This window comes from Rhizobium gallicum bv. gallicum R602sp (genome assembly GCF_000816845.1).
In the GTDB taxonomy this organism is placed as follows: Bacteria; Pseudomonadota; Alphaproteobacteria; order Rhizobiales; family Rhizobiaceae; genus Rhizobium; species Rhizobium gallicum.
Genome location: NZ_CP006880.1, coordinates 1,261,968 through 1,318,569, shown reverse-complemented (window position 1 = coordinate 1,318,569; position 56,602 = coordinate 1,261,968). Strand labels below are relative to the sequence as shown.

Below are 56,602 nucleotides of genomic sequence, written 5' to 3'. Positions count from 1 at the left end.
CGGCCGGCAGGCTGTGCTTTTCGAGAAGCGCGCGGGTGTGTGGCGCATCGACGGCGGGTGCGTTGAGGAGCGCAATTTCGATGAAGTCCATCTTGTAGGACACCGCAGCTGCGATCGCCTTTTCGGCGCCTGCCTTGTCCCAGTTCATTGTCCACATGCTGGTATGTACGCCGAAGCCTTGCATCGTCTCATTCCTTTCTGCGCAGAACGGTTCTGAAGTGACCGGCAAGCCAGCGCAGCATCATGACGCCGACGAGCAGGATACCCCACACGGCCGTCGCCAGATGCTGGTTGGCGCCGAGAAGATTGAGCCCGGACGAAAAGAGCTGGAGTACCACCAGCGCTGCGAAGACCGGGATCACGCGGCCGAAGCCGCCGAAGGGATTTACCCCGCCAAGGAAACAGGCGAGAACGGTGATGAGCAGGTAGGACTCACCGTGGCCGACGCGCACCGAGTTGAAGCGTGCCAGCATGATGATACCGGCGACGGCACACATCGCGCCCGACAGCGTATAGACAAGGACGATGACCCTGCGTGTGTTCACGCCGGAATAGCGCGCCGCCTCGATGTTGGAGCCGATCATGTAGGTGTTGAAGCCAAGCCTGGTGCGCGAAAGCAGCACATGCCAGAGCGCGACGCACAGGATGAAGATGAGGAGCGGCAGCGGAATCCCCACCACAGAGCCATGGCCGAACGGTCGCAGGAAGGCCGGAAAGCCCGACACGTCCCCGCCGCGGGTCAAGAACTCGCCGAGCCCGCGCAGGAAGATCATCATCGACAGCGAGACAAGGATCGGGTGAGCCTTCGTATAGGCAATGACAAGACCCATGACGACGCCGCTTGCCGCACCTGCGGCAAGCGCAAGCGCCACGCCGAGCAGAAAGGATCCCGGTCCAGCGTCTACGCCGCCGTTGGCCTGCAGCGTCCAAGCCACGGTGAGGCCTGCGATGTTGGCGGTGAAGGTGATGGCGAGGTTGAGCCCTCCCGTCAGGATCGGCAGCAGCATGGCAAGAGTAAGAAGGCCGAGCTCCGGAAGCTGGAAGGCAACGGATCCGAAGGTGGCCCGCGACAGGAACTGCGGCGAAGCGAGGCCGAAGATCACGACCACCAGCACGAAGGCGACGACCGATCCCGCGATTTCCGATCCCAGGAGGTTGCGAGTCCGCCGGACAAGCGTCGTCATCTGCGCCTCCGCTCGGTCTTCAGGATAGGAAGCAGCTTGTCGATCCGGGAATTCGAGAGTGTGATCGCCACGAGAATGATGGCGCCGATAATCATCTTGAACGCGAAGGGTGAAACGCCCATCAGGTTGAGGCCGTTCTGGGTGATCGAGATCAGCAGCACGCCGAGCACGCAGCCGAGCACTGAGCCCTTGCCGCCACCGAGGCGGGCGCCGCCGAGGACGGCCGCGGCAAGCACATCCAGCTCGCGGCCGTAGAGCGCATTTGGCACGACTTCCTGGGCATAGTGTGCTTGGATCAATCCGCCAATCCCGGCCATGAGCCCCAACCAGCCGAAGGCGATGAACTGCATGGCGCCGATCGAGATTCCGAAGCGGCGCGCCCCCTCGGGATTGTCGCCAAAGGCATAAAGCTGGCGCCCGGTCGTCGTGTGGCGGATCAGGAACCAGGTCGCCGCAACGCAGATTGCCATGACAAGGACCGGAAGGCGGATTTCGGCCCAGCTGCCGTCAGCCATCTCCCGTTCGTAGAGGATGATCCGCTCCGTCCACCAGTCGGGCAGCGTGTAGATTGATACGCCGCGGGTGAAGAACATCAAAAGACCGAAGTAAATATTGAAGGTGGCGATCGTAACGACGATCGAGATGATCTTGAACCGGTGGATGATGAAAGCGTTGAAGGCGCCGAGCAGCGTGCCGATGCCGCCGGCGATCAGCAGCCCGCTTGCCCAGCCTCCGCCACCGACCTGGCCGAGGATGAGAGCGGTCACGTACTGCACGACCGAGGCGGCCACCGCAAACGAGATGTCTATGCCACCCGCGATCAATACGACGAGCAGACCGACTGCGAAGATGATGTTGACTGAACTGATGTTCAAAAGGTCGAAGGCATTGCCGAGCGTAAAGAAACGCGGCGTGGCGAAGGCAAGAAACGCGGCGATCAGAACAATGACGGCGAGCAGGCAGATCTCCGTCGCATGGGTGCGGAAGAGCCTACGCATAGACGGCAGCCTCCATGTCCCTAAGCGATGTCGCGCGCGGATCGTATTCGCCGGCGATCTCCCCCTGCGCCATGTGCAGCACCCGGTCGGCGTTGAAGTAGACCTCGGGCACCTCGTCGGAGATGAGGATGATGGAAAGCCCGCTTTGCGCAAGCCGTGCCACGATGTCGAAGATACCGGCGCGCGCACCGACGTCGACGCCGACCGTAGGTGCGTCGAGGATCAGCAGCTTAGGGTCGGTCGCCAACCATTTTGCGATGGCAATACGCTGCTGGTTGCCGCCCGACAGAGTCGAAATGGCATCCTGCTGCAGCCCAATCTTTATACCAAGATCGGAAATCCAGCGGGCTGCAAGACCGTGCTTCTTACGCTCCGAAATGAATCCGTGGGACAGAATTTTGCGCAGGGAGGAAATCACCAGGTTGTCGGCAATCGATTGCGGCTGGATGAGCCCAAGCGACAGGCGGTCTTCGGAGAGATAGGCAATGCCGGCAGCGATCGCATCCCGATTGGAGGAAAAGCGCACGGGCTTGCCATCAAGCCTGATGGTGCCGCGATCGGGACGGCGCATACCGAAGAGCGTCAGTGCCAGTTCCGTGCGGCCGGCACCCAGCAGACCGGTGATGCCGAGCGTCTCGCCGCGGCGGACGGAAAAGGAGATATTCCTAAACTCACCGCGTCGTGTCAGCCCCTCAACCGCAATGACAGGCGCAGCCCCATCATGCGATTGGGCGCGCACGGCGTGGTCGAAAATCTTGCCGGTCATGAGTTCGGAGATGCGCGACTGCGTCATGCCTTCGGCCGGATAGACGCCGACAAGCCCGCCGTCGCGCAGCACGGTGATACGGTGCGATATTTCCAGCACCTCGGCCAGTCGGTGGCTGACGAAGACGACGGCGACGCCCGAGGCGGAAAGATTACGGACGATCTCAAGCAGATGGTCGGTTTCTGACTGCGTCAGCGAAGCAGTAGGCTCGTCCATGAAGACGACCTTTGCCTCGCCGACCAAGGCTCGTGCGATCGCCACGATCTGCCGCTGGGCGACCGCATATTCGCGCAGCGGCAGATCGACGTCGAGGGTAACGCCGAGGCGCGCCAACACACGTTCGGCGGTGTCGCGCATGGCCTTGTGGTCGACCCGGCGCGGGCGATGGCCGAGGACAGTGTGGAAAGCGATGTTTTCTGCCACCGACATTTCCGGGAAGAGCGCGAGATCCTGCCAGATCACTTGAATGCCGGAGGCTTGCGCTGTGACTGGCGACATATGCGTATAGCGCTGTCCGTCATATTCGATTGCAGCACCGGCCTGCGGGCGATAGACCCCGGTGATGACCTTGATGAGGGTACTCTTGCCGGAGCCGTTTTCACCGGCGAGGCAATGCACCTCGCCCGGCCGCACCTCGAAGGAGACGTCGCGGAGCGCGCGCACACCGCCGAAGGTCATGTTGATGTTCTTCATCGACAACAGAGGTCGTTGGACGTCTGCGCCAGTTGGAGATTCCATATCGCGCCTGCCGTAATGGTCCGCCGGCCATGCTCGCAGTCCACCGAGCCAGCCGCAGCCAGCCCGGCGGTCTGGGAGGTGCCTTCGAAAGGTTTTAGAGGCCCATGGCCGCGAGTTCGTCGACCGTATCCTTGTTGATGGTCACGAGCTGGTCGACGATAATATCATTTCCGGTCGGATTGATCTTCCCAAGGCCTTCGATCTCGTCACCCGCCTTGATCTCCTCGCCCTTCATGAGCTTGTCGGCGAGCGTCACGAAGACTTCGCCGGCCTGTTTCGGATTCCACATGAATCCGCCGGAAATCGCGTCGGCTTTAATAAGTTTCTGGCCCTGGCCCGGTGAGAAGGGGCCGAGTACGAAGATCTCGCCAACCTTGCGGCGCTCTTCCACGGCACGGCCGGCGCCGATCGGCCCCTGGCTGCCGAAGGCGAGGAAGCCTTTGAGGTCGGGATTGGCCGAAATCAGATCGAGCGCAGTCGACCGGCTCTTGTCGGCATCTTCAGCAACGCCGTAGCGCTCGCCGACCACTTCCATCTCCGGATATTTCTCTTTGAGATAGGCAATCGCCGCATCGGCCCAGGCATTGTGCAGCGGCACGGTGAGCGAGCCGACGAAGACTGCATATTTGCCCTTGCCGCCCATCTTCTTTGCAAGAAGCTCGGCATGCGCTTCGCCGAAGCCGTTGGCCGAGGCGAGTTCGAAATTCCAATCCGCGCCCTTTTGACCGGGTGATTCATGCGTGATGACGATAATGCCGTTTTCCTTGGCCTTGGTGAGAACCGGCTCCAGCACTTTCGCATCGTTGGGCACGACGCCGATCACCTTGACGCCCTGGGCGATGAGATCCTCGATGGCGCGCACCTGCAGCGCCGGGTCGGCACTGGTCGGGCCAATCATGAAGGCATCGATACCGAGCGCGGCTCCCTTCTCCTTAATGCCGGCCTCCATCGCATTGAACCACGGGATGCCGCCGATCTTGACGACGACACCGACCTTACCGGGCTCCTGCGCCAAGGCGCCCAAAGCGGCTGCCAGCGACAGCGAAGCCGCGAATGCGGCGACAAGCAATTTCCTCATTTTGTTCCTCCTCCATCGTTTCGAGATGGGCACAGGGCCTGCTGAAGACCGCCGGCCTCCCGTTGCAAGTAACTGGCGAAGAATGTGAATTCCCGCCTCCCTTCGAAGCCGCCTCCTCAAGCGGCACTAGGTTGCACAATCGATATTTCTCTTTGCACAATCGATAGTGCAAAGACTATCGGTCAGAGTTATACTTTCGTCAAGCGGAAACGCCTTTCGCCGCTTCGAAATCGGCACTAAGGAAAATCCGAGGGTTTTTGAATGAAGAACGCCATGAGGAAGAAGGCGACGATCTACGATCTGTCGGTGCTGTCGGGCAGCTCGCCCTCGACAGTCAGCGCCGTGCTGAACGGCACTTGGCGCAAGCGCCGCATCAAGGAAGCGACCGCCGCACTGATCCGCGAACTTGCAGAGAAGTACCAGTATACAGCAAATCGCCAGGCCCAGGGACTACGCAGTTCCCGGTCCGGCCTTGTGGGTCTGCTGCTGCCGGTCCACGACAATCGCTACTTTTCTTCCATGGCCCAGACTTTTGAGGCGCACGTGCGCAGCAAGGGCCAGTGCCCCATCGTCGTCAGCGCCAGCCGCGATCCCCAGGAAGAGCGCGAAACGGCAGCGACGCTCATTTCCTATTCGATCGATGAGCTCTTCATCTGCGGCGCGACCGATCCAGACGGCGTACACGAGGTCTGCGAGAAAGCGGGGCTGAAGCACATCAACATCGATCTTCCAGGCAGCAAGGTTCCCTCCGTCATCAGCGATAACTACGAGGGCGCGCGGATGCTGACAGAAGCGATCATCCGCCAATTCCCGGCAGATAAGCCCCTTGCACCCGAAGAGCTCTACCTCTTCGGCGGCCGCAATGACCATGCGAGCCACGAGCGCATCCGCGGCTTTCGCGCCGTCAAACGCGACCTGCTCGCAGGCGATCCCGATATTTGCATTCAAACAACGGGCTATTCGCCAAACAACACGCGCCTGGCCTTCGAAGCGTTCTACGAGCGGGAAGGCCGGCTGCCGCGCGCTCTCTTCGTTAATTCATCCATCAACTTCGAAGGTTTCCTCCGTTTCATGGCTGGTCATCCGCACGAGACCTTCTCCGACATGGTAGTCGGCTGCTACGACTACGATCCCTTCGCCTCTTTCCTGCCCTTTCCCGTGATCATGATAAGGCAGGATATCGAGAGCATGCTGGCAAAGGCGTTCGAGGTCATGGAAGAGCCGCGTCCTGCACCAACCGTTCACATGATCCGGCCGGAACTTATCAAACCCCGCACGGCGCTGGCCGGCCCGCTCGACGCATTGAAGGACATCGACTGAACGGGCCTTGGCCTTTGGCGTGTGGCCGGCGTCACGGCCACCTTTGCCGGTTTATGGTGCCGTCGGCCTGCTCTTCTTATCGATTTTTCCGGCCGTTACCGCCATTCTGCCAGGCTGGTGGGGCAGCTGCGGATGGTTCTTCCGTATCGGTGGAGCCATTCAGCATGCTCAGGATCGACGCGCCGGAAACCGGCTTTTGCCACCTGACGTGCCACTACTGCGCCCACTCACTTCACCGCGCGCGCTTTCCTTGCCATGATTGCCTTGCAACGTGTGGCCGTTCACCATGCCGATCGACAAACGCACTAGGTGAATGCGACCAGCAATAGGAACGCTGCTCCGGCCGCGATCAAACCCATACCCAGCCAGTTCCTCGTCAATCCCAGAAATCGAACCCCTTGGCTTCTAGGTTCCAGTGTCCGCCCGCTAAGGGATGATTGGTGAGGGTCGCTGAGAGGCCGTCGGCCGAGAGCCTCCCGACACAGGAGGAGTATGCCGCATATGATGAAAATAGCGCCAATCGAGATTGTCCACACAGTCTCCTCCTCTTGATCTCGCCTCATGAAGTACCAAACTTCCGTGGGGCATAACTGTTCCTCTTTGCGCTTCCGAGCATCAATCCGCTGCCGCCGCTCGGAGCTGACGAAGTCAGGGCTGGCGGCAGTCGGCGATTGGCCAAGGTCGTGTTGCTCGCTCGATCAGGAGGATATCAGAACCGTCGCAAGCTGACGGCAGAGCTTGCCCATCGCAATATGGAAAGGCACCTCGTGAGCTTCAGACCACCACGATCGTTCTCGGATCGGCCGAATTCCGCATTCAGCCCTTTGGAATACGAACTTGCCTCGGAGCGAGCCGATGCACTTGGTCGCCAAGGCCGCAAAGTCGAGGCAGCACTTGCAAAACTTGCCGCCTCGACAAAGAGCGATAATCGCACCGCTGATCGAGAAGGCCTCTTGAATGACGCCTCGGAGGCTGTTTGGGCATTGTTCATTCAGCGGGAGATCTGCGGACTCCGCAACGACCGGGACCTCGTCACACGCTATGGGATTCCTGGCGAGGTGCTTGCGAGGGTCGGGGCCATACGGCGATGAACTCATCAGGCTGCCCTCTATTCGACTGCAAAAGACATGTGCGTTCGCAGCACGCGACCGTCATTGCTGGAAAATATAGAGTGTCAGGGAAGCGCAAAGACCAACCATGGGCGCTGCGCAGAACTCGGCTGCAGGAAGTCGTCAATGAAACCACGCAAGGGCGGACCTCCCATGCCCATACAGGAAGCTTCAGCTGACGTCGCTCAGCGGCTGCCGCGGCGATGTATCGCCACGGCCTCCATTAAATATTGCGGGCCGCGAGAATCCAGTCTGCCGCTGCAGAGATATCGTCGACCGTTACAGTTGGCGAAGGCTGAAATCGTGTGTCGTCCCCGCGACGATACTTGCCTGTACGGACGAGCACTGCTTTGGAAAGTCCGGCCTGCAAGGCACCCGCGACGTCCGTTTCCGCGTCGTCGCCCACCATGACGGCCTTTGCTTTCGGACAGTTCATGCTGGCGAGCGCGGACAGGAAGAATTCGGGCGACGGCTTTCCCAGGATAGTGGCACGCCTCTGACTTGCGAACTCCAGCGCCGCGATAAATGCGCCCGCGTCGAGACTGAGTTTACCGTCAACATCCTGGAACGTCCGGTTTGGCGCGAGCCCCAGGAATTCCGCGCCCGTGACCAGCTCGCGAAATGCGGCATTCAGGGTCTGGTAATCGAAAGCCTCGCCGGCGTCGCCGACAACAAGAGCCTTCTGTGGCCCTCCTGCCAGGTCGTGGAAATCCAGCGCAAGATCGGGATGAACCAACAGGTATGGCGATCGATCGTGCTTATCGAGCCACTCGCGCGCGGCTTGCGCCGGGGTGAAGAGCTCATCGCTTGTGGCGTAAAGTCCAAGTCCTGCAAGTCGCTGCAAGAGCGCCTGCTTGTTCGAGCGTGTCGTATTGCTCACGAACCGGATGAGTAGGCCGGCTTCGCGCAAGCGCGCAACAGCATCGGTAGCGCCCGGTATGACTTCCTCGCCGTCATAGATAACGCCAGCGAGATCCAGAAGTACTCCGCTGATCATGGACGGAGAATGAACGTCGAAGCATCATGCGTCAAATTTAGGAATTCGCCGGAGATCTTATCGCGAATCCGTGGGCCGCAAGGAAGTCGCCGACCGGCCACTCAAACCACTGACTTTCGCGACCGACTTGCGCGTGCCGCCTCGTGGCCGACGGTGATATTTGCGTTCTATTTGCGGTAAGGGAAAACGCACGGAATGACGCGAGGATCGTCGTCTTTAAGGCACAGCGCGCTATCCTGACGCGTTCTTCACGCACGCCTGTATTTTGCTATATCGAGCTCATCAAGCGCACGGTCCTTCGAAGAGTTCGAGCTCTCCCGCAACGTATTACCTGGTGTAATCGCTCCGTCATGCTGCAGGAGGGGATGGCGCTACTATGGCTTCAAAATGCCGTCATGCTGGCATGAGATAAATGGCGATGCGTGGCATGATGGGGGCACATCGGAGAGAGATATGGGTACGTCAAAGGATGATCTCGATAAACCAGACTGGCTGGAAGCCGAATTGGCCGATACGCTCGACGAGGACTACGAACTCGAGCTCTCCGAACCGGCGCTGTCGGAAGAAATCCGCAAGATCTATCGCACGTCGCATCCGCCCCCGATGCCGCGTGTCGATTACTTCCGCGCTCTTCTGGCGCTGCAGGCCGAGCTGATCAAATTGCAGGACTGGGTCTCCTATCACAGGGAGAAGGTCGTCGTGATCTTCGAGGGACGCGACTCGGCCGGCAAGGGCGGCGTGATCAAGCGCATCACGCAGCGGCTCAACCCTCGCGTGGTGAGAGTGGTCGCGCTGCCGGCTCCTTCGGACCGCGAGAAAACCCAATGGTATTTCCAGCGTTACGTGCCACATCTGCCGGCCGGTGGCGAGATCGTGCTGTTCGATCGGTCCTGGTATAATCGGTCCGGCGTTGAGCGCGTCATGGGTTTTGCGACCGAAGACGAGGTGGAACAATTCTTCAACGATGTGCCCGAATTCGAGCGCATGCTGGTGCGCTCCGGCATCCGGCTGGTCAAATACTGGTTCTCGATCACTGACGAGGAACAGCAGATGCGTTTTTTGATGCGCATTCACGATCCCCTGAAGCAATGGAAGCTGTCGCCGATGGACTTGCAATCGCGCGTACGCTGGGAAGCCTATACCAAGGCAAAGGAAGAGACCTTCGCCCGCACGAATATCGCTGAGGCGCCCTGGTACATCGTCGAGGGCAACGACAAGAAGCGGGCCCGCCTCAACTGCATCGACCACCTGCTTAAGCAGATTCCCTACGAAGACGTGCCGCATGAGGACATCACGCTCCCAGAGCGCGTTTTTAACCCCGACTACGAACGCAAGGTCCTCCCGCCGGAGCTCTACGTGCCGCCAAAATACTGAGGCTTCCAGCACAATCCACACGACCACGGCAGCGTTATCGTCGCCAAGGGTTGTCACGTGAATCCGGGCACAATTCTGCCCACTGCTTCGGATCCGGCGGGATTACGGGCGTATTGCCAATAGGCGGTGCAGGCTTGACAAGATCTCCGTCGCCGATGGACGGCGGCTTTAGCACGCCGTTGCAATCGGACAATTTCGAGGTATCCAACCCATTCGTAGGTCCTGAATTGCCGTTCTCAAGGGCGCCCGCCCGGTTTTGATGCTGATCTGGCGCCTGGCAGCGATCCGACTGACTGGCGAGCGGTTGGGCAAACGCCAATCCGCACAAAAGTCCGACGGCACATGCGCCGGTACGCTTCGTGCCTTTGACGACATTTTCTTGAATGGAGAGCATGAACCCTCCTTCGTTCGCTGTCGGGGAAACACTTTGAAATATCGAATGTTCCAAATGAGTTCCCGCGGGCGGTCAATCGACGCGAATCGCCCGATTTTGTGCTCGATGGTTTTGTCGCTGCCAACAACGAAGCGCATATGCTGGCGTGACTTAATTGACGGCCACGTCCTGGATACAGTCTCCCATCGACGTCGAGCGAGAGACGGATTCACTATTCGATTGACACCATAAAAGCCGCCGTTCAGGTTCGGCTCCGATGAAACCGAGCTCTACCCCCACGTATTGAAAACCCTGAGAAGGCCAAGACATGACCATCACTCTTTCCGGCAAGACTGTTCTGATCACAGCGGCAGCGCAAGGCATCGGCCGTGCCAGCGCAATCGCTTTTCAGCAGGCCGGCGCCAAGGTTCACGCGACGGATATCAATGCGAATGCGCTGGCAACGCTTGCCGCCGACACCGGGGTGTCGACGCACGAGCTAAACGTGCTCGACGAGGGGGCGGTTAAGGCATTGGTCGCTGAAATTGGCGCGGTCGATGTGCTCTTTAACTGCGCCGGCTTCGTGCACGCCGGATCCATTTTGGAAATGCAGGATGCCGACCTAGAGTTCGCTTTCGACCTCAATGTAAAGGCGATGATCCGCACGATCCGCGCCGTTCTTCCCGGCATGCTGGAGCGGAAGGACGGGTCGATCATCAACATGGCTTCGGTTGCCTCCAGCATCAAAGGTGTGCCGAACCGCTTTGCCTATGGCGTCACAAAAGCGGCGGTGATTGGCCTTACGAAATCCGTTGCCGCCGATTACGTCGCCGAGGGCGTCCGCTGCAATGCCATTTGTCCCGGCACGGTCGAGAGCCCGTCGCTGCAGGATCGCATGCGCGCGCAGGGCGACTATGATGCGGCCCGCGCTGCCTTTATTTTTCGCCAGCCGATGGGTCGTCTCGGCACGCCGGAAGAGATTGCAGACCTTGCCGTCTATCTTGCCGGTGCTACCTATACCAGCGGACAGGCCTACGCGATCGACGGCGGCTGGACGATCTGACCGCCCGGCTTGTTCGGGAGGAACCCATGACGGGCATTACCGGCCTTCGTGTCTTTGATCTTCGCTTTCCCACTTCGCAGAGCCTCGACGGCTCCGATGCGATGAATCCGGACCCGGATTATTCGGCGGCCTACGTTATTCTGGATACGGACGAGCCGGGACTTTCGGGCCACGGGCTCACTTTCACGATCGGCCGCGGCAACGAGATCTGTTGCCTGGCAATAAAGGCGATGGAGCATTTGGTTGTCGGCGCAGATCTTAACCAGGTTCTTGCCAATCCAGGTGGATTCTGGCGGCATCTGACCGGCGACAGCCAGCTTCGCTGGATCGGTCCGGAGAAGGGCGCCATCCACTTGGCGACGGGGGCCATTGTCAACGCTGTCTGGGATCTTCTCGCGAAGCAGGCGGAAAAGCCTGTGTGGCGGCTGGTCGCGGAGATGGCCGCGGAGGAAATCGCGGACATCGTCGACTACCGCTACCTCACCGACGTGCTGACGCGCGAGGAGGCGGTCACAATCCTGAAACGTGCCGAGGCGGGGAAGGCTGAGCGGATCGCAACGCTCGAGAAAGAAGGTTACGCCTGTTACACGACCTCTGCCGGCTGGCTCGGATATGATGATGCAAAGCTGCGCCGTCTGTGTCAGGAAGCGATCGACGCAGGTTTCAACCATGTAAAGATGAAGGTCGGCCGCGATCTCCAGGATGATATTCGCCGTCTGCGTATCGCCCGCGAGGTGATTGGCCCGGATCGTTACCTGATGATCGATGCCAATCAGGTCTGGGAGGTCAAGCAGGCAATCGACTGGGTGAAGGAACTAGCCTTCGCCAAGCCCTATTTCATCGAAGAGCCGACAAGTCCCGATGATGTGGCCGGACACCGGAAAATCCGTGAGGCGGTCCGACCGGTCAAGGTCGCAACCGGCGAGATGTGCCAAAACCGGATCATGTTCAAGCAATTCATCGCCGAAGGCGCGATCGACATCGTGCAGATCGATTCGTGCCGCATGGGCGGCCTGAACGAGGTGCTGGCCGTGCTGCTGATCGCAGCAAAATACCGTCTGCCGGTCTGGCCGCATGCGGGCGGCGTCGGCCTTTGCGAATATGTGCAACATCTGTCAATGATCGACTACGTTGCCGTGTCGGGCAGCAAGGACGGCCGCGTGATCGAGTATGTCGATCATTTGCACGAACACTTCCTCGACCCGTGCGTGATCAAGGACGCAGCCTATATGCCGCCGTCAAAGCCTGGTTTTTCAACTGAAATGAAGGCGCAGTCGATTACCGACTACACCTTCAAGGGCTGATATTTCAGGCAGCGCGCTGCTCTGTGCTCTGAATGGCGGCAAGCTTCCAGTCGCTGCCGGTTCTGCGTACAAAGGTCCAGATTTCGGTGCTTTCGCCGGGGTGGCGATCGTCACCGGAAACGAGGCGGCCGCTATCGCGATCGACCATGGCGTCGATCGACGAGTAGCGCATGGCAAGCGTTGCATAATCCTGACCGTCCTCGCGCCAGGCTTCGGCAATGTCACCCTGCAGCAGTTTGACCTCCGAGACGCGGTTGCGCACGCCGTTGGTGGCATTTTCGCCGAGTTCTTCGGCGAGATAAGACATGGCTTCGGGCGTAGTCAGCTTGCGCAACGTACTATAGTCCTCGGCGCCGTAGGCGGTCTGCACCTTGGTCAGCAGCTCCTCGAACTGATCCAGATCGGCCTGCGCCAATCCGATTTCGTCGCTTGGTCTGTCGTTGCGTGGCTGCGGTTGATAGCCTGCAGCACCTGAGCCGATTGCCGGAATGCTAAACGACGAATTGCTGTTAGACGACATATTGCTGTAGGACGAGGCACTCCGGCCACCTGCCGCACCGTATGACGGCTGGCGTCGATTGGCAAAGAAGCGCATGGCAAGCATGACTGCGCCGAAGATCAGGGCAATCTGCAGCAGCATGCCGAGGAACCCGAAGCCGCCACCGAAACCGTGGCCGAGGAGCATGCCGAGCAGCCCGCCGGCTATCAGGCCGCCTATCATCGAACGGCCAAAGCCGCCGAAGAGACCGCCAGATCGCTGCGCGTTAACAGGCTGTTGGGCGGTAGCGGGGGTCTGTGGGCGCGGCGTCATCGAACGCTCCATCGGCGCGGCCGGAGCAGGCGCGGTGCGTGTGACCGGTGGCGCCTGGAAGGTGCGCGTTCCACGGCTGCCGAATCCGCCAAAACCTCCGGCGCGGCGCGCCTCGGCATCGCTATAGGCAGCAAAAACGGAAGCGCTCGTCAGAACGGCTATCGCCGCAATCTTGGCAAAACGCGAAACGGCACTCTGCATCGTATCTCCTGTCATGCAACAACCATGGCATGTTTGCGAGCTAATATAGGTGTTCTCTTGACAATTTGAAGTTCGCCGCCGCGACTTATTGGCAGACATCGACCCATTTGGCTCTGGTGAGTTCGGCCAGCCGCTCCGTCGCGATACGGACCGCCGAATGCGTGGAACCGGCCGCCGGCACGACTTCGTCGAAACGCTTCAATGAAACATCGCAATAGACTGGAAGTGGGACGGGCAATCCAAAGGGGCAGACACCGCCCACCGGATGGCTGGTGACTTCCAGAACTTCTTCCGGTCCAAGCATGCGGCCCTTGCCGCCGAATGCATCCTTGAATTTTCGATTGTCGAGGCGAGCCGTGCCGCTTGCGACAACGAGCATCGTCTCATCACCGACCCTGAGGCAGATCGTCTTGGCGATCTGCCCCGGCTCGACTCCGTGCGCTTCGGCCGCAAGCGCCACCGTCGAAGAGCTTTCGGCGGTTTCGATGATTTCGATCTCAGGTGCATGTGCGCTGAAAAATGCGCGGACGGATTCAAAGCTCATGGGCGTACAGGACCAGAACGATCGGGATCTAAATGACCTTGGAAAGTATCTGATGCACGAGGAATTTCAATCGCATTTCGAACCTGAATGCACTTGCGAACCGTCCGGTTTTCTGAGCTTCTTTGTCGCGCCGAAAGACATTTAAGGGAGGAAGGCGATGCGGCGCGTTGATTGCCATATGCATTTCTGGACGCTGGCGATGGAGCCTTACTATTCGCTGTGGATGTCGCAGGATGACAAGGTGCTTTATCGTGACTATGGGCCGCGCGATGCCGCTCCGCTCATGGAGAAGAACAATGTCGAGGGCGTCGTTGTCGTATCGGCTGCGTCTTCTGTTCATGAAACCGGCTATCTTCTCGGTCTTGCCGACGGCCGGGATTTCATCAAGGGCGTTGTTGCCTGGCTTGATCTTCTCGCGCCGACGGCCACCGACGACCTTGGGAACTGGGCACGCTTCGCGAAGCTGAAGAGCATCCGTCCCTATCTTCAGGATCTGCCTGAAGAAGATTGGATCCTGAAAAAAGAGCTCGATCCGGCTTTCCGCGCCATGATCGACCATGGACTGCGGTTTGACGCACTGATCAAGCCGCGACATATCCTCAACACGGTGAGGTTTATCGAGCGCTATCCCGATCTGCCGGTGATCGTCGATCATATGGCCAAGCCCGAAATCGGAAGCGGCAACTTTGAACCCTGGCGGCGCGACATGGAACGCTTCCGTGATCTCGACCATGTACATTGCAAGATCTCCGGTATCGTGACCGAGGACGGGCCGGATTGGACGCCGGAGCGGCTTCAACCTTATCTCGAGACGGTGTTCGACATTTTCGGACCCGATCGCCTCGTCTTCGGCAGCGACTGGCCTGTCGTCAATCTCGTCGCGGATTACAGCCGCTGGATCGAGACGCTCGATCGCGCCATGAAGAGCCTGCCCGCCGCCGACCAGCAAAAGATCTGGGCGTCAAACGGTGAGCGATTTTACGGGCTTTGACACGGTCGACATGAAACCTATCGCGCAGCGCTTGTGCGCCCGGTTTCTGTTGCCCATCGGCGCTGTTGTCGACATGAAATGCTCGTTGCAAGAAAGGCTATCATGACTCATCTCTGACCTACTGCCGTTTCGCCTGCCGCGCACTACAGCCGCGGGCGCGCAGCGGGGGGCGATGCTGGTGGCTGCAGATTTCATCATGCAGCGCGTGACCGGCAATCCGATTGCCGGTCTGGAGGTCGCTCCGCATTTTGCGAGATTGATGGGCTTCCCGAAACCGGCGCATCAGCTTGCCACGAGCATCCTCATCGGTGCTACCGTTTTGATCTGCGCCGCGCGTCCCCATCTATCCCATTAGGTTCCCATATGGCTCTTTGCAGCTGATTGGCGGGCCCATATCTGATTTGGCTGCTCAAGGCGGCACGTCTGTAGCGGCTTGAGGTTCATGGGGCACGCATCCTACTCAGTATGCGGGGGTGCGTCGGCGGCCCAGCCCGGATCGGCTCCAAATGGATGATCAATGTAAAACACCCAGGTTCCATCGGGTAGCCGGCGGTGAACTTCCATGCCGTGGTGATGCACTCCGGTCGGTTGGCCGTCGTCGTTTATGCCCTTGATGAGCCACTGCGAACGGGTCATGGCAAAATCTCCGGCGATCGTGGTGTGGTGGGTGACAACATCCATGTGCGGCTTGAGGCCGATATAGGCAGCCATGGTACGGCGGATGCCATCGGCCCCGCGGGCAATCTTGGTCCCGCCGTGGACTTCATCGACCTCGATGATGGAGGCTTCCGGATGATACATCGCCGCCGCCGCTTCGACATCATGAGCGTTGAAAGCGCGGGCGAGCCAGAGGTTGCAGAGTTCAGGGGATGGGGCGCCCATAGACAGTCTCCTTCTATTTCGAGACACTTAAGTGATTTAACTCAACTAACACTGGAGGATTGGATGCTCGCCTTTTCAGGCCGCCACCTGCATTCCTTCGGCTGTCATCGCTGCCCGAACTGTCGGGCGCGCACCGGCGGGGGCCATGAAGTCGCCGAGACGCGGGAAAGCGATGAGATCGACCTTGGTGAAATCGGACCAGCCGGCGACGGTGAAGAGGTAGGCGTCCGCGGCAGTAAATCGGTCGCCCAACAGGAAGGGTCCGCTCCTGGCAAGATGATTCTCGACGAAATCAAGACGCTCGGCGATCTTCCTGAGCGATACGTCCTGCGCCTGAGTTCCATATTCACGGTGAAAACAGCAAGGGGCTGTAAATTCTGTGAAGCTCGGTCGCGATAAAATTCAGCCAGGCCTGGAAGCGATATCGCTCTGGCGAGCCTAGCACCGGAACCAGACCGGCATCCGGCTTGAGGTCGGCAAGAAACTGGATGATGGCGACACCCTCGGTAAGAACCGAGCCGTCGTCGAACTCTAAAACCGGAGCGTAGAGGTTGGGATTGATTGTCACGAAATCCACACCCGCTTCGCTCAGGTGTGGCGTCTTTCGGATATCCACCCGCTCCAAGTTCGAGCGTAACTCGTCGTGCTTCCAGGGCGACGATGTGGGGAGATAGCGCACAGGTTCCGGGGGCGTAGTAGAGAGTTTCACTGCTACTCCTTTCGGTTGAAGTCACGTCTTTTCCCGCGTGCTGTCACGGTTCGACGAGACCCTAGGTCATTCGACAAGCACAAAGATACGCCCAACATTGGTGCAAAGCTCGTTGGCATTTTGCCAGCCTCGTTTGCATCCCTGCAAGTGCGCTATATGTTAGGAACCGCGAGTACCGCGAGTGGAGACTGGAATGGATGACTGGAACGAGCTGCGGCTCGTCTTGGCGGTGCATAGGACGGGCGGTCTTACAGCGACGGCGGGCGCGCTCAGCATCGATCACTCGACCGTGTTTCGACGCTTGAACGCGCTGGAAAAGAGACTTGGCGTGCGATTGTTCGAACGCCTACCGGGCGGATCGTATCAGGTGACGCCTGCCGGCGAACGGATGGCCGCCGCCGCCGAGCGCATGGAGTACGAGATGCTTTCGCTCGATCGCGATCTCGCGGGCCGCGATCATCGGCTCTCCGGCAGGCTGCGCATCACCTCCTCCGAAACACTTGCATACAGCATGCTGACACGGCATATCGCAGCGTTCCGTCAGGCTTACCCTGGCATTGTCGTCGAGCTCTTGATCGATAATCGCGTGCTGAGCCTGTCCCGCCGCGAGGCTGATATCGCGCTCCGTCCGGTCCGTCCGAAGGAGGGTGATCTTTGGGGGCGTAAACTCGCTGACGTCGGCTGGACGCTTACGCATCGCCAGCGGTTCTCGACGCTATCGGCGGACCGTTAACGCGCGGTGAGGATGTGGTCGGGCATCCGCTGATCGGATGGGAAGAACATACTGCCGGGATCGCGGCCGCTGACTGGCTCGGCAGTCGCGCGTCGGGCGTCGGGCGTTGCCTTCGTCTACCGAACGAACAGTCTGGTCAATCAGTTGATCGCTGCCAAAGCCGGGATAGGCGTTGCCCTGCTTCCCTGCTATCTCGGCGACGGTCATCGCGCACTGGTGCGCGCACTTGCTGATCCTATCCCGGAATTATCAGGCGAGCTCTGGATCGTGACCCATACCGACCTGAAAGGGACTGCTCGCGTGCGCGCGTTCTTCGACGTTGTTGGCGAGGGCCTTGTCGGCGAGCGCGCGGTGTTTCAAGGCAAACCGACATAAGGAAGAAAAGCTGTCAATCGCCAGAAGGCTCGCCGCGTTGATTTCGGCAACGTCGAATTGCGCGAGGCGAGCATCCCGGCACCTGTCGCGTCTATGGCGCGCACAGATCTGGCTGGCGTCCAAAACTGCGAGTAGCACTGCCAGCCAGCCTTGCCGCTCATCCAGGGCGGCGCGCGCATGGCCCGCCCCACCATCGACGCTGACCTCGACCTCGATGATGCCGCGGTTTGTGAAGGAAAAGCGGAACGGCTCTCGCCGATCCGCTTAAAAGGTCAATTGCGTCAGCTCTTTAGGCTAGAGATGCGGCCACACTTCCAGGACGCCTCGATGAATCATGTCGAGGGAGACATAAAGGATAATGAGCAGGCCGACATAGGCGATCCAGCGATGGCGGTTGAGCAGGCGGGCGATGATGTTCGCCGCGACACCCATCATAGCGATCGAGAGCGCAAGGCCCAGGATAAGCACGGTCGGGTGGTCGCGTGCGGCACCGGCAACGGCCAGCACGTTGTCGAGCGACATCGACACGTCGGCGACGACGATCTGGGTTGCAGCTTGCATGAAAGTCTTCTTAGGTCCGGTGGACGCTTCGCCTTCCAGACCAATCTCCCCGCCGTTTGCGTGCTGGGAGCGAAGCTCGCGCCACATCTTCCAGCAGACCCAGAGCAGGAGCAGACCACCGGCAAGCAGCAAGCCGACGATGCTCAAGAGCTGAACCGTCACGGATGCAAAAAGAATGCGCAAAACGGTGGCGGCGAGAATGCCGACCAGAATGGCCTTCTTGCGCTGTACGACCGGAAGCCCGGCTGCAGCAAGGCCAATGACGACGGCGTTGTCGCCGGCAAGAACAAGATCGATCGCGATGACCTGCAGGAGTGCAGTCAGGCCCGCAGCAGTAAAGATTTCCATGGAAACGTCCCCAGAATGCCTTTTAGAAGCGTGCTAGTGTCCCCGGAACGCCACGTCAACCATGAATGACGCAGGGTCAAGCAAATGCGAAGCGGGGAAGCCGCTCTGTCCCCAAGTTTTTAGGGACGCGCGTACCAGCAAATTCAGTGCTTCAGCTTGATGATGATCTCCCGGTATTCGTCGGCAATGGCAATCGCTGCCTTTACAACGATCGGACTGATCGATTTGTGATCAATCGCCAGGCGGCAGGTTTCGAAGACGCCGCGTAGTTCGTTTTCGATATCCGAGAGATGGGGATATTTCTGCACCAGAAGATGGGGTAGAATCTTAGCCTTTTCCTTCATAGGTTTGGTTTCATTGGGAAAACTCTGCGGGTCGGCGATCACCTCCCGGATTGCGTCTTCAAGACGCCATGTCGCACCAATCATATCCGTGACTGACACCGTCATATCTTCTCCTGCCCGCGCGCCATTCTTCCGATGGGTATTAAGACGCAATCCTTGTGCCAGATTGACCAAAGTCGCTGCTGGGACGGGACGGCGGTGGCAGGCCGCATTCAGGGCCGGGATTTTGCCCTGACCTTTTTGTTTGTCATTGTTTCTTCTTCTTTGCTTCGTCGTCGACGAGCTCGTACCACATGGCGTTGAGGACGGCGAAGGCGGCCGCCAGCGGCAGCCCGAGCATCCATGCGAAGTACCACATCTTCTTGTCTCCCTCAGTAGGCGTGTCCGCTTTTGTCGGTAACCGACTTTTCGTCGACTTTGCCCCACAGCACTTTGTAGACCCAGGCAGTGTAAGCGGCGACAATCGGCAGAAAGATCAGCGAAACGACGAGCATGATGAAAAGCGTCATATGGCTCGAGGAAGCATCCCAGACCGTCAGGCTTGATCGCGGATCGAGCGAGGAGGGCAGAATGAAGGGAAACATCGAGACGCCGACCGTTGCGATGATGCCGAAGATCGAGAGCTTGCTGAAGAGCAGGGTCGAGACCTCGCGCCTCGCCCGCATTGCCGTAAACGAAAGCGCCGCACCCAGCAAGCCGAGTAGCGGAGCAATCGCCAGCCACGGATAGGTGCTGTAGTTCGCAAGCCACGAACCGTCATGCTGCGCCGTTTTCAAGAGCGGATTTGACGGACCGGCCGGGCTGATGGTGCTGGTGATGCGATAGCCATCAATGCCAAGCGCCAGGAAAAGGCCGCCAAGGCCGAAGAGTACGACAACGCAAAGGGCAGCGATACTTCCATAGTTTCTGGCGCGCTCGGCAACGGGACCGCTCGCCTTCAGCACCAGCCAGGATGCGCCGTGCAGCACGAGCATGGCGACCGAGAGCAAGCCGCAAAGCAGCGCATATGGATTGAGAAGGCCGAAGAATGAGCCTTCGTAAAAAATGCGCATGTCGTCGGCAAAACGGAAAGGCACTCCCTGCAGCACATTGCCGACGGCAACGCCGAAGATCAGCGACGGTACGAAGCCGCCGATGAACAGCGCCCAGTCCCAGTTGTTGCGCCAGCGCGCACTATCACGCTTCGAACGGTACTTGAAGCCGACCGGGCGCAAGATGAGCGCAAAGAGGACCGCGAACATGGCGAGATAAAAGCTTGAGAAGGAAACGGCATAGAGCGGCGGCCACGCGGCGAAGATCGAGCCGCCCCCAAGGATCAGCCAGACCTGATTGCCTTCCCAGACCGGCCCGATCGTGTTGATTGCGATACGGCGTTCCGTGTCGGTCTTCGCGACAAAGGGCAACAGCGTGCCGACACCTAGATCGAAGCCGTCGGTTGCCGCAAAGCCGATCAGCAATACGCCAAGCAGCAGCCACCAGATGACGCGCAGGGTTTCGTAGTCGATGAGTTGATGAAGGATCATGGCGATCACTCCGCTGCTGGTACGAGGGTTTCGGAAATAAGTGCGGCGTCTGGCTCCTCATCCGGATCGGGCCCTTGCCGGATCGCTTTGATCATCAGGCTCATTTCGACGACGATGAGCGTCGTATAAAGTGCGGCAAAGCCGATGATGGTGAGGAGCACCGTGCTTGCCCCCAGGCTGGAAACTGCCATCGCCGTCGGCAGCACCCCTTCGATGACCCAGGGCTGGCGGCCGACCTCGGCCACGATCCAACCCGCCTCGATGGCAATCCAAGGAAGTGGTATGGCGAAAACGGCGACCTTCAGGAGCAGCGGATATTTGTCGAGGTGGCGGCGGGCCGACAGCCAGAAGAAGATCGCCGTCAGGAGGATGAAGAACATGCCGAGCCCGACCATTATGCGGAACGACCAAAAAAGGGTCGGTACATGCGGGATCGTGTCGCGTGCAGCCTGGGCAATCTGTTCATCTGTTGCCTGGCGCGGATCATCGACATAGCGCTTCAATAGAAGTGCATAGCCGAGCTGGTGGCCCAGGTCGTCGAAGGAGCTACGAACCTCCTGTGCAATGCCGGCCGGTGTTGAAGCCGCGCGGATTTGCATCAGCGCATCGTAGGCCTTGATGCCTTCGCGGATACGCGTTTCGGCCTGCTGTTCAAGCTTGTCGATCCCTGGAATTTCGGTGGTCAGCGAGCGTGTCCCGATCAGCCCCATGACCCATGGGATATGGACGGCGAAATGCGTCTCACGCGATTGCTGGTCTGGAAAGCCGAAGGCCGTGAAGGCTGCAGGCGCCGGTTCCGTTTCCCACATAGCCTCGATTGCGGCGAGCTTCATTTTTTGGTTTTCCGTTGCCAGATAGCCGCTCTCGTCGCCGAGTACGACCACCGAGAGAGCTGAGGCAAGTCCGAAGGAGGCGGCCACCGTCATCGAGCGCTTGGCAAGCTCGATATGGCGTCCTCTCAGCAGGTACCACGCCGAGACACCGAGCACGAAGATCGAGGCACAGACGTAGCCGGCAGAAACCGTATGCACGAACTTCGCTTGCGCGACCGGATTGAAGACCACGTCGAAGAAGCTCGTAATCTCCATGCGCATGGTCTGCGGGTTGAGCGCCGAGCCGACCGGGTTCTGCATCCAGCCATTGGCGATCAGAATCCAGAGCGCCGAGAAGTTGGAGCCGAGCGCCACGGCCCAGGTGGCAACCAGATGCCCCACTTTGGACAGCTTGTCCCAGCCGAAGAAGAAGAGGCCGACGAAAGTCGCTTCCAGAAAGAAGGCCATCAGCCCTTCGATCGCCAGCGGCGCACCGAAGATGTCGCCGACATAATAGCTGTAATAGCTCCAGTTCATACCGAACTGGAACTCCATGACGATGCCGGTCGCCACGCCCAGTACGAAGTTGATGCCGAAGAGCGTGCCCCAGAATTTCGTCATCTGCCGCCAGATCTGCCTGCCGGTCATCACATAGGTCGTTTCCATGATCGCGAGCAGCACCGACAGCCCGAGCGTCAACGGCACGAACAGGAAGTGATAAAGCGCCGTCAGGGCGAACTGGAAGCGCGATAGCGCGACGATATCTAGTTCCATTGTTTTTCTTCCCACGGTCCCAGAGGATTCGAACGGGCGCCGCCGGCGTCCGCGGTAAGCGCAGCACTCAATCCGGCCTTAGCCGCTCGAGCGCTCTTTCGAACGCCGCCTCTCCACGGCGCGATAGTTCTGTAATACGACCGTCTTTGATGACTGCGATCTGATCGGCGATCGCAGCCTCCCGGCGGGCATGGCATGCAATGACGAGGGAACGGCCATACGCCCGGTCCTTGAGGCGGGACATGACGTCGCTTGCCGTTGCGCTGTCGAGACCTTCCGTCGCTTCATCGAGCAGCCAAAGCGGCGTGTCGCGAAGGAAGAGGCGTGCAAGCGCCAGACGACGGGACTGGCCGCCGGAAAGACCGAAACCGCCTTCGCCAAGAGGTGTGCCGAGCCCTTTCGGCAAAGCCTCGACTTCCGAAAGCAGACCCGCAGCGACAAGCGCTTCGCGCAACTCCGCGTCGCTTGCCTCAGGCTTGGCGAGCCGCAGATTGCCTTCGAGCGTATCCTGAAAGAGTTCGGTCTTTTGTGTCAGAAGCGTCGCATCGACGCATGCAGCAGTCCCAACGCGCGGCTCAATTTCATCTGCGAGCAGCGACAGCAGTGTCGATTTTCCGGCACCGCTCGGGCCGATGACGGCCAATGCTTCACCCAGCCTCAGTTCAAGGCTGATGGCATGGAGCGCATCTGCGGCGCAGCCGTCATGTCTGACGCTGACCTCCTGCAGACCAAGAGCGATACCGGCTTCAGGGGCACTTCTTATTTGTCGCAACGTCTCTTCAGTCAGGCGCGGACCGATCCGCTTGGCTGCGACTAGGACACGGCCGAATTCCAGGGCACCGCGCCGCAGGGCCGTGAAGGGTTCGACGGCTGCAAAGGCGATCAGCAGCCCCAATGCGGCAACCGGTGCAGTGATCGCCTTTACTTCGGCAAGCGCGGCTACCGCAAGAAGCGAGCCGGCGAGCAAGATCGCCGTGCCGAGGCCGAAGGTCAGGGTGACGCCCGTTTCGATCCGATTTAGATGACGATCGGCCCTGGCGGTATAGCGATCGGCTGCGAGAACGGACGCGCATTGCGCTTTTATGCGCGATGCCATCATGAGGTCTGTCTGGCCGGCGGTCAGGTCGATGGCGCGCGAGCGAAGCGCCTCGATGCCGTAAGCGCGGCGCCGCGCAGGCTTGCTGGCAAGGCCGCCTGCGACGATCGGAACCCAGATGCCGGAGCCAAGCAAAACCGCGCCGACCGTGAGCCCGAAGGCGGGGTGCATGATGCCCAGCGTGACGACCGCGACAACCGCGGCACCGATCGCGGCACCTATGGGAACGAGAATTCTAAGGTAGAGCGAATCCAGCGCATCGATATCAGCCGTCAGGCGAAATAGCGCTTTTGAGGGCCGGCGGAGAAGATTGCGTGCGGCATCAGGTGCCGCCCAGCCACGAAAAAGCGTTTCACGAAGCGCCGCCAATATGCCCAGCGTCGCATCATGCGTCGTCATCCGCTCGCCGTATCGCGCAGCCGTACGGCTGATTGCAAGCAGGCGGATTGCGGCTGCCGGCGCAAAGACGTCGAAGGCGACGGCTGTCGCAGAGAGACCGGCAATCGACGCGGCAGTGATGAACCAGCCCGACAAGCCGAGCAGGGCAAGGCCCGCAATGACCGTGGCGGCAGAAAGCAAGGCACCGGCCAATAAACCACGCGGGTTTTCAGAAAAGAAAAGCTTGAGGATCGGCGCCAGGATCCGGATCAGTTTTCTCATTACTCAGCAGCCTCTTGTAAGAACGGTGCATCGATGACGATCCTGCGGTCCATGCGCGCAGCAAGACGCGCATCATGCGTGGCAACGATAAGCGTCCGCTCGCTGGCAAGGGCAATCAGGCTTTCCGTGATCTCCGCAGCAGTCACCGCGTCGAGATGCGCCGTCGGTTCGTCCGCCAGGATGATGCGAATGAAAGGATTGGCGGCCGCCCGTGCGATCGCAAGTCGCAACGCTTCGCCGCCGGAAAGTCCGGCACCGCCTTCGCCGAGTGTCCGCTTGCCGTAGGCGGCCGCAACGCCGTCCAGTCTGGCAAGCGCCAAAGCCTCCTGCAGGACGCTGCAATGTCTGTCCAGCAAGACATTGCTCGCCAAGCTTCCGGCAAATATATGCGGCGACTGGCCGATCCAGGCCATGGTGCTGCGCACGCCCGCATCCACGGGCCGGCCATCAATCAGGACTTCACCCGTCTGAGGCGGTGCCAGACCGGCGATCAGCGCAAGCAGCGTGGATTTTCCCGCACCGCTCGCACCTGCAAGCGCGACATGCTCACCGTCCGTAATCAGACAGTTGAAGCCGGTAAGCGCGGAAGGCCGCAAGCGATCGTAACGGAAGCTGACATCGTTGAATTCAATGTCGAGCCGATCGCGCGGCGCCGGGCCGGTGCTCTCCGTATCTACGATCTCAATGCCGCCGCGCTCGCAAAGGCTGTCGAGTGCCTTTATCGCCGCTTCTCCGGCGGCACGGTCGTGCCAAACGGCGCAGAGTTCGCGCAAGGGTTCGAAAAAGGCGGGTGCGAGAAGGAGTATGAAAAGGCCTTCGGCCAGGCTGAGCTTGCCCGACCATGTCCCGAAGTGAATTTCGCCAAGGAGGCTGAAGCCCACAAAGACCGCGACCATTGCGACGCTGAGCGCAGCAAAGAGCTCCAGCACGGCCGAGGAGAGAAAGGCGATTTTTAGCACCGCCATGGTGCGTGTCTTGAGGTCTTCCGCATCTGCCCGCAGCCGCGTAGCCGTCAGCCCGACTGCATTAAACGAGCGGATCGTGGCCAGTCCACGGAGCCGGTCGAGAAGGAATGCATTGAGCCTGCCTGTTGCAGCGAGCTGCTTTTCGCTGGCGGCCTGTGCGCGCCAGCCGATGAGTGCCATGAAAAGCGGAATAAATGGCATTGCAATGAAGAGCACGAGCGCGGCAACCCAGGAAGTCGCTAGCACGCAAGCAAGGATAACCAGAGGGGTGACGCTCGCTTTGAAGCGAGCGGGAAAAAAGCGCGCGAAGTAGGGAACGACAAGCTCCGCCTGCTCGCCGAGGATGCTCGCAACCTGCCCGGAAGCAGGACGCGTGCCGTCGATCGGCGATCGCCGGGCAAGCGCTGCAACGGCAACCTGTCTCCTCAAACTCAGTTCGGTCCGCGCGCTGTCGAGGGCAATCTTGCCGCCAACCGCGTCAAGCAACGCCTTTGCAATACCGAATACCAGCACAAAAATGGCGGACCAAAGGACATCACGAGGTCCATCGCCATCTGTAATGCCGCCGACGGCATAAGCGAGCAGACTGGCTTGCGGGATCCATAAGAGAGCGCCAGCGGTTTGAAGCGAAGCGGCATGACGAAGCCCTAAGGGCCTGGCCGAGCGGGCCGGCAAGCCAGTTGCTGGCGCTCCGGCTGCATGCGCTTTTCCCTCGTCGAAGAAAGCACTCCCCATCGCGCTAGCTCTTGTTCGCAGGCCGTCGGCCACGGCCGAGTGAAACCACCCGGTCCTTGGCTTCAAGAAGCTTCGTAACCTTTGCTCCCAAAGAGAGTAGCGTTGCGAGGCGCTCTGTTTCAAGTTGTTTCACGTCCTCATACCAATGCGTCAGCTGCTCGATCAGGCCGTGCATTTCGCTCATCCGCTCCTGGGCGAAGCGTTCGGCTTCGCTCGCCGGCCTTTGCATGAGGATTTCACGCAGAACCGAGAGTGTCGGATCGACCTCGCGCTTCTTGCGCTCTTCAGCAAGCGTGCGCAGGATGAGCCAGACATCGTCAGGCGTAGTGAAGAAATCCCTGCGGTCGTCAGGTCTATGCTTCAAAAGTACAAGGTTCCATGCCTGCAGCTCCCGCAGGCTCATCGAAACATTCGATCTTGAGATGCCGAGCGCGTCGACGATCTCGTCGGCGCAAAGCGACGAGGGCGAAACGTAAAGAAGCGCATAGATCTGGCCGACCGTGCGATTGATGCCCCAACGCGAGCCCATCTCACCAAAATGCAGAACGAAGGATTGAACGAGCGGCGGAAGATTCATTGGCGATTCCGTTTTTCTACGATTTCAGAATTTTCTGAAACTACTATACACCGTTTGTCACTGCTCTCAATCGAGCAAACCACGGCTGCGGCAATTTGGTTGCATGGCCGAGCTCAGCCCCACTGGTCACCATGCCCAGACGGAACGCAGGCTCTTTCTGCTGGCCGCGTGCTGTCACGTGATGAAAAGAGAACGGCCGATCTGGGCGCGACTCATGTCGGATGGCAAAATCTCCAGTCGATCACGAAGCGCTTTCGACATGATGATTGCCGCCATCGCCGAGGCCAACCAATGCCTAGCCATCACGAGCAAGATTGCTACACATTGAGCATATTAGTCCGGCTCAAAAAACGATCGAGAAACATAGAGCGCCGAACGGAAGAGGCGGGCTAGGTCCTGAACGCCGCGCGCTTGTCGTATCTTGCAACGCGTGAAAGGAGGTAATCGATCTCTGCCTTTGCCCTCTCCGAAATGCTTCCCGCGGGCTTGCGCTGGGAATCGCTGGCGATCGCGCCGCGCTTTTTGAGAACATATTTGCGTATGGCAAGGCCAACGCCCTGCTGCTGCTCGTAGCGAACGAGCGGCAGATGCGCATCGAAGAGGTCATGTGCCGCCTCCCGGTTTCCGGCCTGCTGGAAATTCACGACGTCGACCAGCATGTCCGGGAAGGCGTAACCAGTCATCGCGCCATCGGCGCCGCGCTCCATCTCGAAATCGAGAAACAATCCGCCGTTGCCACAAAGGATCGAAATATCGCGCATTTCGCTCGCCTTTTGCGCTGCCCGCAACCGGGAAATCTTCTCAAGCCCCGGCCAGTCTTCGTGCTTCAGCATCACGCAGGATGGATGATTGTTAACGATCTTCTGGATGACGCCAGGCGTCATCACCACGGTCAGCGTCAGCGGATAGTCCTGGATGACGAAAGGAATATCCTCGCCGATCGCCTCGACCGCCTGGGCATAGTAGCCGATGATTTGATCGTCCGTCCGAAGCGACGGCGGTGGGGCGATCATGACGCCCTGAGCACCAATATCCATGGCGCCACGCGCAAGCGAGCGCATCGCCGCAAAGCCCGGCGCCGAGACGCCGACGATCACCGGGACGCCGGCGCGCTTCACGACCTGCCGGGTGATTGCAAGCGACTCCTGCGGGTCAAGCTTCGGTGCTTCGCCCATGATTCCGAGAATGGTAAGCCCGCTCACGCCGCACCCGAGATAGAAATCGGTGAGCCGGTCGACCGACACCGTGTCCAGCCGTCCGTCCGGATGAAACGGCGTTGCTGCGATGGCATAGACGCCCGTGGCTGTGTGATCGAGCTTCATTGCGCACTCTCCCTTTTGGCCGGAACTTAGGGGTAGTCATCGTTCCGATCAATTGAAATGCGCCGTTTTCGCAGGGATCCGGTGCAAGTGTAAGAGCGCTGTTGCAGGGCTTGCCGCGCGTGTTTAAGACAGTCCAGCAATTTACGACTCTGGATCTTCTTCATGTTCGATATTTTTTGGCGTGGCATTGCAATGGGGATCGGCGCGACGATCCTCATGGACATTTGGGCAATCGTCCTTTTCCAGGCCCTCGGTCAGGCGCCTGCCAACTGGGCGCCTGTCGGACGGTGGTTCTGGCATCTCGGGCGCGGCAAGGTATTCCACGACAGTATCGCCAATGCAGAGCCCTATCGGCACGAGCTGGCACTCGGGTGGATCGGCCATTATGCCACCGGCATCATCTATGGCCTTGCTCTTGCGGCCATCACGGGGCCATCCTGGCTGGCAGCGCCGACCTTCCTCCCCGCCTGGATCCTTGGTATTGTCACGGTCGGGGCCGGCTGGTTCCTGCTGCAGCCCGGGCTTGGCATCGGCTGGGCCGCGTCGAAGACGCCGAACCCGAACAAGGTGCGCGCGCTCAATCTGATCGCGCATACCGTCTTTGCCATTGGGCTCTACGGCACCGCGCTTTTGATCGCCTAACGGCGCAAGACCGCAAGGAGGCTCAGTGAAGCATATTTACGCGATCGGCATCGGCACCGGGAACCTGGAGCACATGACCATTCAGGCGATCAATGCCATGAATGGTGCCGATTTAGTCTTCATTCCCACAAAAGGTGCACAGAAAGAAGAGCTTGCAGATGTCCGCCGCGCAATCTGTGAGCGGTATCTCAAGCAGGCGGATGGCAAGATCATCGAATTTGCGGTGCCTCTTCGCGAGACGAAGGAGCGCAGCTATGGGCAAAGCGTCGATGAATGGCACGCCGCGATTGCTGCCACCTATCGTCGGCTGATCAGCGATTTGCCTGAGAATGGCACGGCTGCTTTCCTCGTATGGGGCGATCCAAGCCTTTACGACAGCACATTGCGCATCCTGGAACGGGTGCGGGATAAAGTGGAATTCGATCTCACCGTCATCCCGGGCATTACCAGCATTCAGGCGCTTGCCGCCAGCCACCGCATTCCTATCAGTCTCGTCGGCAAGTCGGTGGAGATTACGACCGGCCGAAGGCTTGCCGAAGAGGGGCTTAAGACGGAAAGTACGGTTGTAATGCTCGACGGCATCCAGGCGTTTACGAAGATCGACGACCCGGATGCGGAGATCTTCTGGGGAGCCTATCTTGGCACGCAGGACGAAATCATCCGTGCCGGGCGGCTCGGCGACGTCGCCGATGACATCGTAAGGACTCGGGCCGAAGCGCGCGAACGGCACGGTTGGATCATGGATATCTACCTGTTGCGCAAAGGTCGCGATTTTCAGGATTAGTCCAGAGGATTAGTCCGGGCTCTTTAACCCAAGGGTGCCGCCCCGTAGGGGCATGGATGAAAGGACGAGCCATGGGCCTTGCCGGCGAAAAAGAGATCGACATGGAAGGGCGCGTCATTGCTGCACCAGGCCCGCGCCGAGGCGCCTGTCCGACACTTGCTGCACCCATGGCGACCGGCGACGGCCTTCTTGTACGGTTGCGGCCGGCCGGCGGCGCGCTAACGCCTTCGCAATTGAATATGCTTGCAGCCTCCGCAGCGGCATACGGCAATGGCCTTCTGGAAATTTCTGCGCGGGGAAGTCTGCAAGTCCGCGGCCTGCGGCCGGAAACTATCGGGCGGCTCGCCTCTGATGTTGTTGCGGCTGGGATCCTTGTGCCAGCAGGTCCGCCGATCGAGCTATCGCCGCTGCATGGCATCGACCCGGGTGAGATAGGAAGTGCCGCCGCGATCGAAGCCCGGCTGCGAGATGAGCTCAAGATCGCGCTGTCTTCACCATTTTTGGCCCCGAAGCTCTCAATCATCGTCGACGGTGGAGGATATTTCGGTCTATCCAGCCTTTCGGCCGATATCCGCGTTGTCGCTCTGGACGCGGGCCGCTGGCTGGTCGCCATAAACGGTGATGCAAAGACGGCAAAAACGGTTTGTATCGGTTCAGCGGATGACGTCACCCGGGCGGTTGGGCAATTGCTGGCGATGCTGATGGAAATTGGCAAGAATTCTCGAACGCGCGACATTGGACTGCTTGCATTGCGCGATGTGTTTCCAGCAATGGAAGCGCAATTTGCCACCGGGCCACATGCGGAAATGCCGGGGCCTGGCCTTCATCAGCTCTGCGACCACAGTCGGATCCTTGGCCTCAGACCGCGTTTCGGCCAGATGAAGGCAAGCGACCTGTCAAGATTTCTGGAAGAAACCGAACGCCTCGGTGCAGCGGAAATACGCCTGGCACCGGGCCGCCAGTTCCTCGTGACGGGCTGCAGCACAGAGCACGCGAAGGCCTTGCAGACAGCTGCAAAGGAGTATGGCTTTAGCTCCGATCCGAATGATCCATCTGCAAATATTGCGGCATGCGCCGGGGCGGGCGCCTGCGCCTCTGGCCTTTATGAAACAAGGATGCGGGCACAGCATTTACTGCGGCATTCACCGGATCTTTTCGATGGATCGCTGACGTTTCATCTCTCGGGTTGTTCCAAGGGATGCGCTCATCCGCGACCGGCGCTGGCGCTGACTGGAATGCCGAGCGGTTATGGTATTGTGTTGAGCGGACATGCAGGCGACAGGCCCGATGCAACGATTGCTGGCGGCGAGATTGATTTCGCTATAGAGAAGCTCGCCCGGCTTGTCGGGGAGAACAAGAGCGCTGATGAATCGGCTGCTGCCTGCCTGACGCGGCTCGGCCTCCAGACGATCGTGAAGGCGCTGAAACAGGAATAAGTATGCCAGATTACGATTATATCCGCAGCGGCGAGGCGATCTACGAGCGCTCCTTTGCGATTATCCGCAGCGAAGCGGACCTCTCGCGCTTTTCGCCGGACGAGGCCGAGATTGCCGTGCGCATGATTCATGCCTGCGGGCTGGTCGAAGCCGCCACACATTTCGACTTCTCTGCGGATTTCGTCTTTGCAGCGCGCGGCGCGCTCAAAAAAGGCGCGCCAATCTTCTGCGACGCAGAGATGGTGGCGCATGGAATCACACGCGCCAGGCTGCCACAAAGGAATGACGTGATCTGCACTTTGCGCGACCCGCGCACCCCGAAAATGGCAGAAGCAAGCGGCAACACGCGTTCGGCGGCGGCCATCGACCTTTGGGTCGATCGTCTGGCCGGAAGCGTTGTCGCGATAGGCAATGCTCCAACGGCACTTTTCCACCTTCTTGAACTGCTGCGCGGCGGCGCACCAAAGCCGGCTGCCATCATCGGCATGCCGGTCGGCTTCGTAGGCGCGGCAGAATCCAAGGACGCGTTGGCGGAAAATTCTTATGGCGTGCCCTTTGCGATCGTTCGCGGCCGCCTCGGCGGCAGTGCGATGACGGCGGCCGCAATCAACGCGCTGGCGAGGTCGGGACTATGAGCAGACCCAGCCGTCTGATCGGCGTCGGCACAGGTCCAGGTGACCCGGATCTGCTGACCATCAAGGCAAAGAAGGCGATCGAAGCTGCGGACGTCATCGCTTATTTCGCCAAACAGGGCAGGGCCGGCAACGGCCGAGCGGTTGTCCAGCACCTGATCGGTCCCGAGACAGAACTGCTGCCGCTCTATTATCCGGTTACCACTGAAATCGAAAAGAGCGAAGTGCTCTATCAAAGCCAGATCACCGCCTTCTACGATAGTTCTGCAGCCGTGGTCGCAGCCTACCTCGATGCGGGAAAAACCGTTGCGGTCCTCAGCGAAGGCGATCCGATGTTCTACGGATCTTATATGCACCTGCATGTGCGCCTCGCCGATCGCTATCCTACCGAGGTGATCCCGGGCATCAGCGCCATGTCCGGTTGCTGGTCGCTTGCCGGCATGCCGATCGTCCAAGGCGACGATGTGCTTTCCGTTCTGCCGGGCACCATGGCGGAAGCAGAACTGACGCGGCGGCTTGGCGATACCCAGGCAGCCGTCATTATGAAGGTCGGCCGCAATCTTCCGAAGATTCGCCGCGCTCTTGAAGCGGCTGGGCGTCTCGGCCAAGCCGTCTATGTCGAGCGTGGGACGATGGCGAATGCCGCCATGCTGAAGCTTGCGGAACGGCCGGAGGGTGACGCGCCGTATTTCTCGCTTGTGCTGGTGCCAGGCTGGGAGGCAAACCGATGAGTGGAATCCTGTTTGTCATTGGCACTGGTCCTGGCAACCCAGAGCAGATGACGCCGGAAGCGCATTCAGCCGTTTCGGCATCGACCGATTTCTTCGGCTATGGTCCCTATCTCGACCGGCTGCAGCTCGGCGCCCATCAAAACCGTCACCCCTCTGACAATCGCGAGGAGATGAGGCGGGCAGGGGATGCTTTGACGATGGCGGCAGGCGGCCGCAAGGTCTGTATCGTCTCCGGCGGCGATCCCGGTGTTTTCGCCATGGCCGCGGCAGTCTGCGAGGCAATCGACACAGGTCCGGCGCAGTGGCGTTCCATCGAGCTGGTCGTCGTTCCGGGCATTACCGCAATGCTTGCGGTTGCAGCGCGTGTCGGCGCCCCGCTCGGCCACGATTTCTGCGCGATCTCACTTTCGGATAACCTCAAATCCTGGGATATCATCGAAAAGCGCCTGACATTGGCCGCCAAGGCGGGCTTCGTGATCGCGCTTTACAATCCGGTCAGCAAAGCGCGGCCCTGGCAGCTCGGCAAGGCCTTTGAGCTGCTGCGCGCACATCTGCCGCGGCAGACGCCGGTGATCTTCGGCCGCGCCGCCGGACGCCCCGATGAGCGGATCATAATTCAGCCGCTCGGTGACGCTCACGCTTCGGTGGCGGATATGGCGACCTGCATCATCATCGGTTCGCCGGAAACACGGATTATTTCTGGCGGCGGCAGGCCCGAACTCGTCTATACCCCTCGTTCCATGGCGGGAGGAAACAAGTGACCGATCACGTCGAGCGCTTTCTCGACGGTTTCGACCGCTGCCATGGCGGGCGCGGGCGCACGGGCGATCATGAAGACTTCAATGCCGAGATGACGAGCCGCCACGATTTTCGCGTAGGTCGCCGCGCCGCCGCTATTTTTGGCAACGATCGCATCGATGCGGTGAGAGGCAAGAAGCGCTGCCTCGCCCTCCGCATCGAAGGGGCCGCGATCGAGAATATATTCGACGTTCGCAATATTGAGCGGCGGGGTGACGGGGTCGACGCTACGAACGAGATAGAAATGATGTGCAGCCGCCTCGGCATAATGCGCCTCCTGACGCCCGATCGCCAGGAAGACGCGGCGGGCGACGGGCCCGAGCGCGGCGATTGCCTGCGGAATGTTTCTGCTCGCGGTCCATATGTCGCCCGGCCGCTCGATCCATTCGGGCCGGCGAAGGGCAAGTGCCGCAATCTTGGAAAGTCGTGCTGCGGCGGAGGCGTTGGTGGAGATGCGGGCGGCAAAGGGATGTGTCGCATCGACGAGAAGGTCAAATCCTCCGTCGCGCAGGAAGGAAGCAAGGCCCTCAGCTCCGCCAAAACCGCCAATACGAACGGGTACAGGCTGGATAGACGGTTTTTCCGTGCGGCCGGCCAAAGACAGCAGGATGTCAAACCCGGCCCTCTTGGAGAGCATCTGCGCCAAGGCCCGCGCTTCGCTCGTTCCGCCCAGTATCAGTACGCGGATTTTTGCCATGTCTGATATGCCTAGCCACACCCCGAAACCCTGGCTAACCATTATCGGTATCGGCGAGGATGGTCCAGAAGGACTTGGCGATCACGCCAAGCGGCTGATCCTGGCCGCGCCCGCCGTCTTCGGCGGTGAACGGCACCATGCGCTGATGGGTAATCTGATTGCCGGCGAGAGGCTCGTCTGGCAAAGCCCTTTTGAGACGTCGATCGATGCGATCCTTAGGCGGCGCGGCACACCGGTCGTCGTACTCGCATCCGGTGACCCATTTCTTTTTGGTATCGGCGCAACACTCTCGCGGCATGTGAATGCTGAGGAGATGCGCACCATTCCAGCTCCGTCGGCCTTCAGCATGGCCGCGTCGCGTCTCGGCTGGCCCTTGCAGGAAACCGCCTGCCTCTCGCTTCATGCCCGTTCCATCCATCTCATCCGCCCGCATCTTCATCCCGGACGACGCATTATTGCGCTGACTTCCGACGGGGAGGGGCCCGGGGAACTGGCTTCGCTGTTGTCAAACAGCGGCTTTGGCCATTCACGCATAACTGTTCTGGAGGCACTGGGCGGCGCGCGCGAGCGTATCCTCAGCACGTCCGCAGAAGACTTCCAGTTTCGAGATATCAACCCTCTCAATGTCTGCGCCGTCGAGGTCAAGACAGGAAAAGAAGCTCGCGTCCTGTCTTTTGCCACCGGCCTGGACGACGAACTCTTTGAACACGACGGGCAGATCACCAAGCGTGAAATCCGCGCTCTGACGCTGTCGGCACTTGCGCCGCGCCATGGGGAACTGCTGTGGGATATCGGGGCCGGCTCGGGTTCGATCGGCATCGAGTGGATGCTCCGCGACCCATCACTGAAGACGGTCGCCATCGAGCAATCGCCAGAGCGCGTCAGCCGGATCGCGCGCAATGCTTCAGCGTTCGGCGTGCCCGGCCTTGCCGTTGTCGAGGGAGCAGCCCCTGCGGCATTGAGTGGATTGCCCGAACCTGACGCCATATTTGTTGGCGGAGGCGGCAGCGAACCGGGCGTCATGGATGCCGCAATCGTGTCGCTCAAAAGCGGCGGACGCCTTGTTGCCAACGCGGTGACACTGGAAATGGAGGCCGTGCTGCTTGCCGAACAAGCCAGGCGCGGCGGTTTCCTGACAAGGATCGAGATTTCCCGAGCCGGCCCCATCGGCGCAATGAGCGGCTGGCGCCCGGCAATGCCCGTGGTGCAATGGCGCTGGATCAAGGACTAGAAATGACGGTTCACTTCATCGGAGCAGGCCCAGGTGCAGCCGATCTCATCACCGTTCGCGGCCGCGACCTCATTGGCAGATGCCCGGTATGCCTTTATGCCGGATCGATCGTATCCCCGGAACTGCTCAAATATTGCCCGCCGGATGCGCGCGTCATCGATACCGCGCCGATGTCGCTCGATGAGATCGAGGCGGAATATCTGCGTGCGGCCAGCGCCGGGGAGGATGTCGCTCGTCTGCACTCCGGCGATCTTTCCGTCTGGAGCGCTGTTGCTGAGCAGGTTCGGCGCCTTCAGAAGCATGGCATCGCCTACACGATGACACCGGGCGTTCCGGCCTTTGCTGCTGCGGCCTCCGCACTTGGCCGGGAACTGACAATTCCGGCCGTTGCCCAGAGCCTGGTGCTGACCCGCGTCTCGGGCCGCGCTTCGCCGATGCCGAATGAAGAAACGCTTGCCAGGTTTGGCGCGACGGGTTCGACGCTTGCAATCCATCTGGCAATTCATGCGCTCAGCCAGGTCGTCGAAGAACTGACACCGCTTTATGGCGCTGATTGTCCTGTTGCGATCGTCGTCAAAGCCTCCTGGCCGGACGAGCGCGTCCTGCATGGCACGCTTGCTGACATCGAGGCGAGGGTCGCCATGGAGCCGATCGAGCGCACGGCGATCATCTTCGTCGGTCCAACGCTTGCTGCCCGCGATTTTCGCGAAAGCGCCCTTTATGACGCCGCCTATCAACGGCGGTTCAGGGGCAGGCAATAGCGAGCCGGAATGCCGGCTCGCCATCCACGCTCAGAGCTTTGCCGACAGACAGTTCGGCTGCGAAAGGCTCGAAGGAGAGGGGACCTTTGTCGTGTGCCTGCAAGAGCGCGCATCTGCCCCGCATTGTCGAGGCGGTGGGAGACGTCGACGAGAACTCGAGTGCGGATCGCACATCGGCCGCGCGGTTGATGCATGTCTCGACCACCTCGAAATCCGAGGAAATCGTCGTGGCTTCAGATGGCTGTGATGCTGATCAAATAGCAGGTCGCGGCACCAGCAAGCATCAAAGCGGGGCGGCAATGAGCCTCGATCATCAATACGTCGCCGGCATAAATCATCCCGCTTTCTTCGGCCAACCCGAATGCTGCTTCGCCTTCGTGACACAGTACAAGCGATATTGCGGCCGGTAGAGAGCCGCTCCAACGCCGCTCGATATGCACCCTTTCGACCTTGTGCTTAAAGCCGTCGCGCCGCGTCATGACATTGAGGTCGGTGATCGGCCCCGCGACAAGCTGTGCCGTTACGGCAATGTCGGCTGCAAAAGCAAATGGCGGGCTCTGCTGCGTCAAGCGCAACGGCTCAAGCGCGTCGATCTCCAGCGTCATGCCCCTGCCGGACAGGATTGAAAGTGTGCGGTCGATGCCGGGAAAGATCGAAAACGGTCCGTCGATAGCAACCGTGGCCATGCTGACCCGCCAGTCGAAATCGCCGAGGGTTGCACCCTGCGGGGAAACGGCGACTTCCACTGTCTCGCCGCCGCCGTTCTTCCAGGGCATGCGCCGGTGATTGGCCGCGCGAAGGATCTGCATGGTTCAATCCCCCAAGATCCCCGGCAGCCTTAACCCCTTCTCCTTGGCACAATCGAGCGCGATATCGTAGCCCGCGTCGGCATGGCGCATGACCCCGGTTGCCGGGTCGTTCCAAAGCACGCGTTCGATGCGGCGCGCCGCATCGTCGGTGCCGTCGCAGCAGATGACCATGCCTGAATGCTGCGAATAGCCCATGCCGACGCCGCCGCCATGATGGAGCGAAACCCAAGTTGCGCCGGAGGCGGTGTTCAAAAGAGCGTTCAACAGCGGCCAGTCGGAGACGGCATCAGAACCATCCTTCATCGCTTCCGTCTCGCGGTTCGGTGATGCAACCGAGCCGGAATCGAGGTGGTCGCGGCCGATCACGATCGGCGCCTTCAACTCGCCGCTCTTCACCATCTCGTTGAAGGCAAGGCCGAGACGATGGCGCTCGCCTAGGCCGACCCAGCAGATGCGCGCCGGCAGACCCTGGAAGGCGATACGCGCTCGGGCCATGTCCAGCCAGTTGTGCAGGTGCTCGTTGTCCGGCAGCAATTCCTTCACCTTGGCGTCGGTCCTGTAGATATCCTCCGGATCGCCCGAGAGGGCTGCCCAGCGAAAGGGACCGATGCCGCGGCAAAAGAGCGGGCGGATATAGGCGGGCACAAAGCCGGGGAAAGCGAAGGCGTTTTCGAGACCCTCATCTTGAGCAACCTGTCGGATATTGTTGCCGTAATCGAGCGTCGGAATACCTGCATCCCAGAATGCGATCATCGCTTCGACATGCTCGCGCATAGAGGCGCGAGCCGCTCTTTCGACCGCCTTCGGATCGCTTTCGCGCATCGTTTTCCATTGCGCGATCGTCCATCCTTTCGGTAGATAGCCGTTGATCGGATCGTGCGCTGACGTTTGGTCAGTGACAATATCCGGACGGATGCCGCGGCGGACCATTTCGGGCAGGATTTCGGCGGCGTTGCCGAGAAGACCGACCGATCTGGCTTCGCCTGCCTTGGTCCAGCCGCCGATCATCTCGAGGGCTTCGTCCAGCGTTTCGGCCTTGGCATCGAGATATCGGGTACGCAAGCGGAAATCGATCGAGTCCGGATTGCACTCGACGGCAAGGCAGCAGGCACCTGCCATGACGGCAGCGAGCGGCTGCGCGCCACCCATGCCGCCAAGGCCACTGGTCAGAATCCATTTGCCCTTGAGGTTGCCGCCATAATGCTGCCGGCCCGCCTCGACAAAGGTTTCATAGGTCCCCTGGACGATGCCTTGTGTGCCGATATAGATCCATGAGCCTGCCGTCATCTGACCATACATCGCCAAGCCCTTCTTATCGAGCTCGTTGAAGTGATCCCACGTCGCCCAGTGCGGCACGAGGTTGGAATTGGCGATCAGGACGCGCGGTGCGTCCTTGTGTGTGCGGAAGACGCCGACCGGCTTGCCGGACTGTACCAGAAGCGTCTCGTCTTCGGTAAGCGTCTTCAACGTCGCGACGATGCGGTCGAAATCCTCCCAGGTGCGGGCGGCGCGGCCGATGCCGCCATAGACGACGAGTTCGTTCGGATTTTCCGCCACATCAGGATCTAGATTGTTCATCAGCATGCGAAGCGGCGCTTCGGTCATCCAGCTCTTGGCAATGAGCTCCGGTCCGCGAGGTGCCCGGATTTCGCGGATGTTATGACGGGGATTGGTCATCTCAAATCTCCAGGGACGGAAGGATGTTTTCGCAAACCGACGCGTTCAATGCGCCGCTTGCAACAAGTTCGCTGACGGCTTGCAGATCGCCCGCCATGTAGCGATCGACCTCCAGCGTCGGCACCACATTGCGGATGGCAGCGATCGCCTTTTGCAGTTCAGGGCTGGTCGCAAGCGGTGCGCGTAATTCTACGCCTTGTGCGGCCGTCAATGCCTCGATGCCGATGATGCCGAAGAGGTTTTCGGTCATCTGCAACAGACGGCGTGCACCATGGCAGGCCATGGAAACATGGTCTTCCTGGTTCGCCGAAGTCGGCGTCGAGTCGACGGAAGCTGGATGCGACATCTGCTTGTTTTCGGACATCAGCGCGGCAGAGGTGACCTCTGCTATCATCAAACCGGAATTGAGCCCTGGCTTCTTGGCGAGGAAGGCTGGAAGCCCGTAAGATAGAGCCGGGTCGACGAGTAGCGCGACACGGCGCTGCGAAATTGCACCGACCTCGCAGACCGCAAGCGCGATCTGATCGGCGGCAAAGGCGATCGGCTCCGCATGGAAGTTGCCGCCGGAAACGACGGAGTTGTCGGAAAGCACCAACGGATTGTCGGTCACTGCATTGGATTCGATTTCGAGCGTGCGCGCGACCGAGCGGAGAAGATCGAGGCAGGCGCCATCGACTTGCGGCTGACAACGAATGCAATAGGGGTCCTGCACCCGCTCGTCACCCTCAATATGGCTTTCACGGATAATGGAGCCTTCAAGCAGCGCCCGCAAAGCCGCGGCCGTGTCGATCTGGCCGCGATGACCACGAAGCGTGTGGATATCCGGATGGAACGGTGCCGAAGAGCCCATGGCCGCATCGGTGGACATGGCGCCGGTGATCAGGGCCGCATGGGCGGCACGATGCGCACGGAACAGGCCGGCAAGTGTAAGTGCGGTTGAGGTCTGCGTGCCGTTGATCAGCGCAAGGCCTTCTTTTGCGGCGAGAACGACCGGCGTAAGGCCCGCTTTGTTCAAGGCTTGTGCGCCTGGAAGCCGCTCGCCTTTGAAGTAGGCTTCGGCCTCTCCCATCATCACGGCCGCCAGATGGGCAAGCGGCGCAAGATCGCCCGAGGCGCCGACAGAACCTTTCTCCGGAATGACCGGTATGACGCCCTTGTCGAGCATTGCTTCGATCAGCCGCACTAGCTCCAGTCGCACGCCGGAGGCGCCGCGGCCGAGTGACACGAGCTTCAGCGCCATGACGAGACGCACGATATTTTCGGGCAGCGGCGCGCCCACACCACAGCAATGCGAGAGGATGAGATTGCGCTGAAGTGTGGCGACATCGGCACTGTCGATCTTAATCGAAGCGAGTTTTCCGAAGCCGGTATTGATGCCGTAGACGGGCGCATTGCCGGCGGCGATCTCTGCTATGCGCGCCGCCGCCTTGTTTATGCCGGCATCAAATGCGGGATCGAGTTCTGCCGGTTCGCCGGTCCAGTAAATTTTTTCCAGCTGTTTCAGCGAAACGGAACCTGGGTGGAGAATGATGGTCAACGGTCGATCCTTTCGCCCTTGAAGACACGCGCAAAGAGCGGGTTGAAGCCGATGCGATAGACAAGTTCGGCCAGGCTTTCGATCTCCCAGATGGCAAGATCGGCGGATTTTTCCGCCTGTATTGTTCCCGTTTCGGCAACAATGCCGAGTGCGCGAGCGCCTTCACGTGTGACCCCTGCAATACACTCCTCAACCGTCAGGCCGAAGAGCGTCGCCGACATATTCATCGTCAAAAGCAGGGAGGTGAGAGGTGATGTGCCCGGGTTGCAATCCGTCGCGAGCGCGATCGGAACACCGGCTGCGCGCAGCGCCTTCACGGGTGGTTTCTGTTTTTCATTGATGGAATAGTATGCGCCGGGCAGCAGCACCGCGACGGTTCCGGCTGCCGCCATGGCGACCACGCCGTCATCGTCGAGATACTCGAGATGATCCGCCGAAAGCGCACCATAATCAGCGGCAAGTGCAGCTCCGCCGAGATTGGACAACTGCTCGGCATGCAGCTTCACCGGAAGGCCAAGCGCCTCGGCGCGATCAAAGACAAGGCCGATCTCTTCCGTTGAGAAGGCTATGCCTTCGCAGAACCCGTCGACGGCATCGACAAGGCCTTTGGCGTGTGCCTCATCGAGAGCGGGCAGCACGATTTCGGCTATATAGTCGCGATTTCGGTCCTTGTATTCGGCGGGTGTGGCATGAGCGCCGAGATAGCTCGTCTTGACGCGCACCGGCCGCATACTGCCGAGAACACGGGCAGCCTCCAGCATCTTGACTTCGCCAGCGATGCTGAGGCCGTAGCCCGACTTGATCTCGATCGTCGTCACCCCCTCGCAAAGCAACGTATCGAGGCGGGGCAGGGAAGCTTGCACAAGGCCTTCGACAGAAAGCGCATTCGTCGCCTTGACCGAGGAGACGATGCCACCGCCGGCGCGGGCAATCTCTTCATAGGTGGCGCCGTCGAGGCGCATTTCGAATTCGCGCGCCCGGTTACCGCCATGAACGATGTGGGTGTGGCAATCGACGAGCCCCGGCGTCACCCAGCGGCCCTCAAGGTCGATGATTTCGGCACGTTCGATGACGGAAACCGGCAATTCGCCCTCCGGGCCGGCATAGCGGATTCGGCCGTTTTCCGTGACGATCGCGCCTTTTTCAACAATACCCAGCCCCGGCTGACCCGGATCGAGCGTCGCGAGCCGGCCATTTCGCCAGAGGCTCGGTCTCTGCTCCCGCGCAAAAAGTTTGTTCCCGCTCATCAGCTTTACGCCTTTCCTTAGGTCGAAACATGTATATACATAATAATCGGGTGACAAGTGGAAATTTGGGCGTTTCCATGGAAAAGAAAGATGGAAGGCCCAACAGTAAGGGAAAAGGCGATGACGATACTTCATGCGGCGACTGCGCTCCTGCCTGAGGGGTGGCAAAGCGACGTGCGTCTCACAATTGATGGCGGCCTTATCGCGAAGGTTGAGGTCGGCGCGAAGGCCGAGGTGAGCGACGAGTGCCACAACCTCCTTGTTCCCGCGATGCCCAACCTGCACAGCCATGCATTCCAGCGTGCCATGGCGGGCCTTGCTGAAGTCCGTGGTCCTGCAAATGACAGCTTCTGGAGTTGGCGGGCGGTCATGTACAGGTTCGCGCTTTCGATGACGCCGCAGCATGTCGAGGCCGTTGCCGCACAGCTTTACATGGAAATGCTTGAAGCCGGCTTTTCGCGCGTCGGCGAATTCCACTATCTGCATCATGACAAGGACGGAAGCCCTTATGCCAATATTGCGGAGTTGGCGGAACGCATCGGCGCGGCGAGCGAGACGGCCGGTATCGGCCTGACATTGCTGCCGGTCTTTTACGCGCATTCGAGCTTCGGCGGTGCTGCTCCCCTCGAGGGCCAGCGGCGCTTCATCAACTCGCTTGAGAGCTTCGGAAAGCTGATGGAGCGAGCTCACATGATCGCCCGCAAGCTGGAAGGCGCAAAGATTGGTATTGCGCCACACAGCCTTCGCGCCGTCACGCCTGATGAGTTGGCAAAGCTCCTGCCGCTTGCAGAAGGCGGTCCGGTCCACATCCACGTCGCCGAACAGGTCAAGGAAGTGGACGATTGCATCGCTTGGTCAGGCGCAAGACCCATCGAGTGGCTCCTTGAGCATGCGCCCGTCGACCGCAGCTGGTGCCTCATCCATGCTACCCACATGACCGAGGATGAAACCCGGCGCATGGCCAAAAGCGGATCGGTCGCCGGTCTATGCCCCATCACTGAAGCCAATCTCGGCGACGGAGTTTTTCCAGCGCCGATCTTTCTCGAAGAGGGCGGGCGTTATGGCATTGGTTCGGACTCGAATGTCCAGATTACGCTTGCCGGGGAACTCCGCCAGCTCGAATATTCCGAACGCCTGGTGCTTCAGGCCCGCAACGTGATTGCAGGTACCAACGGCTCGACGGGCCGCACGCTGTTCGATCAGGCGCTTTTAGGTGGTGGTACGGCGCTCGGTGCTGCCGCTGGCCTCGCTGAAGGCAATTATGCGGATATCGTCGCGCTTGATTGCAGCAAGGTGCCTTATCTCGCACATGATCAAATCCTCGACCACTGGATATTCGCCGGCAGCGTCGCTGTCGATTGCCTCTGGGCCGTTGGCCGCAAACAGGTCGAAGGCGGCCGTCATCGCCAGCGTGAGGCGATCAGTCGGCGTTTCCTCGCTGCGATGGGCGAAATGCTTGCCGCCTAAGTCTTTCCTTGCTGGTGCATTCGCAATAGAGCAGGTGGCGCGACGCGGAGAGAATGATGAACGGCAGCAAGGATCCGACCCTGCATCAGCGCATTTTGAGCGAGATCGAAGGTCGCATCGTTTCGGGCGAGTGGCCGCCGGGCTTTCGCATCCCGTTCGAGGTCGATCTCGCTGCGCAATACGATTGCTCACGAATGACCGTCAACAAAGTGCTGACGCAGTTGGCGAAGGCCGGGTTGATCGAGCGCCGCAAGAAGTCCGGCAGCTTCGTCACCCAGCCGCAGTCGCAGTCCGCTGTGCTGGAAATCCACGACATCAAAGCAGAAGTTCAATCGCTGAACTTGCCGTACGCCTATTCGGTCATAAAAAACGCGAGCCGCAAAACAAAGGCGGATGACAAGCTCGATCTTCCGGTCGGCGGTCTCGTTAAAGAGGTCGTTTGCGTCCATTTTGCGGGGACCCGGCCTTTCTGTCTGGAAGAGCGCCTGATCAATCTTGGCAGCGTTCCCGAAGCGATTGATGCCGACTTCGGCGCAATCGCGCCTGGCCCCTGGCTTCTAAAACAGGTTCCGTGGAGCAAGGCGGAGCACAAGATTTACGCGTTTGCGGCTGGTGCTGAGGAAGCCGCAGCACTCGACATTCCCCGCTCTGCGGCCTGCCTCGTCATCGAGCGCCGCACCTGGAGCAGTGCCGGGCCTGTGACGCATGTGCGCCTTACCTATCCCGGCGACCGCCATGCGCTCGTTGCCCGTTTCAGCCCGGCATCCTGAGAATTCGCAGCAGGTCTATTGCGAATCATCCCACAAATAGCGGAAGTAAACATCAAGATGACTTCCGGCCGATAAGATGCGCTACGAAATCGACAATACCCTGCTGAAGAGCCTGCTGCCCGCATTCGCGCTGGCGGAGGATATGCTGGCCAGGCTGGATGAGAGGGTGGCCCGTTCGCCGGTCGGCGCTGGTTTTGCCGAACGCGGCCACTTTTTCGACGCTGCAGGCGCGCTCTGGGTTGCCGGAGAACTCGTGCATGTCGAAGACCTGGTGCTGCATGACGCGCATATGGACAGCCGGACGCCGAGCCACGAGCTGACGATTGCCCATGCCGTGCTGCGCGCACGACGTCGCATCTGGACGGCCGACCCCATCTGGGCGCTGAGTGGCGCCGGATTGAATGTACTTGCCGGCGCCGGTCTAGAAGATGCCGGGCGCGCACCCGAGGCAAGGCTGGCGTCGCCTGAAGAGGAAAAGGACGAAGGCGAAGCGCTGCTGTCGATGGAACTTGCCGAGATCGACGCCGTGCTCGCGCGCTCTCAGCGATTGCTCGACACTCATCTCGGCAGAGGTTCAAAGGTGGAAGAAAGGCCGAAGGAGACGCCTGGCGATCCGCTTGGCCTGTTCGGCGACGATGAATGGGACGAGGCCCAGCGTCTATCCGATTGGCGTGCGGTCATTCCGCTTGCCGAGGAGTTGCCTGCCGCCTTAGGCGCAGCCATCCTTTTCGAGGCCTGGGAGAGAACCGAACCGCTTCGGCGTCAGCACTGGCTGGGCGGCCTTCTGGTTTCAAGCTATCTGCGATCGCGGGGCAAGGTCACCTCTCATCTCTTTTCCTTCTATGCCGGATTGAAGGTAATCCGCCATGAGCGCCGCCGCTCGCGCGATCGGGCGACGCGGCTGCTCGCCTTCCTGGAGGCAATGCGTGAGAGTGCGGCGACCGGCCTGAAGGATATGGATCGTTTATCCCTTGCCCGCACCCAGATGGAACTGCGGTTCAGGGATCGCCGCTCGAACAGCAGCCTGCCGCAGCTTGCGGAATTCGTCCTTTCGCGGCCCATGGTTTCCTCGACGATGGTTGCCCGTCAGTTGCGGGTGACGAGCCGGGGCGCACTCAATCTTCTCAACGAGATCGGCATCCGCGAAATCACCGGCCGCGGACGCTACCGCGCCTGGGGTATCATCTGACACAACGAAGACGGCCGGGCATGTGGCCCGGCCGTCTTTTTTTCAGTGAACGCCCGGCCCGCCATCCTGTCACAGACTACGGACCGAGCGTTCTTGCGCTTCCATTGCCCCCAGAAGCGCAGTCTTTATTCCCGCTCGCCCGTGAAGTTCAGCAGGAGCTGGAAGATGTTCACGAAGTTCAGATAGAGCGAGAGCGCGCCGAAGACAGCAAGCTTCTGGTTCGATTCCTGATCGTGATTTTCCGAAAACTGTTCCTTGATGTTCTGCGTGTCCCAGGCGGTCAGGCCGACGAAGACGACGATACCGATCACCGAAATGGCGAACTGCAGCGCACTCGAACCCAGGAAGAGGTTGACGATGCTGGCGATGATGACGCCGATCAGACCCATGATGAGAAACGAGCCGAAACGTGAAAGATCACGCTTTGTCGCGTAGCCATAGAGACTGGTCGCGCCGAACATCGTCGCGGCGATGAAGAAAGTGCGCGCGATGCTCGTGCCGGTAAAGACCAGGAACACCGAGGCAAGCGACAGTCCCATGACCGCGCAGAACGCCCAGAAAGTCATCTGCGCAGCACTTGCCGACATCGTCTGGATGCGGAACGTGAAGAAGAAGACGAAGGCAAGCGGCGCGAGCATCACCACCCACTTCAAGGGCGACTGGAAGATCGGCACGTAAAGGGCCGGCGTGCTGCCGACGATGAAGGCGACGATCCCGGTGATGACCAGGCCGAGACCCATGTAGTTGTAAACGCGCAGCATATGCTGGCGCAGGCCTTCGTCGAAGACAGCCTGCGAGCCTGCGGCGGTGCCGTAGCCGTATCGCGGATTGTTCGGATTCATGTTAATCTCCTCGGGTTGACACTAGTAGAGCGAACGGGCGAGCCCTTCGGCAGCCCGGTCGAGTTCAAGATCCTTGTCACTGGCAATCAGCGCATAGGCGACCTCGCCGATCTGCCAGTAAGCAGCTTCAGCATTGTCGAGCGCCAGATGGCTGACCGGCTGAACAGCAAACGCGCCGGGCCGCACGGCAAAAAGCGAAAGCCGCTTCCCATCCGGTTCCCGGATTGCCATTTCGACACTGGGGCCGAACTCAGACGGAAAGATCTGGACATCGGAAACCTTCCAGTCTTTCGGGAGCTCCGGCATCGCGATTGCGGTCGCCGCACGAATGTCGTCGGCATTATATTGCGCCGCCGGCTGCGAAGGCATCGTTTCGCGAAGCTTGGCTGTCTGGTAGGCGCGCACCGCATCCTCGACGTAGGGCGGGGCCGGAACGGATGCGGCCACCTCCGTCGCCGTAAAGGCACCAAAGGATGTATGCGCCACCCAGCCTGCCATCACGAGGATGCCGACGGCGGCAATTCGCTGAACCGAATGAAGGATACGGCCGTAAGAAAGACCCCGCTCCAGACGTCGTGCGGCATCGCGGGTCTCGATCCGGCCAAAGGCGTTCTCTCCGGCGAGCGCCAGACGCAGCTCGCCCTTGATGCTGAGATCGGCCATTACCTTTGCGGCAATCGCCGGATTCTCGGAGAGATAAGACTCCACCTGGATGCGGCGTGCCACGTCCAGTTCGCCATCCACATAGGCGTCGAGATCGGCATCGATGATCGGATCAACTGCTTTCATTGCCGTTCCTTCCGATTAACCTCAGGTGTGAGGCACGCGGCGTCGCTGCCTCGAATTCGCGAAGCTGGGCCCGGGCGCGCGCGATGCGCGACATCAGCGTTCCGACCGGAATGCCGAGCGAGGCCGCGGCTTCCTGGTAGGAAAGATCCTCGATCGCCACGAGATGCAGTGCTTCGCGCTGTTCTTCCGGCAGGTCGAAGAAAGCATCACGAACCTGCTGAAGACGCACCGCATGTTCCTGTCCCGCCGGCAGCGACTGGTCTGCCTCGACGGCTGCCTTATCGTGCCTGCGCGTTATGGACCGGTTCTGACGAACCCGGTCGATATGGACGTTGTGGAGAATGGAAAGCAGCCAGGTCCTCAGATTGCCGCCGCGCCTAAAGCTCTGCCGCTTCTCGAAGGCGCGCACCAGCGCATCATGGACAAGATCTTCGGCGTCATCCGAATTGCGCACCAACGCACGCGCATAGCGCCTCAGCGCCGCAAGCTGCCCGATGACGTCGAATGGCCGTTCTGTCCGTTCCATGATTGAGTATACGACTGTCCGTGAGATTTTATTCCAGTTCTTCTGAAGTTTTTTAGCTGATGGAGGAAACTTCTTAGCGAGAACGACGTCACTATCCCGATACGAGGCGATCTTGTCCTGCAGTGGCCTTAAACGCTCACGCAGAGAGCTTTCATCTGTGCGGCGAAGCTCGGTTTCAAGTGCGCGCCGCACGGCCTGCGTCTTGTTGATGCAAGCGCGTCATGTCCGTGCTTGCTGTACGGGAGGCGTCGGCCGCCATCTGTCGCAAGAAACAGATTCCGATGGCCGAAACCGAGGCTCAGATCCGGGAATTTCTGCGGCTTGCAGAGATCGCAGTCGTATCGATAACGGTGACCGAAAATGACATTGCCCTCAGCGCCTTGAAAAAAGGGCCGCCATCGTTCCTAACCGCAACAGTGCGCTCAATCTGGTAGAGGGTTTTCACTATGCGGCGGCAAAGGCAGGCACGATGCCGATCCTGACGAGGGATGCCGGTTTCGCGCTGACCGATCTCACGACAAATGGTCCTGGTGTCTAGACAGTTTTTCCATCCGACAACTCCTCCAGAATTGGACAATCCGGCCGGCCGTTGCCATGGCAGGCATGCACCAGATGCTCGAGCGTCCGGCGCAGGTCCATCAACTCGCGGATCTTGCGATCAATCTCATTGAGCTTACCTTGTGCGATCTCCTTCACATCGGCGCTTGCCCGGCTTTTGTCTTCGTAGAGCGCCAAAAGCTGGCGGCATTCCTCGACGGAGAAACCCAAGCCACGCGAGCGCTGGAGGAAGCGCAGCTTATGGACATCGGCTGCGGCATAGTCACGATAGCCGTTTGCGCCCCTGCCGGGGCTGATCAGGCCGATATCCTCGTAGTAGCGGATGGTCTTCGATGGCAGACCGGACCGGTCCGATGCTTCGCCGATGTTCATCCTCTTGTCCTTTCAGAGTTTCTGGAGCCTCAGTCGCAGCGCGTTGCCGATCACGGAGACCGACGACAGGCTCATGGCCGCTGCGGCAATCATCGGCGAGAGCAGTAGGCCAAAGACCGGGTAGAGCAAGCCCGCGGCGACGGGCACGCCAAGCGCATTATAGCCGAAGGCGAAGCCGAGATTCTGGCGGATGTTGCGCATCGTCGCCTCTGCCAGCCGCCGGGCACGCACGATTCCGTTGAGGTCACCCTTGACCAAGGTAATGCCGGCGCTTTCCATCGCGACATCTGCGCCCGTTCCCATGGCGATACCGACATCTGCAGCGGCAAGCGCCGGAGCGTCATTCACGCCGTCGCCGGCCATTGCAACGACCGCGCCCTTTGCATGGAGTTCGTCGATCAGCGCCTTCTTGCCTTCCGGCAAAACGTCGGCGCGCACTTCATCGATCCCGAGGCTTTTTGCGACGGCGCTTGCTGTGCGCTCGTTGTCGCCGGTTGCCATGATGATGCGCAGCCCGCTTTCGTGCAACGCGCCGATCGCCTCGGCCGTTGTCGCCTTGATGCGATCGGCAACCGCAACGAAACCCGCAAGGCTGCCATCGATGGTGACGAACATTACGGTCTTGCCTTCGTCACGCAAGGCGCGGGTTTTTTCGGCAAGTGGCCCGGGATCGATGCCGAGATCGCTCATCATCGCGGCGTTGCCAAGCGCCACGGCCGTCTTGTCGGCATGGCCTTTTACGCCTTTGCCGGTCACAGCCTCGAAGCCGGTGACATCAACCAGTTTGACGTTCCGCTCTTGTGCGCCGGCAATGATCGCTTCGGCCAGCGGATGTTCGGAACCGCGCTCCAGGCTCGCCGCCAGCAGCAGCAGCCGTTCCTCGCTGATGGCGTCCATCGGTACGACGTCGGTAAGACGCGGCTTGCCTTCGGTCAACGTGCCCGTCTTGTCGACGATCAAGGTATCGACCTTCGAAAAACGCTCCAGTGCTTCAGCATCCTTGACCAGCACGCCCTCCTGCGCGCCCCGGCCGGTCGCAATCATGATCGACATCGGCGTGGCAAGGCCGAGTGCGCACGGGCAAGCGATGATGAGCACGGCAACCGCGGCAAGCAGTCCATGCGCCATCGACGGCTCCGGCCCGAAAATGGCCCAGACGAGGAAGGCAACAATCGCTGTTACAACGACGGCAGGTACGAAGATGGCCGAGACCCGGTCAACTGCGCCCTGGATTGGCGCACGCGAGCGCTGTGCCTTGGCGACCATATCGACGATACGCGATAACATTGTTTCCGCGCCCACGCGCTCGGCCGTCATCACGAAAGTGCCGTGGCGGTTGATGGTGCCGCCGGTGACAGCATCGCCTTTTGTCTTTTCAACGGGGAGCGGCTCACCGGTGATCATCGATTCATCGACAGTTGATTGTCCTTCGCTGACCGACCCGTCGACCGGCACGCGCTCGCCTGGCCGCACCCGAAGCCGGTCGCCGCTTGCGATGTCGTCCACTTCGATGTCCGTTTCGCTGCCGTCGGCACTAAGGCGGCGCGCCGTCTTTGGCGCAAGGTCGAGCAGTGCCCTAATGGCCGAGCCCGTCCGCTCGCGCGCCTTCAGTTCCAGCACCTGGCCGACGAAGACCAGCGCCACGATGACGGCAGCTGCCTCGAAATAGACAGGCACCGTCTCGCCATGGCCCCTGAAACTCATGGGAAAAAGGCCGGGCGCAAGTGTCGCGACGACGCTGTAGACATAGGCGGTACCGACGCCGAGGCCGATCAGCGTCCACATGTTCGGACTGCGGTTGAGGAGTGAGTTCCAGGCCCGGCGGAAGAAGGGCAGGGCCGCCCAGAGCACGACAGGGGTTGCGAGCAAGAGTTCGGTGAAACTCACCAGCGGTTCGCCGATCGCATCGCGCAACGGCAGTCCGATCATCGGACCCATGCCGAGCACGAGCAGCGGAATGGCCAATGCCGCGCTTATCCAGAGCCTCCGCGTGAAATCGGCAAGCTCCGGGTTCGGCCCCCCTTCTGCCGGCGGAATACCCATCGGTTCCAACGCCATGCCGCATTTCGGGCAGTCACCAGGGTGATCGCTGACGACTTCCGGATGCATCGGGCAGGTATATTGCGTGCCCTTGGGCATAGGCTTCGGCCCCTGCCGTTTTTCCTGACGATAGATTTCTGGATCGGCCTCGAACTTTGCCTTGCACCTTGCCGAGCAGAAGTAGAATTTATCGCCGTCGTGCTTCAGGAAATGCTGCGCTGTCGTGCGTTCGACGGACATGCCGCAAACCGGATCCTTCGCCGTCAGATAATCATTCGGAGTGGCTTCGAATTTCTCCCGGCAACCGTCGCTGCAGAAATGATAAGTGTGGCCCTGGTAATTGAGGCTCGGCTTGCCCGCGTGCGGATCAACGGTCATGCCGCAGACGGGATCGCGTGCCACAGCGGCCTTGCCGAGATTGTCCAGGCTTTGGTGAGAAGAGCAATTGCTAATCCCGTGATGATGATGATCTTGTGTATTCATAGGCTTCTCCTTTGCCCGGACAGGCAGTGGATAGGCTTATGAACCTTCCCGCAACTGGAAGGTCAAGCGATAATTTCATGGTCCTCTGTGGTTCCGACAGGTTCGATGAGCGCCACAGGCTGGCTGCCAAGGAGGGTCGAAAGTGGCAGCTCGACTCGCGGATCAAGGGCTTGGCCGGTCAGGAGATCGCAGCGGCGACCTTCAAGGAAGGCCGGCACCTGAATTACCGTATCGTTCCAGAATTCAGGGCCGGCGAACAAAACGCCTGGATCGAGCCAGCCGAGCATCCATCGTGGAACGACGGTCATGACATAGGTTCCGTTCAACTCTCGCGCAAAGGCGACAACATGATCCTTGCGCGCGCCTGACACCTTAAGGGGGACATAGTTGCCTTTCGCAAAAAGCTCCGGCTGCCGCTTTCGAAGATGAAGACCGGTTTGGACGATGCGCTGTTTCAGCGCGGGCACCGTCAGACTTGCAATTGGCGTTCGTTCCGAGAGGCTGGCAAACGACGCCGTCATGTCGACAGGCCTGCGGTTATCAGGATCGACGAAGCTCAAATCCAAAAGCTCGGCCCCTTGATAAATGTCTGGAATGCCGGGCGCCATCAGCTTAATCAGCGTCTGTGAAAGGCTGTTTAGATAACCGGTCTCGATGAAGGGGCGCATGACCGCTCCGAAATCCTCATGGAAGACGAGATTGGTCGATGAAAGCAACGCCGTTGCATAAGCTTTGACCGCTGCCTCGTATCCGGCATGCGGCTCATTCCAGTTCGTGCCGAGCTTTGCTTCACGTATCGCCTTTTCCGCATAGGCCGTGAAGCGCCCGATCAGCGCTTCGGCCTCTCCGTTCAAGAAATCCTCCGGCCATATCCCGGCAAGCGCCTGATAGAGCATCCATTCGACATTCGGTTCCGGCGTCAACCCGCCCGGCAGTTCGATCAGACGGTCGCGGTTCATCTCGCGCCAGCGCTCCACCGCCTGCGCCCAGACATCGGCTCCTTCGCTCAAGGTATAAAGCCTTGCACGCGCATCCTCCCCGCGCTTGGTATCGTGCGTCGATGTCGCCGAAAGCCCGTGTGGATTAAGCTTCGCGCGTTTAAGCATCAGCGCATGGAAAGCCTCGACGCCTCCCGGCTTGATATCCGGGTCGCCGCCGACTTCGTTTACCGCGAGCAACCGGTTGTAGCGATAAAAGTGCGTGTCCTCCATTGCCTTGGCCATGACTGGTCCGCTCAACTGCTGGAATCGGCGGCGGAATTCCTTCGCCGCTGCCTCCCGTACCCCGCCTTTCAATAGCCTTGCCACAACGTCGATCGCTCGCCGGTCGGCAAGCTTTTCAGCGGCGCTGGAAATGACCCTGCTGAGCACGTCCGCATCGCGTGCTTCAAGCGGACCCTTGCTGCCATAGATGCGATAGACGGGAAAGGCGATCAGCGATTCGTGGATAGCTGCCACAATAGCGGCGCGGTCAAGGTCGGGATAAAGCCCATGGACGATCTTCACCAGCCGCGTCGTCTCGCCTTCGAAGTACCGCTCCACCATCAATTGCTTGGCCGCGCGAAGACCAGCAGTAAAATCGGCCATATCCGGGGCAATATTCGCATAGGCGGTACCCAGCTGTTGCAGGCCGCCGCCGTCGACGAAGAGATGGCCGAGTGCCGAAATGAATTCGTAGCCGGTGGTCCCGGCGATCGGCCAGCTTGCGGGCAGTGTCTCGTCATGGCCGAGGATCTTCTCGACGATTATATAGATCTTGGATCCTGTCTCAGCGCGCAACCTTTGCAGATATTGCTTCGGATCGGCCAAGCCATCGATATGGTCGAGCCGCAAACCCTCTACCTGCCCGGACCGAACGAGTTCGAGAACGAGCCGATGGCTATCTTCGAAAACCTGCTCGTCCTCAACGCGCAGGCCGACCAGACCCGTTACTTCGAAAAACCGCCGGTAGCTCAGATGTCTGGCCGCCTCTTTCCAATATGTCAGCCGCCAATGCTGGGCCTGGTGTAGGTTGACGATCAGCTCTTCGTCTATTGCGAGGTCGACCAACGCCGGCTCATCTGCGCTTGCTGGAACAAGATTGGTGCTGTCGGGGTTCAAGGGCAAAAGCGTATCGCAGTAGCCAAGCACAAGTTCGCCGCTTTCCGGATCGCGCTTAAGCCGCAACTCGCCATCAGACAGTGCATCCTTGAACGGCTTGCCGAGGATCGGCAAGGTGAGCCGTTCGCTCCAGTCGATATCGAAATGGCGCGCATAAGGGCTTTCCCGGCCGAGCTTCAACACGCTTCGCCACCAGGGATTCTCCGTCGAGGCGGCCATATGGTTCGGGACAATGTCGAGGATGAGGCCGAGCCCGGCGTCTTTCAAAGCCCGGCTCAAGCGGTCAAAGCCCTGGCGTCCGCCGATTGCCGGCTCGATTTCATTGACATCGGTTACGTCATAGCCATGCGTCGAACCTCTCGTCGCGGCAAAGATCGGCGAAGCGTAAAGATGGCTGATGCCAAGGGCTTTGAAATAGGGCACACATTCGATGGCCCGGTCGAATGTCATGCCGTTGCGGAATTGAATGCGGTATGTCGATGTCGGAAGCATCATGTTCGCCTGCCGTTTCGGAGGAGACGGCCCGGAACGGTGATAACGGTCCCTTTGTTCCCCGCAATTCCAAGGTTTAGTCGATGAAGACACCGACGCTTGCGGCACGGCCCATCGCGTCGATCACCGTCAGTTTCGAGTAGCCGCCACCATCCGGCATCCATTGGTTGGTGCGGCGGCGAGAAAGATCGGGCAGCGGCTTGCCGTTTGCAAGCCAGCGGAACGGCGCCCGGCCGCCGTGCAGTTTCAACATCAATGGCGAGAGATCACCGCTTCCTGCGCCGAGATCGACATGCGCACCCTCCGGTGGATAGACGATCTGCGGTGCCTGTTCGCGGCTGGAGGCAGAAGGCAATCCGCTGGCATTTATCGAGAAACGCCGCTGACTCACCGGCAGATCCGCCTGGGCGACGCGCACTGCGCCAGAGGGCGGGCGTGGCAAAGGTGTGGTTGCAATGCTCGACTTTGCAAAGGCCTCAAACAGGATAGGGGCTGCCGTGCCGTAACCGGTCGACCCCGGCACCGCGCCATTGTCCGGCCTTCCAACCCAGACACCGAGCACATACCGCCCGTCGTAGCCGACTGACCATGCGTCGCGATAGCCGTAGCTGGTCCCTGTCTTGTAGGCGATGCCGCGCTGCGGGGCGCCTGCCGGTGGGATGACGCTGGAAAGAATATCCGAAACATTCCAGACGGCGACCGGCTCCAGCAACGGCTCGCCGTCTATCTTACCGGGCTTTGCAGTTACACCGTCGCCGATTCGAACCGGCTCGCCCTTGTTGGCAAGCGCCGTATAAAGCTGCACGAGGTCTTTCAACGTGATACCTACCCCGCCTAGCCCAATCGCCAGTCCCGGCGCCTCGTTCGGCGGCAGGATGGGACGAACGCCGGCGCGGCGGAAGCGCACCAAGAGCCGCGCCGGGTTGACGGCGTCAAGCAGCCTGACGGCCGGCACATTCAACGAAAGCTGCAATGCCTCTCGCACCGTTACGTCGCCTTGATAGCTCATGTCAAAATTGCGCGGCCGGTAACCGAAGAAGTCGGCTGGCCGGTCCTCGATGATCGTTTCCTGGCTGACCAGCCCCTGCTCGAAGGCAAGACCATAGATGAAGGGTTTCAGTGTCGAGCCGGGCGAGCGGCTGACACGCGTCATGTCGATCCAGCCGGAACGGCTCGCGTCGAAATAGTCCGCCGATCCCACGTCGCCGACGATCTCGCCGGTGCGCGCATCGGCCATCACGATTGCGAGAGATAGTTTCGGACGAAGTTTCATCGCGGCACTTTTCGCCGTCGCTTCGAGCCCTGCCTGTATCTGCTTCTTCAGCGTCGTGCGATGCTCGCGCTCGTTCGGCTTGCTGCGAAGCGCTGCTTCGGCAAGATGCGCGGCAAGGGCCGGGAGCTGCATGCGCGTTGCCGGAACGCCTGTCGCCTCGGCGCGCTCGGCCTCACCCTCGCCGATAACTTCGGCCACGGCGGCGCGCTTGAGCACGCGTTTTCGTGCCGCTTCCGCTGCCACCAGGTTTTTGTCGGGGCGTCGTCGTTCAGGAAGCTGGGGGAGGGCAACGAGGAGGGCAGCCTGCGCCACCGTCAGCCGCTTCGGCTCCTTGCCGAAATAGGCAAGGCTTGCGGCGCGCAGGCCTTCCAGATTGCCGCCATAGGGTGCATGCGTCAGATAAAGATCGAGAATCTCTTCCTTCGAGAGCCGCCGCTCGATCTGGACGGCGCGTATCACCTGCAGGATTTTCGCCGAAAACGAACGTCCGGCGCGCGGTTCGATCAGCCGCGCCACCTGCATGGAAAGCGTCGAGGCGCCGGAAACGATGCGGCCGTTGGTGAGCAGCTGCAGGCCCGCGCGTCCGATCGCCAGCGGATCGACGCCGTGATGCTCGTAGAAGCGCCGGTCCTCATAGGCGATCAGCATGCGCATGAATTGCGGGTCGACATCCGCGACCGTGGTTTTCAGACGCCAATGGCCTTCCGGCGTCGCAAAGGCGCGCAGCAATTGACCATCGGCATCGAGCACTTCGGCCGACACCGCACCGGTCTTTTCGAGCGGCGGCGGAAAGACCCTGTCGGCAGCGTCCAGAACGAAGAAAACCGCGCCGGCAAGAATGAAACCGGCTGCAGTCCCAATCGTGAGCTTGCGCCAGAGCCGCATTATCGTGCTGCGACAACCTCCATCTTGCCGGTCGCCGTACGAGACGAATATTCGGGGCGGTACATATCTTCTACGGTCGCCGCCGGATGGTCATAAACGCCCGGGGTGACGGCCCGCACGATATAGGCGACGTTGATTTCACGGTTGTCGTCCGAAGTCCGGTTGAAGGCCGCCACGAAGCGATCGTTGCGGAATTCGGTGTGCGCCGCCGTCTGTTCGCCGATCCAGTCGAAATTGGTGAGCTGAGCGCTGTCGACCAGGCTGGGATTATCGATCTGGAGGCCGGCAGGCAGCAGATCGGTCATGACGACACGCGACGGCCAGGCGTTGGTTTCGGTCACGTGCAGCACGACCACATAACGCTCGTTCTGCTGCGCCTCACTGATATTCACCGGCTCGCCATCAAGCGTGTAGTAGGTGCGCTCGATGGCAAAGCCGTTGCCGCCGGCAGGCAGCGGGGTGACGGGTGCTGCGACTGTCGTGACGACCGCCGATACCGCATCGGTCATGGCGCTCGTCAGCGTCAGGGGATTGTTGATCAGCGCATCGCCGCTCATCTTCGCCATGTAGGCACCGGTATGCAGCGCGCCGTTGACATCCACCTTCAGGGAATCGTCGCCGCTCTGGATCGCGCGCGCGGCAAGCAGCGTCCAGGCCTGCTCCTGGGTGCTCGTCCACTTGCTGCGGTCCCATTCCCTGCCGACGGCCCTTGCCAGTTCTGGAATGACTGGCGGGACAGGGCGGCTTTCGGCCGCAAGTGCCAGGATAGCCGCACCGTCGCGCAGGATCGAGCCGTAGTCGGTACGCGAAAGATTGACGCGATGAAGGATGGAATCCTCGGTCATCTGCAAAGCGTCGACGAAGATGTTTTTCGAACGTGTCGCATCTCCGTAAAGTGCCAACGCCGCGGCGATATGCGCCTTGGCAAGCGGCGTCGGGAAGTCGTTGATCATCGTATCGGCGTAGTAGCGCAGATCGCTGATCGAGGCCTTCCTGTTGCGGGCAAGAACATAGATTGCATAGGCAATTTGATCGCCTTGCGTCTTGACGGCGACGTCGTAGCTCAGCGCGTTCTGCAGGTTCTCGAGCGCTTGGACGAGCGCACGATCGGGCACGTCGTACTTCTCTTCACGCGCCCGCGTCAGGAAATCCGTGACATAGGAATCGAGCCAGAGGTCGCCCGAATCCGGTCCCCAAAGGCCGAAGCTGCCCGCCGATGCCTGATAGGACAGTACACGATAGATCGCATCCTGGACGCGCTTCTTCACGTCTGCATCGTCTTCGAGCCCGTTCTGTTGTGAAAGCTCGCTGAGATAAAGAAGCGGCAGGGCGCGGCTCGTCGTCTGTTCGGCACAGCCGAAAGGATAACGGTCGAGCGACATCAGCAGGGCGGGAACGTCGAAGGCGGCCGAACGCGTGACGTTGACGCTGACTGAGGCGCCCGGCAATACGCTGTTGGCCAGAAGTTCCTTGTCGACCCTCAGTTTCGCCCCTGGTTTTAAGGCGATGACGCGCCTTTCGGTCACGGGCAGTGACGATGGGCGGACCGGTACGTCGACTGTCTGATCAAGCGATAGTCCGGATGCATCCGACAGGTTGATCGAAACAGCGCCGTTGCCGGGCTGCTTGCCGATCACCAACAGTGTAAAATCGGATTTCGCACCGGCGTCCAGATGGATCGTCCGCGAAACTGCGGCCTCCTCGATGCCGACGGCTTCGTTGCCGGTCAGCTGCAGTTTGAAATCGCCGCCCGGAGCATCGGTATTGGCAATGTCGAGGCGCAGTTCCGCCTTGTCGCCAGGCGCCAGGAATTTCGGCAGGCTGGCGGTGACGACCACCGGATCGCGGATGACGATATCCTTGACCCCGTGGCCGACTCCATCCTTCGACCAGGCAACGGCCATGACACGCGCCGTGCCGTTGAATTGCGGAATGTCGAAGCTGACATTCGCCTTTCCGTCGGCGTCAAGCTTCACCGGCCCGGAGAAGAAGGCGACGAGTTTTTGCGTCGGCGGGCTGCCCTGCAGCGCCACCGCGCCACCATCGCCACCGGTTCTGAGCTTGCCTGTCGCGCCGAGCGAACCGTCAATCAGGCGGCCATAGAGATCGCGGATTTCAAGACCGAGCTGGCGCTGGCCGAAATACCAGTCCTCGGGATTGGGCGCCTCGTAGCGCGTCAGGTTGAGAATGCCGACATCGACGGCCGCAACCGTGACATAAGCATCCTCACTGGCTCCAGCACCCGTTACCGCAAGGCTTATGTTCAGCGGTGCGCGCGGCGGCATCTTTTCCGGTGCATCGACTACGACCTGCAGCGCGCGCTGCTCGGGATCGACCTTCAGCCATTTGATGCCGATCGAACGCATCGGCATATGGCTGTCCTGTGCGTCGCCCGGACGGAAGAGGGTTGCTGTCACATAGGCGCCAGCGCCCCATTCGGCGGTGACTGGGATCTCCACTTCGCCCCCACTCTCCCCGATCGTCGCATTTTTTACGTCAACGAGGTTTTCCGTCCCGGCCGTCACCATCAACTCGCCGCCATAACGGGAAGAAACCTTGAGCTTCGCC

Annotated in this window: 53 protein-coding genes (2 of these 53 only partly in view); 20 read left to right on the top strand and 33 right to left on the bottom strand. The window is 60.3% G+C overall.

Features of this window, described 5'->3' with window-relative positions:
* The 5 genes from RGR602_RS29370 to RGR602_RS29350 all read right to left on the bottom strand — a co-directional run.
* A protein-coding gene (locus RGR602_RS29370; protein ID WP_040115528.1) for a sugar phosphate isomerase/epimerase family protein crosses the window boundary here: on the bottom strand, positions 1-184 show its 5' end (the start). 665 nt of this gene lie to the left of the window's left edge; only the first 184 of its 849 coding nucleotides appear in the window; it begins with the start codon at positions 182-184; its stop codon lies off the left edge, out of view.
* Between the two features lie 4 nt (positions 185-188).
* Positions 189-1,184, bottom strand: coding sequence for an ABC transporter permease (locus tag RGR602_RS29365; RefSeq protein ID WP_040115527.1), 996 nt, complete (start codon positions 1,182-1,184; stop codon positions 189-191).
* The gene (locus RGR602_RS29360; protein ID WP_040115526.1) at positions 1,181-2,182 is read right to left on the bottom strand and encodes an ABC transporter permease; all 1,002 of its coding nucleotides are present in this window, start codon (positions 2,180-2,182) and stop codon (positions 1,181-1,183) included. The genes RGR602_RS29365 and RGR602_RS29360 overlap by 4 nt, the downstream gene beginning before the upstream one ends.
* Entirely contained in the window at positions 2,175-3,686 is a 1,512-nt protein-coding gene (locus tag RGR602_RS29355) for a sugar ABC transporter ATP-binding protein (protein ID WP_040115525.1), read from the bottom strand. The genes RGR602_RS29360 and RGR602_RS29355 overlap by 8 nt, the downstream gene beginning before the upstream one ends.
* A gap of 94 nt (positions 3,687-3,780) precedes the next feature.
* Positions 3,781-4,764 carry an autoinducer 2 ABC transporter substrate-binding protein gene (locus RGR602_RS29350; RefSeq protein ID WP_040115524.1) on the bottom strand — a complete coding sequence of 328 codons (984 nt, stop codon included), beginning with the start codon at positions 4,762-4,764 and terminating at the stop codon, positions 3,781-3,783.
* A gap of 261 nt (positions 4,765-5,025) precedes the next feature.
* On the opposite strand from RGR602_RS29350, the gene RGR602_RS29345 reads away from it, so the two are divergent.
* Both RGR602_RS29345 and RGR602_RS38940 read left to right on the top strand, forming a co-directional pair.
* Positions 5,026-6,084, top strand: coding sequence for a LacI family DNA-binding transcriptional regulator (locus tag RGR602_RS29345; RefSeq protein WP_040115523.1), 1,059 nt, complete (start codon positions 5,026-5,028; stop codon positions 6,082-6,084).
* Between the two features lie 767 nt (positions 6,085-6,851).
* Positions 6,852-7,175, top strand: coding sequence for a DUF6665 family protein (locus tag RGR602_RS38940; RefSeq protein WP_040116580.1), 324 nt, complete (start codon positions 6,852-6,854; stop codon positions 7,173-7,175).
* 241 nt (positions 7,176-7,416) lie between these two features.
* Here the strand turns inward: RGR602_RS38940 and RGR602_RS29330 are convergent, their stop codons facing one another.
* Positions 7,417-8,190, bottom strand: coding sequence for a TIGR01458 family HAD-type hydrolase (locus tag RGR602_RS29330; RefSeq protein WP_040115522.1), 774 nt, complete (start codon positions 8,188-8,190; stop codon positions 7,417-7,419).
* 453 nt (positions 8,191-8,643) lie between these two features.
* On the opposite strand from RGR602_RS29330, the gene ppk2 reads away from it, so the two are divergent.
* From ppk2 to RGR602_RS29315, 3 genes are all read left to right on the top strand, one after another.
* Positions 8,644-9,564, top strand: a complete 921-nt coding sequence (ppk2, locus tag RGR602_RS29325) for a polyphosphate kinase 2 (RefSeq protein WP_040115521.1) — start codon at positions 8,644-8,646, stop codon at positions 9,562-9,564.
* A 701-nt stretch (positions 9,565-10,265) separates the two neighbouring features.
* Positions 10,266-11,000, top strand: a complete 735-nt coding sequence (locus tag RGR602_RS29320) for an SDR family oxidoreductase (protein ID WP_040115520.1) — start codon at positions 10,266-10,268, stop codon at positions 10,998-11,000.
* A 26-nt stretch (positions 11,001-11,026) separates the two neighbouring features.
* Positions 11,027-12,304 carry an L-fuconate dehydratase gene (locus tag RGR602_RS29315; protein ID WP_040115519.1) on the top strand — a complete coding sequence of 426 codons (1,278 nt, stop codon included), beginning with the start codon at positions 11,027-11,029 and terminating at the stop codon, positions 12,302-12,304.
* 4 nt (positions 12,305-12,308) lie between these two features.
* On the opposite strand, the gene RGR602_RS29310 is transcribed toward RGR602_RS29315, so the two are convergent.
* Together RGR602_RS29310 and RGR602_RS29305 are read right to left on the bottom strand one after the other, a co-directional pair.
* Positions 12,309-13,316, bottom strand: coding sequence for a Tim44 domain-containing protein (locus RGR602_RS29310; protein WP_040115518.1), 1,008 nt, complete (start codon positions 13,314-13,316; stop codon positions 12,309-12,311).
* Positions 13,317-13,401: 85 nt separating this feature from the next.
* Entirely contained in the window at positions 13,402-13,860 is a 459-nt protein-coding gene (locus RGR602_RS29305; RefSeq protein ID WP_040115517.1) for a YbaK/EbsC family protein, read from the bottom strand.
* A 157-nt stretch (positions 13,861-14,017) separates the two neighbouring features.
* Between RGR602_RS29305 and RGR602_RS29300 the strand changes: the two genes are divergently transcribed.
* On the top strand, positions 14,018-14,851 hold the full coding sequence (locus RGR602_RS29300; protein WP_040115516.1) for an amidohydrolase family protein: 834 nt from the start codon (positions 14,018-14,020) through the stop codon (positions 14,849-14,851).
* A gap of 178 nt (positions 14,852-15,029) precedes the next feature.
* The gene (locus tag RGR602_RS29295) at positions 15,030-15,206 is read left to right on the top strand and encodes a hypothetical protein (RefSeq protein WP_166677410.1); all 177 of its coding nucleotides are present in this window, start codon (positions 15,030-15,032) and stop codon (positions 15,204-15,206) included.
* A gap of 101 nt (positions 15,207-15,307) precedes the next feature.
* On the opposite strand, the gene RGR602_RS29290 is transcribed toward RGR602_RS29295, so the two are convergent.
* The 3 genes from RGR602_RS29290 to RGR602_RS38930 form a co-directional block, all read right to left on the bottom strand.
* Complete coding sequence (locus RGR602_RS29290; protein WP_040115514.1) at positions 15,308-15,733, bottom strand: YybH family protein; 426 nt, start codon at positions 15,731-15,733, stop codon at positions 15,308-15,310.
* Positions 15,734-15,808: 75 nt separating this feature from the next.
* Positions 15,809-16,135 carry a glutathione binding-like protein gene (locus tag RGR602_RS38935; RefSeq protein ID WP_223844158.1) on the bottom strand — a complete coding sequence of 109 codons (327 nt, stop codon included), beginning with the start codon at positions 16,133-16,135 and terminating at the stop codon, positions 15,809-15,811.
* Entirely contained in the window at positions 16,080-16,442 is a 363-nt protein-coding gene (locus tag RGR602_RS38930) for a glutathione S-transferase family protein (protein WP_223844081.1), read from the bottom strand. Before RGR602_RS38930 ends, RGR602_RS38935 begins: the two co-directional genes overlap by 56 nt.
* Before the next feature lie 193 nt (positions 16,443-16,635).
* Here RGR602_RS38930 and RGR602_RS38925 point away from each other — a divergent pair, with 193 nt between their 5' ends.
* Both RGR602_RS38925 and RGR602_RS38920 read left to right on the top strand, forming a co-directional pair.
* Complete coding sequence (locus RGR602_RS38925; RefSeq protein WP_223844080.1) at positions 16,636-17,175, top strand: LysR family transcriptional regulator; 540 nt, start codon at positions 16,636-16,638, stop codon at positions 17,173-17,175.
* Between the two features lie 48 nt (positions 17,176-17,223).
* Positions 17,224-17,550, top strand: coding sequence for a LysR substrate-binding domain-containing protein (locus tag RGR602_RS38920; RefSeq protein ID WP_323808298.1), 327 nt, complete (start codon positions 17,224-17,226; stop codon positions 17,548-17,550).
* A 294-nt stretch (positions 17,551-17,844) separates the two neighbouring features.
* Here RGR602_RS38920 and RGR602_RS29275 read toward each other — a convergent pair whose 3' ends face one another.
* From RGR602_RS29275 to RGR602_RS29230, 9 genes are all read right to left on the bottom strand, one after another.
* Positions 17,845-18,459: a TerC family protein gene (locus tag RGR602_RS29275; RefSeq protein ID WP_040115513.1), complete on the bottom strand. Its 615-nt coding sequence runs from the start codon at positions 18,457-18,459 to the stop codon at positions 17,845-17,847.
* A 143-nt stretch (positions 18,460-18,602) separates the two neighbouring features.
* Entirely contained in the window at positions 18,603-18,908 is a 306-nt protein-coding gene (locus RGR602_RS29270) for a hypothetical protein (protein ID WP_040115512.1), read from the bottom strand.
* Positions 18,909-19,050: 142 nt separating this feature from the next.
* Positions 19,051-19,161: a cytochrome bd-I oxidase subunit CydX gene (gene cydX, locus RGR602_RS35205; RefSeq protein ID WP_040115511.1), complete on the bottom strand. Its 111-nt coding sequence runs from the start codon at positions 19,159-19,161 to the stop codon at positions 19,051-19,053.
* Between the two features lie 13 nt (positions 19,162-19,174).
* A complete protein-coding gene (cydB, locus tag RGR602_RS29260) occupies positions 19,175-20,326 on the bottom strand; it encodes a cytochrome d ubiquinol oxidase subunit II (protein ID WP_040115510.1) in 1,152 nt (383 codons plus the stop codon).
* A gap of 5 nt (positions 20,327-20,331) precedes the next feature.
* On the bottom strand, positions 20,332-21,912 hold the full coding sequence (locus tag RGR602_RS29255; RefSeq protein ID WP_040115509.1) for a cytochrome ubiquinol oxidase subunit I: 1,581 nt from the start codon (positions 21,910-21,912) through the stop codon (positions 20,332-20,334).
* A gap of 67 nt (positions 21,913-21,979) precedes the next feature.
* Positions 21,980-23,668, bottom strand: coding sequence for an amino acid ABC transporter ATP-binding/permease protein (locus RGR602_RS29250; RefSeq protein WP_040115508.1), 1,689 nt, complete (start codon positions 23,666-23,668; stop codon positions 21,980-21,982).
* Entirely contained in the window at positions 23,668-25,368 is a 1,701-nt protein-coding gene (gene cydD / locus RGR602_RS29245; RefSeq protein WP_040115507.1) for a thiol reductant ABC exporter subunit CydD, read from the bottom strand. The genes RGR602_RS29250 and cydD overlap by 1 nt, the downstream gene beginning before the upstream one ends.
* A 4-nt stretch (positions 25,369-25,372) precedes the next feature.
* The gene (locus tag RGR602_RS29240; protein WP_040115506.1) at positions 25,373-25,945 is read right to left on the bottom strand and encodes a GbsR/MarR family transcriptional regulator; all 573 of its coding nucleotides are present in this window, start codon (positions 25,943-25,945) and stop codon (positions 25,373-25,375) included.
* Positions 25,946-26,334: 389 nt separating this feature from the next.
* On the bottom strand, positions 26,335-27,267 hold the full coding sequence (locus tag RGR602_RS29230) for a dihydrodipicolinate synthase family protein (RefSeq protein ID WP_040115505.1): 933 nt from the start codon (positions 27,265-27,267) through the stop codon (positions 26,335-26,337).
* 162 nt (positions 27,268-27,429) lie between these two features.
* On the opposite strand from RGR602_RS29230, the gene RGR602_RS29225 reads away from it, so the two are divergent.
* From RGR602_RS29225 to RGR602_RS29200, 6 genes are all read left to right on the top strand, one after another.
* Positions 27,430-27,909 carry a DUF2938 domain-containing protein gene (locus RGR602_RS29225; RefSeq protein WP_040115504.1) on the top strand — a complete coding sequence of 160 codons (480 nt, stop codon included), beginning with the start codon at positions 27,430-27,432 and terminating at the stop codon, positions 27,907-27,909.
* Positions 27,910-27,934: 25 nt separating this feature from the next.
* A complete protein-coding gene (gene cobF / locus RGR602_RS29220; RefSeq protein WP_040115503.1) occupies positions 27,935-28,693 on the top strand; it encodes a precorrin-6A synthase (deacetylating) in 759 nt (252 codons plus the stop codon).
* A 71-nt stretch (positions 28,694-28,764) separates the two neighbouring features.
* Entirely contained in the window at positions 28,765-30,129 is a 1,365-nt protein-coding gene (gene cobG, locus RGR602_RS29215) for a precorrin-3B synthase (protein ID WP_170250728.1), read from the top strand.
* Between the two features lie 2 nt (positions 30,130-30,131).
* Positions 30,132-30,764 (top strand): precorrin-8X methylmutase, encoded by a 633-nt coding sequence (locus RGR602_RS29210; RefSeq protein WP_040115501.1) that lies wholly within the window; start codon positions 30,132-30,134, stop codon positions 30,762-30,764.
* A complete protein-coding gene (locus tag RGR602_RS29205; RefSeq protein ID WP_040115500.1) occupies positions 30,761-31,492 on the top strand; it encodes a precorrin-2 C(20)-methyltransferase in 732 nt (243 codons plus the stop codon). Before RGR602_RS29210 ends, RGR602_RS29205 begins: the two co-directional genes overlap by 4 nt.
* Positions 31,489-32,253 (top strand): precorrin-3B C(17)-methyltransferase, encoded by a 765-nt coding sequence (locus tag RGR602_RS29200; protein WP_040115499.1) that lies wholly within the window; start codon positions 31,489-31,491, stop codon positions 32,251-32,253. The genes RGR602_RS29205 and RGR602_RS29200 overlap by 4 nt, the downstream gene beginning before the upstream one ends.
* On the opposite strand, the gene RGR602_RS29195 is transcribed toward RGR602_RS29200, so the two are convergent.
* Positions 32,217-32,987: a cobalt-precorrin-6A reductase gene (locus RGR602_RS29195; RefSeq protein WP_040115498.1), complete on the bottom strand. Its 771-nt coding sequence runs from the start codon at positions 32,985-32,987 to the stop codon at positions 32,217-32,219. The two genes, RGR602_RS29200 and RGR602_RS29195, sit on opposite strands and share 37 nt — an antisense overlap.
* On the opposite strand from RGR602_RS29195, the gene RGR602_RS29190 reads away from it, so the two are divergent.
* Entirely contained in the window at positions 32,986-34,218 is a 1,233-nt protein-coding gene (locus tag RGR602_RS29190) for a bifunctional cobalt-precorrin-7 (C(5))-methyltransferase/cobalt-precorrin-6B (C(15))-methyltransferase (protein WP_040115497.1), read from the top strand. The two genes, RGR602_RS29195 and RGR602_RS29190, sit on opposite strands and share 2 nt — an antisense overlap.
* A 2-nt stretch (positions 34,219-34,220) precedes the next feature.
* Positions 34,221-34,979 carry a precorrin-4 C(11)-methyltransferase gene (cobM, locus tag RGR602_RS29185; protein ID WP_040115496.1) on the top strand — a complete coding sequence of 253 codons (759 nt, stop codon included), beginning with the start codon at positions 34,221-34,223 and terminating at the stop codon, positions 34,977-34,979.
* A gap of 233 nt (positions 34,980-35,212) precedes the next feature.
* Here the strand turns inward: cobM and RGR602_RS29175 are convergent, their stop codons facing one another.
* The 4 genes from RGR602_RS29175 to hutI are packed head-to-tail and all read right to left on the bottom strand — an operon-like array spanning position 35,213 to position 40,249.
* Entirely contained in the window at positions 35,213-35,788 is a 576-nt protein-coding gene (locus tag RGR602_RS29175) for a HutD/Ves family protein (protein WP_040115494.1), read from the bottom strand.
* Between the two features lie 3 nt (positions 35,789-35,791).
* Complete coding sequence (gene hutU, locus RGR602_RS29170) at positions 35,792-37,465, bottom strand: urocanate hydratase (RefSeq protein ID WP_040115493.1); 1,674 nt, start codon at positions 37,463-37,465, stop codon at positions 35,792-35,794.
* A gap of 1 nt (position 37,466) precedes the next feature.
* Entirely contained in the window at positions 37,467-39,002 is a 1,536-nt protein-coding gene (gene hutH, locus RGR602_RS29165) for a histidine ammonia-lyase (RefSeq protein ID WP_040115492.1), read from the bottom strand.
* Positions 38,999-40,249 (bottom strand): imidazolonepropionase, encoded by a 1,251-nt coding sequence (gene hutI, locus RGR602_RS29160; protein ID WP_040115491.1) that lies wholly within the window; start codon positions 40,247-40,249, stop codon positions 38,999-39,001. The genes hutH and hutI overlap by 4 nt, the downstream gene beginning before the upstream one ends.
* A 120-nt stretch (positions 40,250-40,369) precedes the next feature.
* Here hutI and RGR602_RS29155 point away from each other — a divergent pair, with 120 nt between their 5' ends.
* The 3 genes from RGR602_RS29155 to RGR602_RS29145 all read left to right on the top strand — a co-directional run bounded on the left by RGR602_RS29155 (position 40,370) and on the right by RGR602_RS29145 (position 43,675).
* A complete protein-coding gene (locus RGR602_RS29155) occupies positions 40,370-41,716 on the top strand; it encodes a formimidoylglutamate deiminase (RefSeq protein WP_040116579.1) in 1,347 nt (448 codons plus the stop codon).
* A gap of 56 nt (positions 41,717-41,772) precedes the next feature.
* Positions 41,773-42,486: a histidine utilization repressor gene (hutC, locus tag RGR602_RS29150; RefSeq protein WP_040115490.1), complete on the top strand. Its 714-nt coding sequence runs from the start codon at positions 41,773-41,775 to the stop codon at positions 42,484-42,486.
* A gap of 76 nt (positions 42,487-42,562) precedes the next feature.
* Positions 42,563-43,675 (top strand): RHE_PE00001 family protein, encoded by a 1,113-nt coding sequence (locus RGR602_RS29145; RefSeq protein ID WP_040115489.1) that lies wholly within the window; start codon positions 42,563-42,565, stop codon positions 43,673-43,675.
* Positions 43,676-43,800: 125 nt separating this feature from the next.
* Here RGR602_RS29145 and RGR602_RS29140 read toward each other — a convergent pair whose 3' ends face one another.
* From RGR602_RS29140 to RGR602_RS29100, 8 genes are all read right to left on the bottom strand, one after another.
* Complete coding sequence (locus RGR602_RS29140; RefSeq protein WP_040115488.1) at positions 43,801-44,517, bottom strand: Bax inhibitor-1/YccA family protein; 717 nt, start codon at positions 44,515-44,517, stop codon at positions 43,801-43,803.
* A gap of 21 nt (positions 44,518-44,538) precedes the next feature.
* Positions 44,539-45,306, bottom strand: coding sequence for an anti-sigma factor family protein (locus RGR602_RS29135; protein ID WP_040115487.1), 768 nt, complete (start codon positions 45,304-45,306; stop codon positions 44,539-44,541).
* Positions 45,293-45,832 (bottom strand): sigma-70 family RNA polymerase sigma factor, encoded by a 540-nt coding sequence (locus RGR602_RS29130; protein ID WP_040115486.1) that lies wholly within the window; start codon positions 45,830-45,832, stop codon positions 45,293-45,295. The genes RGR602_RS29135 and RGR602_RS29130 overlap by 14 nt, the downstream gene beginning before the upstream one ends.
* 534 nt (positions 45,833-46,366) lie before the next feature.
* The gene (cueR, locus tag RGR602_RS29120) at positions 46,367-46,762 is read right to left on the bottom strand and encodes a Cu(I)-responsive transcriptional regulator (protein WP_040115484.1); all 396 of its coding nucleotides are present in this window, start codon (positions 46,760-46,762) and stop codon (positions 46,367-46,369) included.
* Between the two features lie 12 nt (positions 46,763-46,774).
* Complete coding sequence (locus RGR602_RS29115) at positions 46,775-49,285, bottom strand: heavy metal translocating P-type ATPase (RefSeq protein ID WP_040115483.1); 2,511 nt, start codon at positions 49,283-49,285, stop codon at positions 46,775-46,777.
* Between the two features lie 62 nt (positions 49,286-49,347).
* On the bottom strand, positions 49,348-51,879 hold the full coding sequence (gene treY / locus RGR602_RS29110) for a malto-oligosyltrehalose synthase (protein WP_040115482.1): 2,532 nt from the start codon (positions 51,877-51,879) through the stop codon (positions 49,348-49,350).
* A 73-nt stretch (positions 51,880-51,952) separates the two neighbouring features.
* Positions 51,953-54,034 (bottom strand): penicillin-binding protein 1C, encoded by a 2,082-nt coding sequence (gene pbpC / locus RGR602_RS29105; protein ID WP_040115481.1) that lies wholly within the window; start codon positions 54,032-54,034, stop codon positions 51,953-51,955.
* A protein-coding gene (locus tag RGR602_RS29100; protein WP_040115480.1) for an alpha-2-macroglobulin family protein crosses the window boundary here: on the bottom strand, positions 54,034-56,602 show its 3' portion. It continues 2,900 nt past the right edge of the window; the window shows 2,569 of its 5,469 coding nt (coding positions 2,901-5,469); its start codon lies off the right edge, out of view; the stop codon is at positions 54,034-54,036. Before RGR602_RS29100 ends, pbpC begins: the two co-directional genes overlap by 1 nt.

What these genes read in the sequence shown, in the direction of transcription:
- RGR602_RS29210 (WP_040115501.1), top strand. Translation starts at nt 30,132, where the DNA reads ATGCCAGATTACGATTATATCCGCAGCGGCGAGGCGATCTACGAGCGC.
- RGR602_RS29255 (WP_040115509.1), bottom strand. Translation starts at nt 21,912, where the DNA reads ATGGAACTAGATATCGTCGCGCTATCGCGCTTCCAGTTCGCCCTGACG.
- RGR602_RS29230 (WP_040115505.1), bottom strand. Translation starts at nt 27,267, where the DNA reads ATGAAGCTCGATCACACAGCCACGGGCGTCTATGCCATCGCAGCAACG.
- RGR602_RS29205 (WP_040115500.1), top strand. Translation starts at nt 30,761, where the DNA reads ATGAGCAGACCCAGCCGTCTGATCGGCGTCGGCACAGGTCCAGGTGAC.
- RGR602_RS29130 (WP_040115486.1), bottom strand. Translation starts at nt 45,832, where the DNA reads ATGGAACGGACAGAACGGCCATTCGACGTCATCGGGCAGCTTGCGGCG.
- RGR602_RS29115 (WP_040115483.1), bottom strand. Translation starts at nt 49,285, where the DNA reads ATGAATACACAAGATCATCATCATCACGGGATTAGCAATTGCTCTTCT.
- hutC (WP_040115490.1), top strand. Translation starts at nt 41,773, where the DNA reads ATGAACGGCAGCAAGGATCCGACCCTGCATCAGCGCATTTTGAGCGAG.
- cydX (WP_040115511.1), bottom strand. Translation starts at nt 19,161, where the DNA reads ATGTGGTACTTCGCATGGATGCTCGGGCTGCCGCTGGCGGCCGCCTTC.
- RGR602_RS29300 (WP_040115516.1), top strand. Translation starts at nt 14,018, where the DNA reads ATGCGGCGCGTTGATTGCCATATGCATTTCTGGACGCTGGCGATGGAG.
- treY (WP_040115482.1), bottom strand. Translation starts at nt 51,879, where the DNA reads ATGATGCTTCCGACATCGACATACCGCATTCAATTCCGCAACGGCATG.
- RGR602_RS29190 (WP_040115497.1), top strand. Translation starts at nt 32,986, where the DNA reads ATGTCTGATATGCCTAGCCACACCCCGAAACCCTGGCTAACCATTATC.
- RGR602_RS29355 (WP_040115525.1), bottom strand. Translation starts at nt 3,686, where the DNA reads ATGGAATCTCCAACTGGCGCAGACGTCCAACGACCTCTGTTGTCGATG.
- RGR602_RS29240 (WP_040115506.1), bottom strand. Translation starts at nt 25,945, where the DNA reads ATGAATCTTCCGCCGCTCGTTCAATCCTTCGTTCTGCATTTTGGTGAG.
- RGR602_RS29135 (WP_040115487.1), bottom strand. Translation starts at nt 45,306, where the DNA reads ATGAAAGCAGTTGATCCGATCATCGATGCCGATCTCGACGCCTATGTG.
- RGR602_RS29360 (WP_040115526.1), bottom strand. Translation starts at nt 2,182, where the DNA reads ATGCGTAGGCTCTTCCGCACCCATGCGACGGAGATCTGCCTGCTCGCC.
- RGR602_RS29225 (WP_040115504.1), top strand. Translation starts at nt 27,430, where the DNA reads ATGTTCGATATTTTTTGGCGTGGCATTGCAATGGGGATCGGCGCGACG.
- hutU (WP_040115493.1), bottom strand. Translation starts at nt 37,465, where the DNA reads ATGACCAATCCCCGTCATAACATCCGCGAAATCCGGGCACCTCGCGGA.
- RGR602_RS38925 (WP_223844080.1), top strand. Translation starts at nt 16,636, where the DNA reads ATGGATGACTGGAACGAGCTGCGGCTCGTCTTGGCGGTGCATAGGACG.
- RGR602_RS29345 (WP_040115523.1), top strand. Translation starts at nt 5,026, where the DNA reads ATGAAGAACGCCATGAGGAAGAAGGCGACGATCTACGATCTGTCGGTG.
- RGR602_RS29275 (WP_040115513.1), bottom strand. Translation starts at nt 18,459, where the DNA reads ATGGAAATCTTTACTGCTGCGGGCCTGACTGCACTCCTGCAGGTCATC.
- RGR602_RS29350 (WP_040115524.1), bottom strand. Translation starts at nt 4,764, where the DNA reads ATGAGGAAATTGCTTGTCGCCGCATTCGCGGCTTCGCTGTCGCTGGCA.
- cobM (WP_040115496.1), top strand. Translation starts at nt 34,221, where the DNA reads ATGACGGTTCACTTCATCGGAGCAGGCCCAGGTGCAGCCGATCTCATC.
- RGR602_RS29270 (WP_040115512.1), bottom strand. Translation starts at nt 18,908, where the DNA reads ATGACGGTGTCAGTCACGGATATGATTGGTGCGACATGGCGTCTTGAA.
- RGR602_RS29290 (WP_040115514.1), bottom strand. Translation starts at nt 15,733, where the DNA reads ATGGGCGCCCCATCCCCTGAACTCTGCAACCTCTGGCTCGCCCGCGCT.
- ppk2 (WP_040115521.1), top strand. Translation starts at nt 8,644, where the DNA reads ATGGGTACGTCAAAGGATGATCTCGATAAACCAGACTGGCTGGAAGCC.
- RGR602_RS29175 (WP_040115494.1), bottom strand. Translation starts at nt 35,788, where the DNA reads ATGCAGATCCTTCGCGCGGCCAATCACCGGCGCATGCCCTGGAAGAAC.
- cobG (WP_170250728.1), top strand. Translation starts at nt 28,765, where the DNA reads ATGGGCCTTGCCGGCGAAAAAGAGATCGACATGGAAGGGCGCGTCATT.
- RGR602_RS29330 (WP_040115522.1), bottom strand. Translation starts at nt 8,190, where the DNA reads ATGATCAGCGGAGTACTTCTGGATCTCGCTGGCGTTATCTATGACGGC.
- RGR602_RS29250 (WP_040115508.1), bottom strand. Translation starts at nt 23,668, where the DNA reads ATGAGAAAACTGATCCGGATCCTGGCGCCGATCCTCAAGCTTTTCTTT.
- RGR602_RS29140 (WP_040115488.1), bottom strand. Translation starts at nt 44,517, where the DNA reads ATGAATCCGAACAATCCGCGATACGGCTACGGCACCGCCGCAGGCTCG.
- RGR602_RS29315 (WP_040115519.1), top strand. Translation starts at nt 11,027, where the DNA reads ATGACGGGCATTACCGGCCTTCGTGTCTTTGATCTTCGCTTTCCCACT.
- RGR602_RS29145 (WP_040115489.1), top strand. Translation starts at nt 42,563, where the DNA reads ATGCGCTACGAAATCGACAATACCCTGCTGAAGAGCCTGCTGCCCGCA.
- RGR602_RS29195 (WP_040115498.1), bottom strand. Translation starts at nt 32,987, where the DNA reads ATGGCAAAAATCCGCGTACTGATACTGGGCGGAACGAGCGAAGCGCGG.
- RGR602_RS29305 (WP_040115517.1), bottom strand. Translation starts at nt 13,860, where the DNA reads ATGAGCTTTGAATCCGTCCGCGCATTTTTCAGCGCACATGCACCTGAG.
- RGR602_RS29365 (WP_040115527.1), bottom strand. Translation starts at nt 1,184, where the DNA reads ATGACGACGCTTGTCCGGCGGACTCGCAACCTCCTGGGATCGGAAATC.
- hutI (WP_040115491.1), bottom strand. Translation starts at nt 40,249, where the DNA reads ATGAGCGGGAACAAACTTTTTGCGCGGGAGCAGAGACCGAGCCTCTGG.
- cydB (WP_040115510.1), bottom strand. Translation starts at nt 20,326, where the DNA reads ATGATCCTTCATCAACTCATCGACTACGAAACCCTGCGCGTCATCTGG.
- RGR602_RS29320 (WP_040115520.1), top strand. Translation starts at nt 10,266, where the DNA reads ATGACCATCACTCTTTCCGGCAAGACTGTTCTGATCACAGCGGCAGCG.
- RGR602_RS29200 (WP_040115499.1), top strand. Translation starts at nt 31,489, where the DNA reads ATGAGTGGAATCCTGTTTGTCATTGGCACTGGTCCTGGCAACCCAGAG.
- pbpC (WP_040115481.1), bottom strand. Translation starts at nt 54,034, where the DNA reads ATGCGGCTCTGGCGCAAGCTCACGATTGGGACTGCAGCCGGTTTCATT.
- cueR (WP_040115484.1), bottom strand. Translation starts at nt 46,762, where the DNA reads ATGAACATCGGCGAAGCATCGGACCGGTCCGGTCTGCCATCGAAGACC.
- cydD (WP_040115507.1), bottom strand. Translation starts at nt 25,368, where the DNA reads ATGGGGAGTGCTTTCTTCGACGAGGGAAAAGCGCATGCAGCCGGAGCG.
- RGR602_RS29155 (WP_040116579.1), top strand. Translation starts at nt 40,370, where the DNA reads ATGACGATACTTCATGCGGCGACTGCGCTCCTGCCTGAGGGGTGGCAA.
- RGR602_RS29310 (WP_040115518.1), bottom strand. Translation starts at nt 13,316, where the DNA reads ATGCAGAGTGCCGTTTCGCGTTTTGCCAAGATTGCGGCGATAGCCGTT.